Below are 56,305 nucleotides of genomic sequence, written 5' to 3' on the forward strand. Positions count from 1 at the left end.
AGCCAGGTCATCGCCGGCTCCATCCCGAACGTGCGTAGCTACGACCCGACCTTCGGCTTCGAAGTCACCGTCATCATGCAGCACGGCATGAAGGCGATGATGGAAGACCAGATCGACGAGTACTACTACATCACCCTGATGAACGAGAACTACGCCCACCCCGGCATGCCGGACGGCGCAGCCGAGGGCATCATCAAGGGCATGTACCTGCTCAAGGACGCCGGCAAGCCCAAGAAGGGCGAGCTGCGCGTGCAGCTGCTGGGCAGCGGCACCATCCTGCGCGAGGCCATTGCCGCGGCCGAGCTGCTGGACAAGGACTTCGGCGTCACCGCCGACATCTGGTCCTGCCCCAGTCTCAACGAAGTACGCCGCGACGGCTACGCCGTGGAACGCTGGAACCGCCTGCACCCGGAGGCCGAACAGCGCAAGCCCTACGTCACCCAGCTGCTGGAAGGCCGCCAGGGCCCGGCCATCGCCGCAACCGACTACGTGCGCGCCTTCGCCGACCAGATCCGCGCCTTTGTCCCGATGACCTACACCGTGCTCGGCACGGATGGGTTCGGTCGTTCGGATACGCGTGCCAACCTGCGCCGCTTCTTCGAGGTCGACCGCTACTACATCGCACATGCGGCGATTGCTGCGCTGGCGAAGGATGGCAAGATGACCGGCAAGGATGTGGCCCGGGCGATCAAGCAGTACAAGATTGATCCTGAGAAGGCGAATCCGGTAGGGGTTTGATTATTAGCCCCAACATTAAAAAGGGCAGCCAACTGGCTGCCCTTTTTTTGTCCTGTCGCAGTGGTCACGTGCATCGCAGTTCAATGGCGTCAAGATTTTGAAGAAATTTCTGATTAACCTTTGTCTTTTCGGATCGAATGATGTTGGATAGAACCTTTTCGTCACTGCGATAAATTAGGTTTGTCCAGCATTCGGGGTACATCTGCCTCATGACAAACAAAACAAAAGATAATGGCGTCATCTTATTGGAATGTAGGCGAATTTGATTTTGAAGGCCGATGTGCAAGTGGGCTGCCGGGTGAACTCCCGTTTTGTATCCCCTTTCATCGTAATCGAACCTGATGGGCGTAACATGTTTCCGTTCTGAAGCAGTTTCAAGTACGTACCAATAATCGGTTTCGTGTTCCTTTCTATTTGGCGGGGTGTTTTCTAAGCCAATAGATGTCAAGTATTCGCAGAAAGTTATAATTTCGAGAGGGCATTGAATGTAACTAAATGAAGGCCTTTCGCCCTCGCCAAATAGAAATAAAGAATGATCTGACATCCTTATATGGAAAAATTTATTATCGATGAGCGTCTTCCATTGTTCTATGTAGCTCAATGTTCTTAAATTTTGTATTAGCTGATCTTTGAGGATGAACGAATCATCGCCATAGGCTAATACTGGAAAGTTGGATTCTCTGGCTATGTTCCTAATTAGTTGTTTGTACATCTAGCTAAGCCGCTTCTTGGTCTTGCGCTCTACCTGAAGTTCCTTGAGCTTCTTGCGCAAAATTCTTTCGAAATCCTCCGTATCTAAACCGTCGCCTAGGGAGTCAATTTCCGCTTCCACAACGGACGGTTCGACGCTGACCAAATCTCTCTTCATAAATACGAGCTCTTCCTTTGTCGGGTACGCAAATTTATGATTAGGGAAGTTAGCTTTTGCGGCATCCAGTTCTCGGGAAAAGCTTAGCGCCGCGGCCCCCATCCCGGTCACATACAGCCACCCTTTTGCACGAGTCATGCCAGTAAATGCGAGATTTCTAGATCTTGGGGTTGGGCGTAAAAATAATGCATCAATGCCAACAAGGTAGACTGAGTATGCCTCATTTCCCTTGGCTTTATAAATTGTCGATAGTGTAACTTCTCCAGGTCGCTGAAAATCCCTTATTTCAAATCCGCTTCCATGAATGTTATTTACCCTGATTCCAATAGCGGCTAAGGATGATGATATTGCCCTGAGGTAAACATTGGCATTTCTGTCGTCCGCAGTAATGACTAGGATGTCTTCTGGCGATATCCCTTGCTCTTGAATGTCGCCTCTTATTCTTTCTGTAACGAAATTAACCTCTTGAGTGAGGTCGTTGAATGAAGAGCAACTTATTATCTCGTCGATAGAGTTTGTCTCACTGATAGAAGATGGTGAGTTCTCCTGTGGACGTTCGATCACAACTTGCTGGCCAAAAGTAAGCTCTCCTCTGATTTCGTATCCAAAATCCTCCCAGTGCTCTTTAGATTCCAGCATCTGAACTATTTTTTGCCCATAGATTCCAAACCCAATTGCATGTGCGCAAAGTAGGATCTCACGAGGATTTCTATAGCATTTGTGCAGAACGGCCTCCTCGTCAAATTCCACGACGGACTGACCACTTGCATCCATTCCAAACAAAATAGCGGCTGTAGGGATCTCAACGTCAAATATAGTTTGGAAGACATCATAAGCAATCACTAGTTTTTCTTCTGATGTGACTCTTAGCGCTAAACTCATGAATTCTGGTGGAAAGTCTTGTGCCTCATCAACAAATACATAGTCGTATACATTTCCTATAGAAGAGTCGGCTAGAAGACGAGAGCAGGCGGCGGCAAATGGACGGTCAGATATAGCCTTTGCTTGCGCGAAGTTGAGGGCGTCGTGTCCAAACCTTCGGGCGACCTGGTAGTAAAATCCATCATTTGTCGCTCCACCCCAAGCGTGTAGCACTTGAATCCTATCCCAGTTAGGATCGCGATCCTCATGCATACGGTAGAACCGAGTGATAAGTTGTTTGATGTGTTGGTACAAGCTCTTTGTATAAAAAGTGACCACAATGTTTGCTTCAGGCTCTTTAATCGCGGTCAAAGCAGCCTTAAGAGCAAGTACCACAGTTTTTCCCGATCCGGCCAGCCCTTGAATTCTCTGTAGCCCCGCGATCTCGCTCATGTATGCCACGCGCTGGTCGCGGTCAAACCTTCGTATTTCTTCCTCAAGTCGAGCTATGTCAGCTATGCGGGAATGCCTGCCAAATCCTTCAGTTCGTCGCTCTTTGGGTTTTAGAAGAGCTTTTGATCCATCTATAACTGAGATTAATTCATCCAATACTTCAGGCGAAATCTCCTCGTTAGTGAAGTGAGACTGGAATTTAGTGTCGAGTCCTGCGAATCCGATGACGGTATTCTCAGCTTGTTCGCCTTCTTCAATCCATAGGAAAGCATCGATATTAAACTTCAGCTGGGCACGGCCGAGCCTGAGCCTGGGATATCTGACTAGGCGGGAAAATACTTGGCTGAATGTGCCCTCAAGTTTATCCGTTGTTGTTGAATCGATTTGGCTTGGCGCACTTATTAGCAATACACCGAGGCTCGGTGAGACAACGACTACGTCTGCTACCAAAAGCTTGTCGTCCTCCCTGAATAGTGGGAAGCTGTGAAAAATAATGGAATCTGACAATCTTAATTCAACTTGTTTTTCCTTAAGGTGTTGAATTAGTCTTCGAAGATTCGCATTTCCGCGCAAGGCCGAGTCCTTCGGGAATATTTGTAATGCCATTACTTTCTCCATGCTTGGTGGCGTATGTGCAAATTTGGCAGCTCGTTTGCATCATAGCTAACAATGAGGTCAGGTACACTTAGTGGTTGATGGCGTTCGGCTTGCTTGGGCGATGAGCGCAAAAAGGTAGTAAGTAACGGGGTCAGGTTCACTTATCAATCGACGGTGCTCGGCTTGCGTGGCCGATGCGCGGGCCTAACGCCCGCAAAGCGGCGGGTCTTGGCCTCGACCATCGCGCAGAAGGCGTCGTGGCCCAGAGCTCGCTGCTGCTCTAGATGAAGGCGGATGCTGACGAGCAGTTCGTCGGGCATTGCTTCATCGAGCAGAGCGCGGTAGGCGTTGGATCGCTCAGTCGGGTCGTTGCCAAGTGCAAGCCAGCAGGGATGTGGCATCAGCGCGGAGTGCCCGCGCTGGCCTAGATTGGCCGGACAGCTGGACCAACGATACGACGCCGGATCGTCGGTCAGGCGAGCGCGCACTGGGTTGAGCTCAATGTAGCGATAGCAGCGAAGCACGTAGTCAGAACTGTCAACAAGGCAGGCCTTGTAGCGTCCCTCCAATAGTGTACCGGTGCGCCCGTGGCGGCCATTGAACAGTGCGACGTAGTTGCGCCCAAGCCTTTGCATCGGTTGCCCGATCCGTCCCGCTGCAGCTGGCGTGACTAGCAAGTGCACATGGTTGTCCATCAATACATAGGCATGCAGCTTGCAGCCCGTGGCCTGTAGGGCCTCATGCAGCAGGTGCAGGTAGCGTAATCGGTCGCCATCATCCAGAACGCACGGCAAGCGGTTGTTCCCGCGCTGCACGATGTGCTGCGGGATGCCGGTAAGGGCGATGCGTGTGAGTCTGGACATATCACAACGCGTGCAGCCAGCTGATGGTGATGATAGCGGGAGGCCATCCAAATATTTGAGTCAGTCGCCTGAAATTTACTTGAAAAGTGAACCTGACTCCGCTAGCGCCCAGCCGTGTATGGCACGTTAATTACTCTTTGGCTCGCTAAAAATGAGATTCTGATCATGTATTTAAATTAAATGCTATTTTTATGCTTAAGTTAGGAGGCCATATGCCGCTATCGCATGCGATACGCGCGAAGAGAATTAGATGAGAACGGAATTAGCTTACAGCGAAGAATTTAATGACATCATCAACGCGGAACGGGCTTACGAGCTCTATTGGGCGGATATCATCACTGATAAGCGAGCATTTTGCTGCCCAGGCGAGGCTTGTCCAGCACGCTACACTTGCGCGAATTTAGACACGCCTGAGCTGGAACTCAAACAACAGCCGCACTATCGTGTCCAGCGTGGCTACGATACTCACACAGCTGGCTGCCCATTTGAGGGGGATGTCGAAAAAATTCTGGGGTCGGGAGTTGGGAAGGGACAAAAAGCGGACGCGGGTTCGCCGGCACCGGACCGATTTCTCATGAGTCGTCCTGCAGATCACTTTAAAGCCAAAACTGCAATTTCTGGTGGAACCGGCGGACTACGAGGTCATGGTGTTGGGGGCGGAAGTGGTGGACTTCGCAGTAGACGTACAGATTTCTACTCAGTGGCAGCGCTTGTCTCACGATGGACTAAAGCAAGGACCGCCGGAGTAGACGCAGACCAGACGATCCGGGTCGGTGCTAATCAAGCTATCACCTACAAGGAGATGTTCGAGTGTATTTTTTCTAAGCGTCCCCAGCTTAGTGGAAAGGACCGCGTTTATTGGGGGACCGCTTCTATCGCGGAAGAAGAGAAGGGGTTTAGAATTAAATTTCGTGACGCAATTGAGTCCGTTCTGCCTGGGACTAAATTGCCACAAAAAGTTCGTCCTTCGCTAATGATTTGGAGGAGTGATTTACAGGCTTCAGAGATGAAAAAGTTACACGCAAAGCGTTTGATGCGATTCGCGTCAAGCGGTGAACCTTGTGTAGTCTTTGTGTACGGTGTTCCGTTGGTAACAAAGGGGAAGGATGAGAGTGGTCTCTACATAGATTTTAAAGTGAAAAATCTGGATCTTATTGATTTTGAATCGACGGATATATACGAGAGAATTAAGCGCCCGCCTGCCAAGTAGGGTTTTTATAATGTGTGACGGGATTTTCTTGTTGGGAGCGCTCAGATGACTGTTTAGCGTAAAGTGCTGACGGGCTTCTTCGTGATGGGGGATACAGCTGGATCCTTGATAGTGTAATAACGGGGTCAGGTTCACTTATCAATCGACGGTGCTCTGCTTGCGTGGCCGATGCGCGGGGCTGACGCCAGCAAATCGGCGGGTCTTGGCTTCGACCATCGCGCGGAAGGCGTCGTGGCCTTAATAACGGAGTCAGGTTAACTTATCAGTCGGGGGTGTTCGGTTTGCGTGGCCGATGAGCTGGCCTGACGCCTGCAAAGCGGTTGGTCTTGGCTTCGACCATTGCGCGGAAGGCGTCGTGGCCCAGGGCTCGCTGCTGCTGCAGATGAAGACGAATGCTGGTAAGCAGTTCGTCGGAGAGGGTTTCATCGAGCAGAGCACGGTAGGCGTTGGATCGCTCGATCGGGTCGCTGCCAAGCGCAAGCCAACAGGGATGTGGTGTCAGTGCGGAGTGCTTGCGCTGGCCTAGGTTGGCTGGGCAGCTGGACCAAAGATACGCTGCCGGGTTATCGGTCAGGCGAGCACGCACCGGATTGAGCTCAATGTAGCGATAGCAGCGAAGGACGTAGTCCGCACTGTCCACAAGACACGCTTTGTACCGCCCTTCCCATAGCGTACCAGTGCGCCCGTGGCGGCCATTGAACAATGCGACGTAGTTTCGTCCAAGCCGTTGCATCAGTTGCCCGATTCGTCCCGCTGCAGATGGCGTGACTAGCAAGTGCACATGGTTGTCCATCAATACGTAAGCGTGCAACTGGCAGCCTGTGGCGTGCAAGGCCTCATGCATCAGGTGCAGATAGCGCAATCGATCGCCATCATCCAGAAAGCAGGGCAAGCGGTTGTTCCCGCGCTGCACGATGTGCTGCGGGATGCCGGGAAGCTCGATGCGCGGAAGTCTGGCCACCTGGCAAGACTCGCAGCAAGGTATTGGTTCTGACAGCGAGGACACCCTCCCAAAGGGTAAGGCCGCAGCCTGAAATTCACGTAAGAAGTAAACCTGACCGCTGTCAGCGGTGTATAAATAAGCAGAGCCATAGACGCGCGGCTTGCTAGTCTTGCTTAAAAAGTGAAGGGATACACATGCAACGATACGGGCAACTACTGCTATGGGTTCTAGTCTGCTCAGGCATCTCGCTGCTGACAAGTTGCCAGGCACAGACAACCCAAACGCAGGACGTGCCAACGCGCGTTGCGGCGGATGGGCAGGTTCCCATCGTACGACCGCTGCAGTTGGCGGCGATGACCAGTCCGATGGTGGTCGAATTCAACGTGCAGCCTCCTGGCAAGAGCGCGACTGGCACACTGTTCCTGGGTATCCGCGTCGGTGACGATGATGCTCTGAAGTCACTTGAAGCTGCTCAAGCGCTCCGCAGATCGGGTCTGCACGCTGAGCTTGTTCTGAAACGGCTTGAACCAAGCGGTGCAATCAACATGCCATTGGTGCGTGTTGAATCGCAGGCAGGCGTCCCCGCTCGGACCATCGCTGTGAGTGCAGACGGGCGTGTTCCAGGCGTGTGGCTGGACGAGGTGGACGGCTCGTCCCTTCAATCTGCGGGTCTGGAATCTCCAGAGCGTCGTTACACGCAGCTTGCCTTCGCATGGGCGCAAGCAATTCAGCCTGGCAGGTATCAGCTGAGCATCAGGCTGCTTGGCCAGCCGCCGCAGTTGGCATCGATCGAATCCGAGTTGCTGGTCGCTTACCGGCACAAATCAAAGTAGGAACACCTCATGGACGATAAATACGCTGTCACTCTCTACGTTGCCGCTCCAGGGACACCGCTTCTTGACGGTGGAACATCAGCGGCAGGGCACATGTACTACACAGTCACGCACGGGAAGGAACAAACCAGCTTCGGGTTTGCGCCCATCGAGCACGGCGTGATGGCAGGGCCTGGAAAGGTCTACAACAATGATGCCGATCAATACCAAAAGCCTTTCTACCAACACACGATGGAGATCAGCAAGGATCAATACGAAAAATTGATGGAGTTTGGTGCAAAGCCCGGCGAACACGGCTTCAATACCCAGTATCACGGCGCAATGAACAGTTGCATCGATTACACATGGGGCGCTGTCAATTACGCCGGTCTGCATCGTACCGACCTGAAGTTCATACAGGACAAGGACTTCGAGGGTGGCCTGAAACCGCTCAGCAACGTTGAGTACATCCGTAGTATCAAAGCCCCTGTTCCCGACAGCGAATTGAACACTGAGCAATACAACCCGATGCCGGAGCGGACACTCCTGCAGCGCGTGATCAGTGATGCGCAGTTGCCAGACAAGGATCGTGAGATGCTCAACACGATTCGGGAACAGGTTGCAGGCATCGATCAGCAACATGGCAGGGCCTACGATGCCACTAGCGAGAAGATTTCCGTTAGTTTGCTGGCAACCGCCAAGGAGAGCGGACTTAGCCGCGTAGACCACGTGGTCCTCGGAAACACTCCCGGTGATGGAGCAGGCCAGCGCCTATTTGTAGTGCAAGGCGAGTTGAGTAACCCTGCTCACCTCAGAGCATCGATAAAGGCCGAAGAAGCAGCAAAAACACCTGTCGAGCAGTCATTCGCAAAGGTCGAGCAAATCTCTAACACCCAACACGAGCGTGCGTTGGCAGCACAGCAGGAACCCGCAATTGAGCAAAGTCGGGCGCCGATGCAGATGGGTTGATCGCCGTTGGTTTGGCTGGGAAAGGGAGTCGGTTAGTGAGGGAATAGCTGGGGTCAGGGTTACTTATCAGTTGGCGGCACTTGGCTTGCGTGACCGATAAGTGAGCTTGACGCTGGCGAAGCAGCAGGTCCTTACTTCGAGCGTCGCATGAAAGACAGCGTGGCTGGGCCTCTGCTGCTGCCACGAATAATGGCATATTACGGTTTTTATCGTTCTTATGATTGAATTAGAAGGTCAACGTTTCTTCGGTATCTGCATAGACCAGTACGACCTTTTCGCCTGCATACGGTAAGGCGACCTCAGGTGACGATGGCTCAGTCTTGGAAAATTCAACTTTCGCCATGGTGTCACATTTATCACTGATGCTGCATCTGCGAATGGCAATACGCAATACGCCGTGGTCGTTTGTGAAATCCACACCGGGAGAATAAAAGAGGCTTTCTGCAGGCATGTGGTAGCTAATTCGGATTGCATTGCCCTCTGCTTTTTCGATCTTGACGGGCTGAACATCTTTCTTCTTGTAATCAGAGCGTATCTTTCCTCCTGTACATGCAGTCAAAGTTGATATCACAAATAATCCCGCAGCAAGAGTAAGCCTGATTTTCAAATTCATATCAATACCTATCTGTAAATTCGCCAAAATAACTTGGCGCCTACTCCCCAATGTCCTGCGGAGCTCGGTGCACTATAAGCTTGCTTAGGTGGATTCCGTCTGCAGAATGAAATCCGACCATCCATGTAACCGGTACAGGTGGCGCGGCCACCGAGGGCTGCGCTTCTTTCATGATGGAGGGAAGCTTGCAAGCTACTGACGCCTTGTAACCTGCCCCCGAAGAGCTAAGTACCTTGCATTGGAAGCCGAGGTTCTCAAGATTCTTTTGCGCGGCTGTGAGAGGCGAGCCGATCGGATTATCCGCTTCAAGCTGCTGCCTTGCTTCAGTGGAAGACTGTTGAGTATTAAACACGAGCCGTGAGTCTTGCTGCATGGCAGAGCACCCCGATATGAAAAAGAGGCTAGCAGCTACCAGTGGTGCTAGAGGACTACGGTTGGCTTGAGGATCGTTTTGCATGATTTGACAGCTTCACCGCAATCACACGGACGGTCATCCATGTGGATGTCGGTTGCAAGTATGCTCCCATAAGGTAGTGGAGCTATGACGTAACAGAGTCCGGTTTAACTTGATCTCGTTTCATCGCAGTCTGTGCGTCGGTTGCTGCCACATCTTTCGCTTTGCTCTTCAATGCCATCTCGAGCAAATATTCATAGGTCTGAAGCTTACCCCTAGCAGATGTGGCCACCCAGCAGATCATCCAGAAGAACAGCAGGAAAATACCCACCATTGCTGTCAATGGGGACATTGCTAAAGGATTGCCACCTGCGCGCAGAACCAGAAAGAGCGACACCGCGACCGGTAGAAGTCCTAGCTTGTCGATGCTTCCAGCCAATAGCGCAATGCGGCCCGCACGGCGCATATGACTGTAGCGGGCGTGATCTAGCATGACTTGCAGGGTTGCCGCCGGATACCCTTTCAGCCAAGTCACCTCCTGCATGAATTGCTCCAGTTGATGATCAGTGCGCATTGCTTGATCTACTGTCCACCGACGTAGATCAATCACAATTCCATAGATGCTAAGCACAAACAGGACGATCAGCGCTACCAATGCAACCCAGAAGCCAGCCGTTGCTGCCTTCTTTAGCAACTGGGGAGGAACATTGGTAAAGCTTAAGAACGAAGCAATAAGGGTCAGGGCGATTCCCAATGCCATAACGATGGCTGCGCCGCGCACGAGGCGGCTTGGGCTGGCAGTGTCGGCCGGGAACTCTGGTAGTGCGCGCAGGCGTTCTTCTAATACCCTGAAGGTCAAGGGAACGACCGGTGCTACGCCGCTACTTTCCATGACACCTGCCATCGTTGAGTGATACGGCAAGATTAAAGGTGTCTGGCCTACACGGCCAGGTGGAAATGATGGGACGGCACGAAATTTATTTCGTAGTGCGCCCGGTTCGTAGCGGGCCTGTGATCTTAACTTTCTGAGCACAGGGGCTGTGTTTCCGCGCCTTTTGGATCTGCCTTTCAAGAACAGATGGCCACAGTTGACATCGCAATCCGTGCGTTGCAATCTCCAACTTAAGGAGCGTCGAAACTCCTCAGACAGCGGTACCCACCTCCGTCAAACCGGTGGGTTTTTTGTGCCTGCATCCTGCAGGTACAAGCCGACGCGATGCCTGCGTCGGGAGGGCGGCTAATACAACACCCTTCGGGGAAATACGCCCGCCGGCTGTCTGCGGTTTCGAACCTCCCGACATCCCGTCGCCGTCGGCGGCGGTTCTTGGGTTGTTCCAGGAGGGCATTGCCATGTCTACCGCACTTTCCATGCCGGCATCTGTGCCGGTTGATCTGTTGCCAGCCTCCGCTCGCCGCGTGCTCTGGGATGAGGGCGAGGTGCTGCGCGGGATCGTCGCAGGCGCAGCTGTTGAGCAGGCGAGCGAGCATCCCGCGCATCCGCTGAGTCGCCAGCTCGTTGTGTTACCGCACACCTCGCGCCGCCTGTCGGCACGCAGGGCTGCGCCATTGCAGCAGTACGTCGCTGCAACCATCACCCGCCACCACCCGGAGGCGCCATGACACGCCGCCGCCCACCCACGGCATCTGCCAGCGCACGGCCCACCCGCACGCGTGCGCGCCCCACGCCGCCCAAGCGCGTGCAGTGGGTTGTTGTGGAACCCGACTGCACCAAGCTGCCACCGATGCTGCCGCCCGACCCGGACGCCTCCCCGCAAGGCCCCGGCACGCTACGCGCACCCCGCCGCGCCCGCCGCCCGCGCCAATGCACCGTCAGCTACACCCATTACCCCGGCGCCCACGACCATGCCGGCGACCAGCACGTGCCCCACGTCCGCCTCAGCGGCCTATGGCTGGAACAACTGGGCTTTGCTATCGGCACCAAGCTGCGCATCACCGCCAGCGCGGGGCAGTTGTTGATGGAGGTGTTGCCGCCGGTTGAGGTGCCGGCCAAGGCGCGCAGCGTGCGGTGATGATGGTGCGGCTGCCAGACCCCTTGCGATTGACCTCGGTGCCGGATGCCACTAGCGTCGCAGCCACACCAGCGCACAACGGACGCTTCATGATCGCGCGCCCCCTCTACGCCTTGCTGGCCACCCTCGCTCTGGGCGCATGCGCCCACACGGCGGCCACCTCAGCCCCGGCAACCGTCACGGAGACATCTGCCATGAGTTTATCCAGCCCTGCCACGGTGCCGCCTGGTAAGCTCACTGCGGAGGATTTACTTGGCCAACTGCTTGCCTTGATCAAGGGCAGCCAGACCATCTCCGACTTCACTCCCGAGCGTCTGAATTCAGCGATGGGGCAGGTGGTTCAATTCGTGAAAGACGATAAAAACGCCGATACCGTGCTTTTGGCCCGCTCACCAAAGAGTGGGGTTACGGCTTTGGTGTTGATGAAACCAAACTCGATGGGCGATGGTTCGAATTCCCTTTTGACCGCAATGTGGCCGGTGCATCACCTCCGATGACCGAGATCTGCGGTCTCGACTTCGATCACTTACCCAGCAGCTTGAACGAATGGGATTCACGCGCGAGCGCAACATCGTCGAGGATGGCCGCTGGATGAGTGACTTCTTTACACGCCCAGGGATGCGTGTAGAGGTTTTCCCACGGGGAGAGGCTGCGGAACCGCAACAGCTGGTGGCCCACAACTGCATCAAATGGATCTACATCCGATAAGATCGCCTCATGGGCCTGGACGTGCATTTTTGCCTTAAGCGTCAGATCCAGCATCACACTCACAGGAGAGATACGGTGCTTATTACAAGCGGTCGAATGCGCTTTGCCGTTGCGGCATCGATCATCGGTCTGATCATAGGCTGCAGCATGCAATCGCCCCCCGCAAATACCTCCATTGCAAAGGAGCAGTCAGATATGCAAACCACAGTGCCATTGACGCGAAGCTTGCTTTCGCACGACGGAGAAAACATGGTGCTTGAGTTCGACGTACCTGCCCAGCCGGAGGACGCGAACCCACCAATTTTCATCGGCGTTCTATTGACGGGAAATGACATGGGCACGGTAGCGGATGCCGCCGACCGTCTGGTGCGTGCCGATATCATTGCAGTCGTGCATCTGGAACGTATCGAGCAGGCCGGGGCGGTTCCGGTGGAGCTGCAGCGCAGTCAGCGTGTCGGAAGAGAACAAGAGTTGCCTGTTGCCATCGCCGCAGACGGCATTGCAAAGGGGTTGTTCGCGCTAAATGCAGATGTCGCGACAATGGCACGCGCTGGGCTACCCCCGACCGGCACGGTCTCCGAGGAGCTCGCGTTTGCCTACAGTACTTCCCTCCAGGCTGGTCGCTATCGTCTCCGATTGCGTATTGATCAGAACCGGCGGGCATTGCTAGATGAGAACGCTCAGCTGTTGATTGCTTACACTCACAAAGCAAAATAAGGTTGGCGAGACATGGATGATCACGACAAACGCTACACTGTCACCGTCTACGTCGCTGCGGCGGGCACCCCACTCTTGATCACCGGCGGCAACTCCATGGCCGGCCACATGTACTACACAGTAAGCGACGGCAAGGAAGTTAATAGCTATGGGTTTGCTCCCGCTGAACACGGCGAGTCTAGCGGGCCGGGAAAGGTATTCAAGGATGACGTCAGGAACTATAAAGATCCTTATTACTCGCGCACGATGGAAATCGATCAGTCGCAGTACGAGAAGCTAAAAGACTTCGGCAAGTCGCCTGCGAAACATGGGTTCAATATGGAGTACGGTGGCGCTTCCAACAGCTGCATCGACTTCACGTGGGGTGCGCTGAACCATGCGGGACTGCATCGTACGACCAGACAGGGGGTCGACAAGGACTTTGAAGGCGCGCTCAAGCCGGTAGGGAATGTCGACGAGATCAAGAGCATCCATGCCCCCTTGCCTAACAGTGAGTTGAACAGGGAGCGCAGTAATCCTAAGCCCGATCAGCTCTGGTGGCAGAAAGTGATCGGAGAGGCGCATCTACCCGGTAATCAGTTGCCCCCGGGCGAGGTCAGTGCAGTAGCCGCGCATCCACAGGCGCATGATCCACTTCATCGCCAGGCCGAGGATGCCGTTCGTCGCCTTGAGCGAGGCCTCGGCAGGGAATACGACGACAACAGCGCCCGCCTTGCAGCAAGCAGCGCATATCTAGCCAAGGAAAGCGGGCTGGCGCGGATCGATCACGTTGTGCTGAGCGAGAACACCAAGTCCGTGCGACAGGGTGAGAACGTCTTCGTTGTGGAAGGCGCGTTGAACGACCCCGCTCACAAGATGGCGCACATGAAGACCAACGACGCGATTGCACAGCCGGTTGAGCAGTCTCTCGCGCAGCTCCAGGCTTTGGGCGAGACGCAGCGTCAGCAGCACTCCCAGCAGCAGGAGCAGCAGCGCGAGCAATCGATCGCCCCGCAGCACCGGATGGTGTGAAGGATACAGATCCGATGTTCTGCGATGCTCTTCTCGGGCGGCTAGGGTTGTGGGTGCATCCAGAACGGAGGACGGGGACATGATCTTTTTCTCGGCGCATGTGACTGACCCGGCGAGCGGCGCCGCATGCGGTAGGGGATGCGCGGTGAGCCTGTTAGTGTCGATGGCGGTCTGTCTGATTCTTGCGGCGCCTGTTTCCGGCACTCCGGTCTTTCAGCAGGCTGTTGTAGCATCCGGAAGCAGAGCGCAGCCGGAAGCGCCTGATGTAATGAGGCGACTTAGGCGAGACATAGACCGCTTGCTCATCACGGACTTCAAGGATATTGCGGCGCTTGATTCTTTACTGACGACAAGACTCGGCCCCATCCAGTCACGAGATGGGGTGGCTGTACGCGGCGGTAGCAATGGTCTGTTGGCAGGCATCGCCGTGCGTAATATCGAGCTGCGGGGTGCGCAAGAAGATCGATCACGAACAACTCTGGTGATAGAGGTCTGGCCGTCCCGCGTTCTTTTCGATGATGCGGCCTGGGCAGATGCCCTCCCGTATCCGCCTCACCCAGATGCGCCCGGCTCCAGGGCTTACAGGCTGCTGCAGGTCGGTACGACGCGAGTTGTCATTGGTCTAACCGAAGACCAGCTGCACGTGAGTTACATCACCATCAGCAAGACTTGATTCAACCGGTGCAGTCAGGTTGTCTGCAGGATGGATGAGGCGTATGTGGTCAATTCACTGGAGGACAGCTGCGTCACGCCGTCCGATCGCATCTTGATCAAGAAGAAGTATCCGGGCGCTCACGGGCCCGTCGAGTTTCAAAAGGCGGCACATAGAAGCTGAGTAGTGGTCGACATTGCAGAGACGCATGCGCATTCGTGAGGTGAGCACACGCATTGGTCTAGTGCACGCTTCGTAGCAAGCGGCGTATCCGTTATCTGCAACTGCTAAAGCGTGCCGCCTCGCTGTTTGCATAGAGTGCGCGGGAAAAGCGTGGCAACCGGGCGATGCCGCGCTCCGCTGCGCGTGCAGCGATCTAGTGTCGAGCGCGTGGTGGTCATGCCCCAGGCTGACTAACGCGCAAAACGTAGGGGGTTAGCATCGCTTGCCGTCATAGAGGAAGAGGTGGGGCTGCGGTTCGGGGTGCGGTGCCCACCACCCACTCTCCCTCTTTTGGCTGCACTGCTCATGTTCAGATCCACTTGCACGGCCCTTGCGCGCGCGTTGCGCTGGTGCGTCGTGTCGCAAGATGCGTGGGGAAGTTGGTGGGCAGCGGCACTTGGCCGAAGGCGCGGCGATCACGATGAGCTCGCGTGACGGGCCGCCTGCGGCGCGCGGCCAGCTGTCGCTCGGGGACAGGGAGCGCCTGCGTGCCGAGTTCGACCAGGCATTGGCCGCACTGCATGCCGAGCTGTTGGTGTACCTGCGCCGCCGTACGCGCGATGCCGAGACCGCTGCAGACCTGGCGCAGGAGACTTTCTCGCGGATGATGGTGTACCGCGATGCGCCCAACATCGGCGACCGCCGGCTGCTGATGTACCGCATCGCGCACAACCTGGTGATCGAGCAGCGGCGCTCACGTCAGCGGCGGCTGGCGGCGCAGCACGTGTCGCTGGACCAGGTTGCGCCGATCAGCGCCGACGAGGCGGGCGTGGACGAGATTGCCGATGCGCGCCAGACGCTCGATGTGCTGCTCAAGCGCACCTTGCTCGAGCTGCCGCCGAAGTGCCGGCTTGCGTTCAAGCTCAGCCGGTTCGACGGGCTCACCTATCCGCAGATCGCCGCGAAGATGGGGATCTCCACCAAGATGGTGGAAAAGCACATCAGCCGTGCGCTGCTGGCGTGCCGCGCGGCGGTGGGGGAATTGCCGCAGTAACCAGGCTATAAGGCGGCTGGCTGGCGCCGCCGGAAGATGCTGGTAGCATCGTGCGCGAGGGCGCAGCAGACGGCCCGTCGGGAGTCACCAGCCATGCGTGCAGAGTCCGGGCGCATCCACGCGCAGGCGGCCGCCTATCTCGTTCGGCGCGGCAGCGAGACTGCTGCCGAGCGCGCTGAGCGCGAGGCGTGGCTGGCTGCCGATCCGCGCCATCGTGTGGCCTACCAGCAGTTGCTCGAGGTGGACGAACACGCATCGGCAGTGCTGGATGATCCCGAGTTGCAGGCCGCCACTGCACGCGATCTGGAACTGCTGACGCCGGCCTCTGCCCGGCGTCGTCGCTGGCCCTGGCTGTTGCTGGCAGCGATGTTGGTTGCCGCGATCGGCTATGCGGTGCATCACCTGCCGATGCAGTAGCGCGCACTCAACACTCGGCACTCAGCAAACCGCACTGCGTGTTGCAGAAACCGTTGAATGTGCGCTCTGTTGCAGCGCTGCCTGCATATTGCACACGTCGCTGGTAGGGCATTGCGCTTGCGCAACATCACTTGTTGTCGGGGGACGCAATGGCGATGGTGCCGCGCCCAGGACGCGAAGGATGCACATGCAAGCACGACGGGCAGTATCGGGGAGCGGTGTCGGTTTTGATCATGCACGCAGCAGACTGGCAGTGGCGGTGGTCTCGCTGCTGCCGCTGCACAACCTTGCGGCGCAGGAACGCACGGCTGTGCAACGCGTGCAGACCCCAGCGGTGGAAGCGGATGCGCAGCGCGGTGATGCGCCGTGCATGTAGCCAAGGCAGGCGTGGATTGGTGATGGCGATGCGGGCGCAGTGGCCGCGTAGCAGGTAGTGGGGAAAGGGCAATTGCATACACAGCGATGACGTGTCGGGCCCGGATGGGTACCGAGCATTTTGCGTGCGCAATGATTGCTCGAAAATCAAACAGTTAGTGATACTGGTCGCTGCCCGCCGCGTTGCGGTGCCCGCGTTTTAGCAGTGGGTACAGGACCGATCTTGCTCAGCTGGCGATGCGCGCCGGGTCGCCCCGGAGTGCGCCGTCGGCGGGCCAACCCAGGCAAGCCAAAGGACGCAGCATGAAGACACGCACGTTACGCAACGCCATTTCCATCGCCCTGTTAGCCGTGGCGAGCGGGGCGGCAGGTGAGGTGGGGGCACGGGCAGCAACAGCGCAGGGGGCGGCGCAACCTCCGGCAACGGCGCAGAAAACGCCGGCAGCCGTGGCACCGAACGCAGGCGAGCCGCCCAGGCCCGGCTCGCCGGAGGCTGCGATTGCAGCGGCTCCGCCGACGCAAACCGCCGCGACCGAGTTGGAGTCCATCGAAGTCACCGGCACGCGCATCAAGGGCGGTGCAGTTCCGTCGCCGGTGATTTCGATCAGCGCGGCGCGTATCCAGGAAGAGGATTTCAGTGATCTGGGCGAGGTGATCCGCAGCGTGCCGCAAAACTTCTCCGGCGGGCAGAACCCGGGCGTGCTGAGCGGCAATCTGGCCGGGGCCGGCAATGCGAACCAGAACATGACCGGCGGCGCGAGCCTCAACCTGCGCGGGCTGGGCGCCGATGCCACGCTCACTCTGCTCAATGGGCGCCGGCTGGCCTATGGTGGATTCACCCAGGCGGTGGACCTCAGCGCGATCCCGGTGGAGGCAGTGGAGCGGCTGGAGATCGTGGCCGACGGTGCGTCGGCAATCTATGGGTCGGACGCGGTGGGTGGCGTCGGTAATGTGATCCTCAAGCGCGACTACGACGGGGTAAGCGTTGGCACGCGCTTCGGGCGGGCCACGCAAGGCGGGCTCACCTCGCGGCAATACAGCGTTACGGCCGGCACCACCTGGCGTAGTGGTGGAGTGATCGCGACCTATCAGGACGTGTCCGCAGACCCCATCTACAGCCGTCAGCGTAGTTACACCACTCAACTCACCGACCCGTCCACGCTGTATCCGGGCAGCGACCTGCGCAGCGGGCTGCTGAGTGCCTACCAGGCGCTGGGCGACAACGCCGAATTGCGCCTGGATGCGTTACGCACTGAACGCGACCAACTGCACTTTTACGCTGTCAGTGGCCGCAACAGCCGGGTCACTCCGACCACCACCAGCCTGCTGCTGTCACCGAGCCTTGTGGTGTGGTTGCCCAACGACTGGACGCTGACATTGGGCGCCACCGACGGCAACAGCAAGCACGATCAATACCGCCAGGAGACGGCGCTGGCCAGCGGTGCGGTGAGCGTGACCGACCTGTGCTATTGCAACGACAGCCGCAGTTACGAGCTGGGCGCGGAAGGGCCGCTGTTCGCGCTGCCGGCAGGCGATGCGCGCCTGGCCACCGGGGTGGGGTATCGCAGCAACACGTTCCGTAACGTCAACCACGTCAGTGGCGTGGAGACGATCGACGGCAGCGAAAGCGCGCGCTTTGCCTATGCGGAGCTGAACCTGCCGGTGGTGGGCCCGGCGCAGGGCGTGCCCGGTGTGCAGCGACTGACGCTGACAGCGGCGGTGCGCGGGGAGGACTACAGCAGCTTCGGCGGGGTGACGACGCCCAAGTTCGGTGTGCTGTATGCGCCTGGCAGCGATGTGACGCTCAAGGCCTCGTGGGGCAAGTCGTTCAAGGCGCCCACGCTGTTCGAGCGCAACTACGCGCAGGAGGCGTGGCTGTTCCAGCCGGGCGCGTTCGGCGGGGTAGGCTTTCCCGCCGGGACGACGGTGCTGGTGGCCGATGGCGGCAACCAGGATCTGCAGCCGGAGCGCGCCATCACCCGCTCGGTCTCGCTGGCCTGGCACCCCGAGGCGCTGGATGGCCTGGAGGCGGAGCTGACCTGGTTCGGGGTGGACTACAGCAACCGCGTGCTGCAGCCGATCGCCAATGCCAGCCAGGCGTTGCGCAATCCGATCTACGCGCCTTTCGTGGACCGCACGCCGACGCCGCAGGCGCAGGCCGATGTGATCGCGCTCGCCAGCCGGTTCTCCAACTTTGCCGGCGTCGCCTACGACCCGAGCCGGGTGGCGGCAATCATCTACACGCAGTACGCCAACGTGGCGCAGCAGGACATCAAGGGTCTGGACCTGAGCGGTAGCTACCAGGTGGCGTTGGCGCGCGGCACGCTGACCTTGCGCGGCTCGGCGAGCTGGCTGGACAGCACGCAGCAGACGTTGCCCGCGCAACCGACGTTCGATCTGTCCGGCACGCTGTTCAACCCGCCCAAGCTGAGCAGCCGCGTGGGCGCGGTGTGGAAGCAGGGCGGGCTTACCGCCTCGCTGTTCGGCAACTACCGCGGCGGGGTGCGCAACCGCGCCGACGGGGTGGAGTCGGCATCGTTCACCACATTCGATATGGCGTTGCGCTACGCCACCGGCGCACGCCGCGATGCGTGGGCGGGGCTGGAGTTCGGTGCGTCGGTGGACAACGCCTTCGATCGCGCCCCGCCGTTGTATCGGGTGACCTCGCCGCTGTATGTGGCGCCGTACGACTCCACCAACTATTCGGCGATTGGTCGCTTCGTGAGCGTGTCGGTGTCCAAGCACTGGTGATGCATCGGCTGCCTGCTGCAGCCGATGTACTGGCGATGGTCCTTGAGCGTTGCTGAGAGGAGTGTGTGCGTGAGGAATCACAAACCATGGCGCCTGCTGCTTGCAGGCGTGCTGATGGCGGCAGGTGCATGCGTGGGACACGCGCAAACGGTATCGTCCCAGCGATTGCTGGAGGTGGTGGATATCGGCAGCCCCACGCTGTCGCCGGATGGCCGCAGCGTGGCCTTTCGCACCGAGCAGGCAGCGGTGCAGCGCAATACCTACGACAGCGTCTGGTACGTGCAGGGCCTGCAGGACGCTGCGCCCAGACGCATTGCCGATGGCGGCGTGCCCTTGCGCGATTCGGCAGGCGGGTCCTTGCCTGCAAAGGTGCTGTGGTCGCCGGATGGGCGCTGGCTGTACTACCGCGCGTTGATCGATGACGTGATTGCGGTGTGGCGCGCGGCGGCGGACGGTTCCGGCGCGGAAGCGGTGACCCACGATGCGGCCGACGTGCAGGAGTTTTCGCTGGACGCGGATGGGCGGGTGCTGCGTTACCGCGTCGGCGCCACGCGCGCGCAGGTCATGGGGGCCGAACAGGACGAGTATGCGCAAGGCATCCGGATCGACGAGACGGTGCCGCTCGGGCAGGGCCTGTTCCGCTCGGGCAATGTGCAAGGACGCCTGGCGACGCAGCGCTTCGGCACGGTGTGGTTCGATCGCACCGGCTTGTCGGCGGATGTGCCGGAGCACTGGCTGGCGCTGGACCTGGCCACGGCAACCACGCGGCCACTCGCGGATGCGCCGGTGCCCGCGGAGGAATCGCCCGTCAGTACGCACGGTGTCGACGGTGACGTGTGGCAGTCCGTGCCTGCGCCCGGTGGGGCGGTGGCGGTGCTGTCGCGTGTGGGTGATGGCAAGGGCCAGCTATTCCGTCCGCAGGTGGCGCTGTCAGTCCTGCCCGGTGCACACGCCCGCAAGGCCGTGCGCTGCACCGCGGCGGCCTGCGTGGACAAGGCAATCAGTGCAGTGCAGTGGCGCCCGGGGAATGCGGAGGTGCTCTTCACCATCACCGATCCTGCACTGGGCCTGGCGCAATCCATTCAGCGCTGGAATCCGGCCACCGGGCGGGTGCAGTTGGTGGTGCAGGGGCGCGGTTTGATCAATGGCGGGCGTGACCCGGCGGCACGCTGCGGTGCCTCGGCCGTTGCGCTGGTGTGCGTGACAGCCGAAGCCGATCGCCCGCCGCGTCTGGAACGTATCGGCCTGGACGATGGCACGCGGCAGGTGCTGTTCGATCCAAATGCGGAGCTTGCAGCGGACATGGCGCGTGCAACGCCTGCACGGCTGTTGCAGTGGAGCGATACACGTGGGCGGCGCTACAGCGGGCAGTTCTTCGCGGCACACGGTACCGGCGCGGGCAGGCCGCCGTTGTTCGTCACCTACTACAGCTGCCCTGGCTTCGTACGCGGTGGCGTGGGCGATGAGTGGCCGCTCGCCGCGTTGGCGCAGGTAGGCATCGCAGCGCTGTGCATCAATCAGCTGCCCGGCTACACCATGGATGCGGTGGAACGGCATGGCGAAGGGCTGGCGGCGGTGGAAAGCGCGGTGGCGTTGCTGTCGTCACAGGCCGGCATCGATCGCACGCGGGTGGGCATGGGCGGGCTGAGCTTCGGCGGTGCGGTGACCCTGTGGACGGCCACCGAGTCGAACCTGCTGGCCGCCGCTTCGGTGGCCAATCCGGTGGTGTCGCCGTCGTACTACCTGTTCGGCAGCATGAAGGGCGAGCCCTTCCTCAAGGGGCTGCGCGACATGTGGGGCCTGGGTGCACCGGAGCAGACACCCGAGCGATGGAAAGTGTTGTCGCCGGCGTTCAAGCTGGAGCGGATTCGCGCGCCCATCCTGTTCCAGCATTCCGAGCAGGAGTATCTGTACGCGCTGGATTACCTGATTCCCCTGCTGCGTGCGCAGCGCGCCGAGCTGTACGTGTTTGCGAACGAGCCGCACCAGAAGTTCCAGCCGCAGCACAAGTTGGCCGTATATGCGCGCAACGTCGATTGGTTCCGCTTCTGGTTGCAGGACTACCAGGACGCTGCGCCGGAAAAGGCCGCGCAGTATGCGCGCTGGCGTGCAATCAAGGTGGCACTGCCGGCACGTGGCGACTAGCGTGTGTGGCGCAGCTGACGCGTGGCACGTTGGCAGCTGCGCCACGCACCTACGCAGTGCAGGCAACCTCAGCGCTGATGACGGACCCAGTTCTCGACCGCACACAGGTCGAAGATGCGCATGACGCTGTGGTCGCCGTCGGCCCCTGTGTGGTCGAAATGGTGGCGCAGGGCATCGGCGTCCAGCAGCCCCTGGCCTGCAAGCCGACCCTGCAGCAGATAATCGCGGATCTGCTGCCTGCCCCGACGATAGACCGCGCCGGAGTAGTTCATGAAGGTGCCTTTGCTGCGGCGATGCAGGATCTGCGCAGGCAGCACATCCGCAAACGCATCGCGTGCGACGGCGCGATTGCGGCCGCCAGCGATCCACATCCAGCTCGGCACTGTCAGGCAGGCCTCCACCACCGGTTGCGACAGCAGCGGCATGCGCAGGTGCCACGACGCACTGCGCGCCAGTCCATCACGGAACACCTGGGTGCCGGCCAGATCGACGATACGTTCGCGGTCGCCGGGCAGGCTGTCGGGTGGGGCATCGAACCAGGGATGCGATTGCAATGGAATCTCAGCCTGCGTGCTTGGCAGGAACGATCGATCCGGCTTGCGTGGCGGTCCGGCCTTGGCGAGGAGTTTCTTGATCGTCAGCCTGCCTGCCTTCCAGAGCGTGCATTGGTGCAGTTCTGCAAGCGCATGGATTGCGCTGAAGCCGGCGCGCAGGCCGCCTGCACGGAAGGCGTCTGCGGCGGGCGCGGCGGTTCTGGTGTTGCAGAACACGGTGTCGCCCCCGCCGCCGGAAAAGAAACTGGTGATGGCCAGCTGCGTGCCGATCGCTTCTTTCAGCGCATTGGAGGCATGCTGCAGAAACCAGGTGCTGGGCGCGACCGCATGTGCCGGCGGTGCGAAATCGACCGGTGCAGCGTCGAGCCCCAGCGTGCGCACGATCAGCTCGGTGCCCAACAGATCGCTCATCTGCCGGGCATAGTGACGCTCGTCGGCGCCAGGCACCGGCGTGACCAGATTGCAGCACGCCACGCGCGCGGCGGTGTCTTTCAGGCATGCGGCGAGGATGGAAGAGTCCAGGCCGCCAGAGAGTTCCAGTAGCACGGACGCATCGGTCCGCGCCCAACACGTGACGCTGGAGGCCACCGCCTGACGCAGCTGTGCCTGTGCGTCGAATGGGTCGTGCCGACGCCGAGAGACTGCGACGAAATCCCAGGGGTTCCAGACTTGCTCGACACTGCTGTGGTTGGACTGCAGACACAGCTGGCTGCCCGGCAGCAATTCGCGTACGCCGACAAGCCCGGTGCGCTCGGTCTTGAGGTGCGGGTAGTGCAGATGATGGGCGATGGAGTCCCAGTCGATCTCACGCGTGTACACACCCGCATGCGTGGCGATCGAGATGTCTGAAGTGATGAAGCCGTGCTGTAGCGCGTAAACGCATGCCACACCGCCGGAAGGCTCGCGCATGACGGTGATGGCGCTCGGGTCCGCGCGCGGTGCATGCAACAGCAGGTACTCACCCCAGTGCGTCTCGATCAGGTGCTGCGTCCGCTGTGCTGCGGACAACGCATGCAGCGATGCGCCGTCCAGTAAGGGGGCGTTGTCGCGCTGCGAAAAGACATGGCCGATCAGTGCGCCACCACCAGGCAGGTCGAGCACGGGCGTGTCGTCTGATGCATACAGGTCGATGTGCCAAGTGCGTTGCCGTAGCTGTAAACCGATCTGGCGCAACGACGCATCGATGCCGGCGCGTTCGCCATCGCGGTGCGCCTGCGCATGGTTGAACAAGGCGATGTAGCGGTACATCACACCACCCGGATGGGGGTATGCGCGTGGACGTTGCCGACCGTGTCGTTCAAGACCAGATCGCCTGTCTGTACCCAGCAATGGGCCGAAAACGGATCGAGTGCGACCCCGAAGACAAGCTGGGCGTCGAGCTGGCGCCTACGCAGGAATCTTGCCAATGCGACTGAATCGAGCAGGCAGCGCATCTCGACCGGCACCCACACGCGTGCGCGCCGGAAGACGGACGCCGAATCGGTGAGCCGTTGCTCGAGGCCGGCGAGCGAGCGTTGCTGCATCCCCCGACCCTGTGCTCCAGCGGAGAGGCTGCCAAGTACTCTGCCAAGCGGGTTGCATTTCAACGCCAGGCGTGTGGACAGCACAAGTGCCAGCACCTCGAGCTTTTCAAGCAGCTGTGGTCGTCGCGCCGGTACAGGCATTTCCATCGCGCTACGCGCAACAGGCATGACGGGAAGCTGCGGGCCGACAGTCGCTTGCGACCGCTCCACCAGCAAGCCCCGTTCGACAAGGTCGTTGATCTCCAGGTCCGACACCGGGTCATGTGCCAGGTAGGCGAGCAGGGAGTGCTCCGGTGCCTGGGGCAGGCGGAAATAGCGGTCGTTGCCGACATCCAGGAATACCAGGCGCTCGCCGATGCGGCAGAACGTTAGGTCGTTGCGCAATGTGTAGCGGTGCATGGCGCTGTCCTTGAGAGAAGGGGCGCACCGTTGCAGTGCGCCCCGTGGCCCGGGAAGTTGCTCATCGGCATGTACAGCCGAGTGGCGACCGCCGCGCGTTGGCTGCGCCTAGTCCTGGCTGATGCCCAGCGTGGTGCTGCCACCCATTTCTTCGCCTGCCAGTGGCCCGCCCTGTGTGTCCAGGCTTGCGATCCCAAGCACGATGAGATCCTGACCAAACGTCGTGGTGTGCGCGTCGTTGTTGCTGGTATCCATGGTCTCTACTCCTGGTGGGAGAGGCGTGCGCTCAGGCACGCCTCGGGTTCACTCTTCGGAAATGCCAGGCACGTTGAAGCCGCCGATTTCTTCGCCAGCGAGCGGGCCGCCTTTGGTGTCGGTGCTGGCAACGCCAAGCACCGTGATCTCGCTGGATGCATCGCTGTAGGTGGTGTCATTGATGTTCATCGCTGTCTCCTGGTTGTGCCATGGGGATCCATGACGCAGACACGTTAGGAAACGGGCGTATTGATTTTCAAATGATTAAGTCGTGACACCGTCATAATTAAATGCACTGTGTGACCGCCATCGAAGATGGCCGCGCAAATCTGGCCGGTGGCGTCGCATCGCACCTTTCACGCCACATCAGGCGCACGTCACAGGCAGCTCGCAAGCACAGCATGCAGGTCCCGCAATGTGCTGCGCTGACGACACTCAGTCGTCGAAGCTGGAAGCCTGATTGATGCGCTCATTCATCGCCGCCACGATGCGCGGCACGGCCTGGATACGGCGTACGTGATAGGCATGCAACGCTGTCTGCAACGCGGCAAGGTCGCGCTGCTGCCAGTGCAGCGTGAGCTCTGCCAGTTCTTCTTCGAGAGAGTCGAGCAGGCCATGTTTGGCACGTCGCACCGGTGCCAACCGGTCGTTGGTCTGCCTGACGGCATGATGCAGCGACCAATGCGCCGTGGCATGGGCGATGGCGTCGAAGAGCTTCCAGGTCTGCTTGACCACGTCCGCAGGTGCGGTGGTGGTCTCCAACTCGCCAGGGGCGTGCGGTGTCGATGCAACGCCGATATCGCAGGCCATCCGCAGCAGGCGGTCCATCCAGTCGTAAAGATCCCGCAGTGCGACCTCGGTGAGCAGCGGCACCTGCAAGCCATAGCGTGCGTGATCGATGACCAGGCCTTCGCCGACCAGGCGATGCAACGCAAGGCGTACCGGCGTGGGGCTGACCTTGAACTCGGCAGCCAACGTTGTCGGATCGATGCGCTGACCGGGTCGATACCGGCCGGATTGCAGGGCGCGCCTGACCTGCGTATAGGCGATGGTACGTTTGGAGTGGATCCCATGCATGGCGAACTCCTTGTCTGACCGCGACTCCTCCCCTGGCTGGATCGTACATGCAATGGCTGCGGCAGGAGTTGCTGCGGTAGTCCTTTTTAGTCCCAGGCCTGTCGCATCGTGCCGCTACGAGGCAGGCTTGGAGCCAATACCCTGTCCCGACAGTAATAGTTTTGATAACGCACAAACTAGGATCAAAAAAGAGGGCCGCCTGGTATGCCAGGGCGGCCCTCGTGTGGACATTATCTGTTCCTGCTATCGCGTGGCACGCCTGTCGTGCCAGACGCTGTGCCTTGTTTAGCGGAACGACTCGCGCAGCCGCTTGCCTGCGTACTCCTGTGCGGCCTTGGCCTTGGCAACGACTGCGGCGCAGCCGAAGAACTCGTGCGTTACGCCGGTGTAGACCTCACGCTCGACCGGTACGTTGGCGTCCTTGAGCGCGTCTTCCAGCTTGGCGCCATCGCTGCGCAGCGGGTCGATGGTGGCGTTGATGATCGTCACCGGTGCCAGGCCGCGCAGGTTGGCGTTGACCAGGTCCAGACGGGTATCTGCCTTGTCGGCGTCGCTGCGGATCAGGTGCCCCACGAACCATTCGATCATGGGCTTGTTCAGAGGCTTGGCGATGGCGTTTTCGATGTAGGACTCGGTGTGCAGGCTGCCGGTCTGCCCGACCGGGTAGACCGCCAGGATATGCGTCGGTGCCGGCAGCCCCTTGTCGCGCGCGGCCACGGCCGTGGCGATGGCGAGGTTGCCGCCGGCGCTCTCGCCTGCGAGGGCGACACGCTGCGGGTTGCCGCCGATGCTTGCCGCGTTTGCCAGCACCCATTCGTAGGCGGCCAGCGCGTCGTCCCAGGCGGCGGGGAACTTGTGCTCGGGCGCCTGGCGATAGTCGACCGAAACCACGATGGCGCCGGTTTCCTTGGCGAGCCCGCGCGCGCCGCCGTCATAGACCTCGGCATTGGCGATCACCCAGCCACCGCCGTGGAAATAGACGATGACCGGCAGTGCGGTGCCACCTTGCGGGGTATAGACGAAGGCCGGGAGATTGCCGGCGGGCGTTTCCAGCGTGTGGGAGGTGCGCTTGACGCCGGGCACCAGCGCCTCCGGGTCGGCGGACTTGCCCTGGTCGTGCAGGAGCTTGTTGACCGCATCCGCAATGGTCGGCTGCTGCCGGGCTTCGGCTGGCGTCAGCTTCTCGATGGCCTTGGGCTCGAGCGCATCGTGGGCCTGGGCCAGGTCGTGCATGTCGTCGTCGGCACGGATTGCGCCGATGACGTTGGAGAGGGTGTCGATGATCGGGTTGGGCTTGCCGTGCTCTGTCATGTGGGCGTCTCGGTTGATTGACCGTGACGCTAGCGGCGGTGCAGTCAATGGGGCGACAAGGGAGCTCGGCCGTTATGCACATGGCGGCAACATTCGCAGCAGGCGCCGTGCAGGCACCTGGCGACTGAAAGCCCTTACCAATCCGTCGGCGCATAGTCCTTGAGGAACTGCCCCCACACATGCTCGCCGGTGTTGGCGCCGTGGATGATGGGGTCGACGATGCGCGCGGCGCCGTCGACGATGTCCAGCGGCGGGTGGAAGCGTTCCTGCTGAACCTTGAGCGCGGCGATGTCCGCCGGATCCTCGTCGGTGACCCAGCCGGTGTCGACGCTGTTCATGTGGATGCCGTCGTTCTGGTAATCGGCCGCCGAGGTACGCGTCATCATGTTCAACGCGGCCTTGGCCATGTTGGTATGCGGATGCCGGGTGGTCTTGAAGTTGCGGTAGAACTGCCCTTCCATCGCCGAGACGTTGACGATGTGCTTGTCGCGCTCGGGCGTGCGCAGCATCAGCGGCTTCAGCCGCGCGTTGATGATGAAGGGGGCGATGGCGTTGACCAGCTGGGTTTCCAGCAGTTCCACCGAGGGCACTTCGTCCATCAGCAGGCGCCAGGAGTTGCGCCCGCGCAGATCCACCTGCTGCAGGTCCTGATCCAGGCGTCCATCCGGGAACAGGTGCTGCTGGCCGACCAGTTCGTCGTCCAGCAACGCCACCTGCGACAACTCGGCGGCGCGGGTGAGACCGTCGGCGCCGTCCAGGCCGCGGCCATGCACCGCCGGCAGCGCCATTGCCGAGGCATCGCGCAGCAGTTCGGGCGTGCGCAGGCCCTCGTAATGGCCGACCAAGTTGCGTACGGTTTCCGGCAACTCATGCAGCGCGGCGGTCTCGCCGGCCATCATGTGCGCGTAGAACTGCGGCGGGCGGCGCACCGTCTGGCAGGCGTTGTTGATGATGAAGTCCAGCCGGTCGCGGGTGGCCAGCAGCTGGCTGCAGAACGCTTCTACGCTGGGGGTGTGGCGCAGATCCAGGCCGAACACCTGCAGGCGATGGCCCCATTCGCTGAAGTCCGGCTCCTGCGCATAGCGCGCAGCCGAATCGCGCGGAAACCGCGTGGTGACGATCAGTTCCGCGCCGGCGCGCAGCAGCTTCAAACCGGCCTGATAGCCGATCTTGACCCGTCCGCCGGTCAGCAGCGCCACGCGTCCGCGCAGGTCGGCAGTTTCGGTGCGCTTGAAGTAGTTCAGCTCGGCGCAGGCCGGGCACATCTGGTCATAGAAATGATGCAGCTGGGTGAACTTCTGCTTGCAGACGTAGCAGTGGCGCAACTCCGGCGAATGCGTGGGCTCCGGTGCGGCAGTGGCATTCTGGCCGTTGTGCGCATCGTGCAGGCCGGCGGCATGCGGCGGGAAGAAGTTGGGCGTGCTGAACACCGGTTTGCGCCGCAGCGCGCGGATGCCGCGCTGCTCGAGCAGCGCTTCGGCCTTGCGCACCTTCTCCTGATGCCGCTCGCGCTCGCGCTGCTTGAGCAGCTGCCGCCGCGCCTTGGGCTCGGGGTGATACACCCTGGCCACCACCTGGTGCAGTCGCACGCGGTCGGCCTCGGGCAGCGTGTCGAGCACGCTGCGGTCGGCCTCGATGGCCTCCAGCAGGTCCAGCGCCGCGCGCAGGCGGTCGGTCAGGGGCAGGTCGTCGGCGGGCGGGGGTGGGGCGTTGGTGTTCAAGATGGATCCGAAAAAAGAGCGACAGAAGGCGGAGCGCATGCAGCGGGCGGCGCGGTGGACGCGATGGATGGCGGCCAGCGGCCACGCTGGCCTGGACCGCCGCCGCCGCAGGCCGGAGCGCCCGGACCGCAGCTATTTTCGCCGATCCTTGGGTGCGCGCGCCAATGACAGGGCTGGATGGGTTGCGACGGTGCGGGCGTCGCTGCCGGGGATGCATCCAATCGCCGCGCAGGGCGTGCGCCAGGTTCAGCTCTCAGCACGCGGCTGGAAGGTTTGTGTGTACGTGTTTGCATGCAGCGGCGTGTTGCCGCCCGTCATGCGGGAGGCCGGGGTGCGATCGCGTTTCGGATTGGATAATCTTTCCCCATACCGGAGGGGCTTCACGCCCATCCATTCAAGGGGACATTGATGAAGAATTCCATGCTGGCTTTCGGGCTGGCCGGCTTGCTCTGTGCGTGTACGGTGGTCTCGCCCGATCCGGGGCAACAAGCCGTGCTGGTGGATAAACCGCTGTTCTTCGGCAAGGGTGGCATCCGCCTGGACGATGTGCGTGATCCCGGGCGCACGTACACCTGGTTGACCACCTCTGCGTCGTATGTGGATGTCACCCCTCAAACCGTGCAGGTGGCCTTCGACGATTTCTCCTCCAGCGACAATATCCTGTTGGACTTCTCGACCCAGATCCAGTACCGGATCACCGCCCCGGCCTTGCTGCTGTCCGGGTTTGGGCAGGACTGGTTCAAGAACAATGTCGCCAGCCAGTACGCGTCCATCGTGCGCGATCAGGTCAAGCGCTATGACATGACCAAGATGATGAGCGACCCGGATACCGCCAGGAAAATCGACGATTCGGTCACCCAGAACGTCAGCGCGCTGGTCAAGCAACAAGGCTTGCCGATCCAGATCCAGAACATCACGCTCGGACGCGCGCGCCCCAATCCGGACGTGTTGCAGCAGATGAACCTCACCGCTGCGCAGCAACAGCGTGTCAAGACGCTGGTCGAGGCGACGACCGCAGAGCGGCAACGCGAGCAGGAACAGGTCGCCAAGGCCGATGCCGACAATGCATACCGCAACCGCATGGGCCTGACGCCCGAGCAGTACCTGGCCAGCCAGATCGCCGAGCTCAATGCCGATGCCTGCAAGAAGGCGCAGGCCTGCTACATGGTGCCTTCCGGCACGTCGGTGATTGCCAAGTAGCGTGTGTCGCCAAATTTCGGCAAGGCAACATGTGTTGCCTTGCCGTTGCATGTCTTGGGCTTCAACAGCCAGTGATCATTGCGTTCGCTTCGGTCAGCCGAAGATAGCTCTGGGACGTTGCAATGCGTCGCGCGTTCTGGAATGACACGCAGGTCAGTCCAGCTGTCCAATGATGGCTCAAGTGACCGGCAACTTCCTTGTTGCCTTGCCGGGTTAACCGTTTCGCTCGACCATGCCCAGAATGATCGCCTGCAGTTCGTGCTGCGCCTGCGCTTCGCTGAGATCGTCGGCAACGGCGGCGTCGGAGAGTGCGTCGGCAGCGCCGAGCATGGCCCATAGGCTGGCGGACGAAATGCCGGATGATGCGCAAAAAGGCGCCAGCAGCGCTGCGCACTTTGCGATGAAGGCGTGTTGGTATTGTTTCTTGACGGCGGCCAGTTCCGGGGAGCCGGTGAGGGCGGCGACGACGCCGGAGATCTCGCGTCCCTGGGTCAGCACGCAGTTGACGTAGCTGGTGGCGATCACGCGGGCCTTGTCCTGCAGGGTCGCCGCAGCGGCCTCGACGGCGGCGTCGAAGATTGCCGTCTGGCGCGCGTCGTAATCCTGGTAAAGCGCGGCCAACAGCCCGTTGCGGGTACCGAAGTGGTCGTACACCACCGGCTTGGTCACGCCGGCCGCGTCGGCCAGCCTGCCCAGCGTCAGGGCATCGGTGCCTTCCTCGCCGATCAGTTGCCATGCCTTGGCCAGAAGCTGACGCGTGCGTTCTTCCCTGGGCAGGCGGCGGCGTGGCGATATATCGGGCGGTGGACTCATCGAGACTCTGGGGCGCTTGGGCGGTGGTCGGCAAACAGCTTACGGCCAATCGCCCACGCGGTCTCCAGATGCGCTGCCGGAAAGCCAGGATCGGAGGCAAGCAGAAACTGCGATGTTGCGACCGGTGCGCCGCAGTAATCGAAGATGCCGTGGGCGATCTGCGTCTGCATGGCCTGGTCGTAGCCATGGCGAGCGAAGGTACCTGCGTCCGCACCGCCCACAGCCACCAGGTGGATCTGCAGGCGCTGTAGTTTTTTCACCACGTTGCCGTTTTCCGATTCTGCATAGGCCCAGCCGTTGGTGAACACACGGTCGATCCAGCCTTTGAGCAAAGCAGGAAACGACCACCAATAAATCGGGTAGACCAACACCAGGGCGTCGGCCCGATCGAGCCGCGTGTGTTCGGCGGCGACGTCTGCCGGTGCCGGCGCCTTTTTCTGGAACAAGGCGATGTCCGCTGCGGTGAAGCGCGGGTCGAACCCTTCCGCCGCCAGATCGGCAATTTCGACCGAGTGTCCGGCCTTCGTGGTGGCGAGCCCATCGGCGAGGCGGGCGACGACCGCGTGGGTCAATGATTGGGTGTCCGGGTGTGCAACGACGATCAGGGTGTGCATGGATTGGTTCGGTGGGATTTAATTACCATTAGTAACTTACTTTTGGTATATTGTCGACCTCGGCGAAATTTCGCCCTGCGTTGTGGGCCGATCTGCGTCTGTTGCTCATAGGGCGTGCAGGCCCACTGCAACGCTGTGTTTGCCGATGAAACGCCCGACCATCGCGCTGCCTCCAAATCGTCTGCGCTACGGTGATCCTTCAACGTTGCAGAAGGAGAGCTAAATGGGCCTATTGGTCGATGGCAAGTGGCAGGACAGTTGGTACGACACCGACAAGAGCGGTGGGCGTTTCGAGCGCTCGCAATCGCAGTTCCGCAATTGGGTGACGCGCGATGGCAGCCCCGGCCCGCATGGGGACGGTGGCTTTCAGGCCGCTCCCGGGCGCTATCACCTGTATGTGTCGCTGGCCTGCCCGTGGGCGCATCGCACATTGATCTTCCGGCGCCTGAAAGGTCTGGAGTCGATGATCGACGTGTCGGTGGTGCACTGGCTGATGGGCAAGCAGGGCTGGACGTTTGCGCCAGGGCCGGGCGTGGTGGGCGATGCGCTCCACCAGGCGCAGCATCTGTACGAGGTCTATCTAAAGGCGGATCCGCAGTATTCCGGGCGCGTGACCGTGCCGGTGCTATGGGATCGCGAGCGCAACACGGTGGTCAGCAACGAGTCGGCCGACATCATTCGCATGTTCAATAGCGCCTTCGACGCGGTTGGTGCTGCGCCCGGCGATTTCTATCCGGCGCCGCTGCGCGAGCAGATCGATGCGATCAATGCGCGGGTGTACGACACCGTCAACAATGGCGTGTACAAGGCGGGCTTTGCCACCACGCAAGCTGCGTACGAAGAGGCGGTGGTGCCGCTATTCGAGAGCCTGGATTGGCTCGATGCGCGCCTTGGCCAGCAGCGCTACCTGTGCGGCGACCGGCTCACCGAAGCGGACTGGCGGCTGTTCACCACGCTGGTGCGTTTCGACGCGGTGTATGTCGGCCATTTCAAGTGCAACCTGCGGCGCATTGCCGACTATCCGCAGTTGTCCGGCTACCTGCGTGAGCTGTATCAGATGCCGGGTATCGCAGACACGGTGAATTTCCAGCACATCAAGCACCATTACTACCAGAGTCACGACATGATCAACCCCACCGGCATCGTGCCGCTGGGGCCGGTGCTGGATCTGCAGGCGCTGCACGGGCGTGGCGGCTGATGCAGCTGTTCGCCGAATGCTGCCGGATATCCACGTGCTGCCCTAAGCTGTGCGCCTTCGATACGAACAGGAGTGATGCGTGCTGAATCATGTGATGGTGGGATCGAACGATATTGCGCGGTCCAGGCAGTTTTACGATGCGGTGCTCGGCGGCGTCCTCGGTGCCGCTGAACCACTGGTCAACCCTGCCGGCTCGGGCCATGTGCGCCTGTTCTATCGCCACGCCGGCAGTACTTTCGTTGTCAGCGAGCCGATCAACGATGCGCCCGCGACCAACGGCAACGGCGCCACCGTGGGCTTCAGCTGCGGCTCGCCCGAGCAGGTGCATGCCTTCCACGACGCTGCGGTGGCGGCAGGTGGCATGTCCATCGAAGATCCGCCGGGCGTGCGTGAAAGCCGCATGGGGCCGGTCTGGCTGGCCTACGTGCGCGACCCGGACGGCAACAAGCTCTGCGCGATCTACCGGCCTGCGTAGGCTGTGATCCCTGCGCTGCTGCGACTGCCGCAGCGCAATCGCGCACCGTGTTATTGCTTCGCTATGGCGACGGTGGAGCAGCCGTCGCCATAGCGCGCCCTGTGGTTGCGGTTGGCGACAGACTTAGGTGAGGGACGTCGCGCTAATGCTTGGCCGCATCGCGCATGATCAACGTCGCCGCGCCCACCGTGATCGCGTCTTCGACCACGCCGGTACTGGTCTGGCCGTAGCGTTCGATCGCACGCATGCGCAGGTTGAAGGTGAGATAGGCGGCCGCCACTGCGGTGGACGCGCCCATCAGTGCGGCGACGCCGCGCTGATGGCGGGGAGCCAGGGCCGCGCCGACGATCACGCCGGTGGCGATGCGCGCGATCATGCCGGGCAGCACGATGCGGTCGGGCGCGGTTTTCATCTTGTCGCCTGCCAGCTCGCCGCCGGCAAGCGCGAGCATGCCGGCCGATGCCAGCGGATTGGCCAGCAGCGGCGGTGCGCCGTTGTCGGCAGGAAGCTTGCCGGTACGCGCAGCATTGGTGACCGCCGCCAGCGGCGTCATCGAGCGCATGCCGGCGACGGCGCCCATCAGGATGGAATGAATCAAAGCCATGTACACCTCTGCATGTGCTCAACAATCGCAGGCGGAATGCGCTGCGTGCGGCACGCTGTATGGATGTGCACACACTAGGACGGCGCATGTATGGGCGTTGGCAAGAGCTTGTGCATGCCGTGCATTGGCGGCGCCCGCACGGCACTGGGTGTGCTTGCGGTGCGCTGCCGGGGATGTATCGGCTTGCGCCGCGCAATCAGGCGCGCGGCATTGCACTCAGGGTGCCTTGGTGCCCAACAGGAACTTCAGCCCATGGGTGATGCCGCGCGGCGCGACACTCAGGTGATCTTCGTCGTTGAGCACCTCCAGCTCCAGCCGCAGCGACGGATACTGTCTCGCGCGCAGCGTCTGCACCAGGTTCCTGGCGTCGATCACCATGTCGTACTGCTTGTTGTAGCGCACCTGCTCGTACTCGCCGACGTACATGTAGACCCGCGCCGGTGCATCGGTGTGTACCGCAGCGAAGCGCTTTTCCTGCGCGGCCGTGGCGTGCTCGCCGTACCAATACGAGGGGCTGCCAAGCAGATAGCCGGAAAACATCTGCGGTGTGCTCAACAGGATCTGGGTGCCGAGCAGGCCACCGTAGGAATGCCCGAGAAACAGGCGCCTGCCTTCGTCGGTTCGGTAGCGGCCGGCAATGAAGGGCAGCACCTGCTGGCGCAGGTAGGACGCGTAGGCCGCACTGCCACCGTGGGTTGCATTGGGCGGTGCGGTGTCGCCATTTTCCAGCGTCGGGGTGTAATCGCGCCGCCGGCTGGGCATTGGCTCGTCGCCCACCGCGTAGGACAGCCCGACCAGGATGAAGTCCTCGATTGCCGGCCCGTCGCCGTTCAAGCGGCGCGCGATCTGCCGCACCACGGGGAACGCATAGTCGCTATCGGTGACGTAAAGAACCGGATAGCGACGCTCCGGGTGGTCGGCGTAGCCGGCCGGCAAGCCGACAACGACCTGATAGCGGCGGCCTGATGCCGGATCCGGGACATCCCAAACCTGGCTGTCGACAATCTCGTACGGCCGGCCTTCGCCGCGTTGCCCAGCTAGCGCGGTGGCCATGGCCGCTTTGGCAGGTGCCGGTGCTTGCTGCGGCACAGCCGCCTTTTCCTGCGGTGCGGGTGGTGCATTGATGCAGCCAACCAGTGACAAGGCGAGCAGCCCTGCCGGCAATGCCTTGTTCACCATTCTCTCCTGACCACGCGCGGCATTCCCGCGCATCAATTCAAACGGCCGACATACGCCAGCACGGGAGCGGCCGCCATATCGTTCGGGTTGGTGCCAGGCAGGCCTTGCGGCACGTCCATGCCCTTGCTGCGGTAAAAGTCGGTCCAGTACTGCGAGACCTTGCCGGTCTGCAGGTTCTTGAAGTTCATCGGTTGCAGGGCGAACACGTGTTGGGCGCGGAACGCGCGTTCGATGAAGTCCGAGCAGTAGTAGCTGTTGTCGTCCTGCACGTAGGTCTGGTTATAAGGCTTGCCAAGCATGCGCCGTGCCTGCGCGATGGCGCCGGGGATCGCATTGCGCTGTTCTTCCGTCAGCCGGTACACATGGATCTGTCGATGCTTGGCGTTGGCTTCTTCGACGAATGCCTGCAGCGGCTGCTGCCGCGAGCCTTGTTCGTCTGCGTGCAGCAGCACCTGTCCGGTAGCGTCATGGGCGAGCAGTGCCACATGATCGAAGCTGGGGGCATCCTGCCTGGCGGTGGCATCGTCGATGGCACCGCTCAGGCCGGTGCGGGCGGCGGTGACGAACAGCAAGTCGCCGTCCTGCAGCTGTACGGCGATGGAGGTGGTGGGCAGTAGCGCCAGTGCAAGCACGGCGAGCAAGAAGAGGGTGCGCATGGGAGGCCGGCAGGTGGTGCAAGGGCCACCATTATCGCCAGGAACGCAGGCCGGCTGCCGATGCGCGACGCGCTCTGTAGAATGCAACTGCCAGCGGGCGTCGCCGCCGCCATCGCGTCGCGGCAATCCCTGTCCGTCTGGAGTGTTGCATGCGTGCTTCTTCTGCGTTGTCGCCGATCGGTCGGCTGTTTGCGGTGGCCGCCTTTATCGAGGGGCTGACCTGGGCCGGGTTGTTGCTCGGCATGTTGCTCAAGTACGGCACGCACACCACCGAGCTTGTGGTGTGGCTGTTCGGGCGCCTGCATGGCGCGGCCTTCCTGCTCTATGTGGCGGTCAGCGTGCTTGCCGCGCTGCGCCTGCGCTGGCCGTGGTGGGCGTGGGCGCTGAGCCTGCTGGCCGCGTTGCCGCCACTGGTGACGGTGCCGCTGGAAATGTGGTTCCGGCGTATCGGCCTGTTGGGTGTGCCGACGCGAACTGCCGGCTGACCGCGCCGGGGCGAACCCCGATGCGGCGTGATCGCCATTGCAGTGGAGGCGATCGACCAACGCATCCGCTGTTTGTGGACGCCACTGGCGATCGGCGTGGTAGAGCATGCACCTGCCGGACGATGTGCCGTCTGAGACAAATCGACGGGTCGGTGCGCATCGGTTCGGGGATGCTGGGGTTCTCGGGCACTCGGTGCTTTCGCAGATAGCACGGCAGCGTTCTCGAGAGCATCGATCATCGGTGCTGTTCCGTTGTGGCAGCAGGCCGGCAGTCGCTGTGTTCAATGGCAAGCGTTGATGGAGCGTCCAACGCGTCCGGGTTCGGGCATCGGTGGTCGCAATCCGGCATGGACCCAAGGCGAACGGATCCATGGGACCACACGCAGGTGACGTAAACAGAACGTCTGGATCCGAGAACCAGCGGTCCGGATCTGGCGGTGACATTCCTCGATTCATTGGTTGACAGCATCAGGAGACGATCCATGCAAGCGCAGAAGAAGCCGTTTTTTCCCTTTGCTCTGAGTTCGGCCCCGCAGGTGACCAGCATCGCGAGTGCGATCGGTACCTCGCGTGTATTGGCTGCCGTCTCCAACGATCCGTTGCCCATCGATCAGCAACTTGCAAACGCATTCAATGCCAATAATGCGGTCATGGCCTATGTCTTGGGCATCGGCAACACGCAGTTGCCGACGATCTCGCCTTCGCCCACGTGGTACAGCACGTTCCAGACAGCGTTCAGCGATGCACAGATTCACGCCAATGGCTGGTATCCGATTGCGACCAATCTCGTCAGTATCCCCAACTCGATTGCGGGCTATGGCATTTCCTTCAATGTCAGCATGTCCACCATCAATTCCCTGGTGGCGGTGCTGCAGAACGATCCGACCAATGCCGCTGCGATTGCTGCGCTGAAGTCTCAGTTCGGCAGCATGATCTCCCAAATCACGTCTTATACGCAGAGCGCGGTGACTGTCCAGCAGTCCATCACCACATTCAGCAATAACCTGACCTCCGATGCGGCAGTGCTGGCGCAGGCAGTCGTTGACTCGACCAAGGAGCAGGAGGTGGATCAGGCCAAGATCGCTGCGTTCAAGGCCGATATCGCGTCGCTGCAGTCGGAAATCAGCCATTGGCAAACCGTCGAGACGGCATCTGCGATTGCTGCAGGTGTCGCCTTCTTTACTGGTGCGGTGATTGCAATTTTCTCGTTCGGGATCGGCTTGGCATTCGGGATCGTCGCCGCAGCAGCACTGATCACGACGATGGTCATCGCATCGAACAAGATTCAGGCGTTGAAGAGCCAGGTAGAGGCCGACAACAGCAATATGAATGCTGTGACCCAGCAGGCGGCGAGCCTGGCGGTGCTGAATGACCAGGTCAATGGATTGATCGCGCTTTCGCAAGCGGCCAGCACGCAGATTTCCCTGGTGTTGCAGGTCTGGCAAGAGCTTGAGTCCGAGTTGAATACCGTGGTGACGGACTTGACCAACTGCAACGGAAACGTCACCAATTTGAACCTGCCGCAGCTTCAGTCCAATCTGAATTCCGCCAACCAGGATTGGCAGACCTTGGTGGGACTGTGCAATACAATCGCCTCGATCAAGTACAACCAGGCAACGCCCGCCACCGCGACGATTCCCGACCCCGCCACTGCCTGACGATTGGCATTGCATGGTTGGATGAGGTGGCTGCATTGCCGAGCCACGTGCATCGAGTCGCCATGGACTGGTGAGCATGTGGCCGGGCTGGCGGAGGCGTGTGGATGTCCACACTCTTCCGTCAGCCCGCCATCTGAAGCGCGTCAGCGGCCAGCGATGTTCCGCTTACCGGTGCACAGCGCAGTCGTCATCAGCAGGTTCCAGCGCTGTGGAAGCGTACAGCGCCAGTACGTACGGCTGGCGCCACAACGAGCGGCGCGTGTGGCGGTTCGTTGTCTGCACGCTGCTGCATTGGCGTTCTAAGGAGAGGTGCCGTGCACATCGCTCAGTTCTTGGGCATCGGCTTCATCTGGTAGTCGGTCGGCGGCGTGGCACCGAGCAGGTGTTGCACGAAGTAGTCCCAACGGCGGCGGCTGACATACGGGGTGAGCTCGCCATAGCCGTGCTTGGCATTGGGCAGCATCAGCATGTCGAAGGTCTTGTTGGCCTTGATCAGGGCATCGGCCACCAGCAGGGTGAGATACGGCGGCACGTTGTCGTCCAGGGTGCCGTGCACCAGCATCAGCTTGCCCTTGAGTTTGCTGGCGTGGGTGGCGTTGGCCTGGTCGTCGTAGTTGGAGCTGCCGTCCTTGTTGACGATGTGCTCGCCGTGATACTTCTCGGCCCAGTCGTCCTCGTAGCCGCGGTTGTCGTGGTTGCCGCTTTCCGACCAGGCCACCTTGAAGAAGTCCGGGTAGCGCAGCATCGCGGCGGTGGATGCATTGCCGCCGCCGGAGTGGCCCCAGATACCGACGCGGCCCAGGTCGATCCACGGATAGCGCTGGCCCAGTTCCTTGAGGCCGGCCACCTGGTCGGGCAGGGTGTTGTCGCCCATGTTGGCGTACCAGGTGTCGTGGAAGGTCTTGGAGCGCCACGGTGTGCCCATGCCGTCGATGGCGACCACGATGAAGCCCAGCTCCGCCAGCGATTGATTGTCGCCATGGCCGGCAAGGAAACTGCGGCCGCGGACCGAGCCGGTTTGCGGGCCGGGATAGACGTAATCGATGATCGGGTACTTGCGCGCCGGGTCGAAGTTGCTGGGCTTGAACATCAGGCCATACAGCGTGGTCTTGCCATCGCGCGCCTTGACCGTGATCGGCTCCGGCGGCACCCAGCCGGCCGCCTTGAGGCGGCTGATGTCGGCAGTGGCAATGGTGCTGACCTTGCGTCCGTCGCCGGCATCGCGCAGCAGCGTGACCGGTGGCGTGACCGAGGTGGAATAGGTATCGACAAAGCGGGCGCCATCGGGCGCCAGCGCAATGCTGTGATCGGCGACTTCTGGCGTGAGCAGCTCCGGCTCACCACCGTCCAGGCTCACCTTCCACAGCTGCTGGTAGTACGGGTCCACGCCGGGGCTGCGGCCGACGCCGACAAACCAGGCAGTGCGCGTCAGCGGGTCCACGCGCAGCAACTCGGTCACGTTGCCCTCGCCGCTGGTGATCGCGCGCTTGGGCTTGCCGGTGGCCAGGTCGTAGAGATACAGCTGGCCCCAATCGCTGCGCTCGGAAAACCACACCGCCTCGTTGCTGCCGGGCAGGTACGCCCAGTTCGCGGCGACCTGGCCGCTTTCGTAATAGGTCTTGGCGGTTTCGTCGAAGGCGGTGCGCACTTCGCCGGTGGCGACATCGGCAATGCGCAACCAGGCCTGCTTGTGGAAGCGCGAGGTGGACACGAAGGCCAGCGTCTTGCCGTCCGGCGCCCACTTCACATCGTCCCACAGGCCCGGCGAGCAGCTGACGTCATCGCACAGGGTGGAGCGGTGCTGGTCGGGCGGCAGTTTCAGCCGCAGCACGCTGCGCGTGGGTACGTCGATGACCACGCGCTCGATCATGGTCACGTCCTTGTCGCCGGCCAGCGGGTATTTCCACGACTGCAGTTCCGGATGCCCGAGCTTGGTGCTGACCAGGTACATGTCGCCGGTCTTGCGCTGGTCCTGCTGGAAGGTGGCGATCTTGCGCGAGTCCGGCGACCACGCAACGATGGCGTTGTCGCTGTGCTGCCAGCCGGCGTTGTCGGTGGCATAGCCGAAGTTTTCCACGCCGTCGCGGGTGAGCTGGGTCTCCTGGCCGCTGGCGAGATCGCGCACCCACAGGTTCCAGTTGCGAATGAAGGCTTCGCTGCGCTTGTCCGGCGACAGCACGCCCGGTTCGGCCTTGTCCTTTGCATACAGCTTGCTGCAGCGCGCACGCGCATCGCAGACCACGGCGGTGTCGCGCACGTTGAGGCGGTAGCGGCCATCGGCGGTACGCTTGACCGCTGGGGCGAAGGTGTCGGCCTTGAGCGGCTTGTCGCCGGTCTTGAGCAGCGTATTGAGCGAGGCGACCAGCGCAGACTGCTTGAAGATCGGCGCGCTCTTGCCGGTGGCGGTGTCCAGCTGCAGCAGCTGATTGCCCTTGGCATCGTGGTCGACATAGACCACGTGGGTGGCGTCCAGCCAGTCGATGCGGGTGGCTTGGTGATCGACCAACGGTTGCGCCAGATAGCTGGTGAGGCGCTCGGCGCGGGCGTAGTCGGCCTCGGTGACGGCAGGCGTCTGTGCGCTGGCGAGTGCCGGCAGGGTGGCCAGGGCGATGGCGGCGAACAGCTGCCGCAACAGCAACGGGGTGGGCATGAAAGACTCTCCGGGACGAAAGGAGCGCGCAACGCGGTCGGTGCGACCGTCCGATGCTACCGGCCATGAGGGCCGGGTGCCTCTGCCAGAAGTCGTGCTCGCGCCATTGTCGACTGGGGCGGACCGCACGCGTTTCGGCGGCCGACGCGGGGCGGGCCTGTGATGGAGCGGTTGCCAAGCGCATCGGCCGGACCGGCACCGCCACAGCGTGACCGATGAGGTTCGTCGAGCGCGATGCCCATCGAGGGAGATCACACCCGTGGACCGCACGCACACCGGTGATCGGCCAACCACTGACTGCGGGAATGTCCCGGCATGAACTACGCTTCCCGGCGTCCACACAGGCCATTGGGCACGATTTGGATTTATTGAACGCACGCAACGTTGACTGGAGGCCGTCTGATGTCATGGTTCCGCCGCTTGGCACTGTCCCCCTTTATCAAGGCACACCCGCCGTGCAAGACGCAGCCTGCCCCGGCGGACCTGATTGCCGCCTATGCGCCGGTGCTGCCTGCCAGCCTGCTTGAACTCTGGCGCCAAAAAGGACTGGGGCACTATGGCGACATGCAACTCGCGCTGATCGACCCCCGGCAATGGCAACCGGTGCTGGATCGCTGGATCGTCTCGCCACCCGATGCGGTGCGGCGTATTCCGATCGCGCTCACCCCCTTCGGCGCGCTGCTGTACTACCGCAAGCTGACCGCCACCGACGAAGACGTGGCCTATCTGGATCCGGTCTCGAAAGCGACTGGCGATCTGACCTGGAACCTGGACGACTTCTTCAATCAGTCCCTGTGCGAGGCGGAATTCTGCGACTCCCTGATCCCATCGGCCCTGCTCGCCGCCGCGCGCAAAGAGTGCGGCGCACTGGCTGCGGGCGAGGTCTACGAGATCGATCAGATGATGTTTTCGATGCAGATGTTGCGAGTCGACAAGGTCGATGCGTTGGCGCTGCACACCCGGCTTCGCGATGCTGTCGACGGCCCTGCAACCGTTGCCGATGCACCTACGACCAATGGCGAGGCATTGCCCGCAGAGCAGCGCTCTATGTTCGAGGGCATCTTCAACGCGCCACAGTGCAGCAGCGACCTGCAGGGCGTGTACCTGTCGTCTTACATCGATTGGCATCGCATGCTGGCGATCGAGCCCAACGGGCAGTATCGCCTGCTGTTTTGGAAAATCGATCATCGCAGCCTTGCACGCACCGATGTGCGTGCGTATGCGGGCCGCTACGAGGTAACGCATACCGAGATTGGCGACGAACAGGTGACGCTCGATATTCGGTTGCGCAGCGACTCCAGTGGTAGCGATGCCAACGATGCGCAGCTGTTGGTCATGCGCTCGGGTACCGACATGTTCCTGCTGCGCGCCGACGAGCTGGCAGACATGGCAACGGCCATGGATGGCTCGAAAACGCTGGGCCGCAGCGAGTATTACTTTCGCAAGGTGAGGTTGGGCGATGCATTTGTCGAGGAGCCATCCGGTGGACGCGCTGCGCCCCCGCTTGCCGATCTTCCACGCGCGTTACAGCAACGGGTGACTGCCGAAGCGATCATCGCCACCATCACCCATGTGGACGACGTCGACCCCGACGCTGAAGACGACGGCGCCGGCACCGTCATGTGCACACTGGACCGAGGCCAGGACGATGGGCTGCGCATGAACATGCCGCTGCGCTCGCCGCCAGACACCGGGCGCGCCCTGTACGGCTGGGTCTGGGAGATGCACCCTGCCGCGTGTCGGGTCGGCATCAACTATCAACGCGGTAGCGATGGCAAGGTGGAACATGGCCCTGTTGTCGGCGATGTGTTGACCAGTCGCCTGAGCGGGGAATGAGATGGCGGTGCGCAGCGCAGGCAGTGCTCGCAGCGCGGCAAGCCAGTGGCTTACTTGCCCATGCAGCGCTTCCAGCGCTCGTTCACGCGTTGCGCGAACCAGGCGGTGGTGAGGGTGCGGGTGATCTTGGGGCTTTCCAGTGTGATGCCGGGCAGCACCGCGCGCGGCAGCGGCTTGCCGGCACTGCGCTCGGCCAGCGCGAAGACCTGGCGATACAGCGCGGTGGCTTCGAAATCGGCAGAGTTGCCGGCTTCCAGGGCGCGGCGTAGCTGCCGGTCGCTCATCGCCAGCTGGCTGCCCAGGGCGCGTGCGGCGCGTTCGGTGCCGCCGGGCGCATCCAGGCTGGCACCCGGTGTCAACAGGTCGCCGTCCAGGGTCAGCGCGATGCCGCTGGCCTTGCTCAGCGCCGCCTGGAAGGCGGCATTGCGGCTGGCGTACCAGCCGGCATTGAAGTCGGCAAAGCGGTACAGCAGTGCGTCGTAACTGGCCGGATACCCGAGCAGGTGCCTGGTGCCGAACCACAGCCCGCCGCGACGGCTGAACACCTCGTGGCGGATCGAGTCGCCGGGCGGATACGGGTAGCGCTCGGCATGCTGCTCGGCAAAGGTGATGCTGACCTGCATCGGCCCGGCGGTATGCACCGGGTTGAGCCCGTCGAACAGGCGCGCCCCCAGCGGCACGCTGCCGGTGAAGTCTTCGAAGATGCGGCTCAGCTCCTGCTCGGTGCGCGCGCTCGCGATGCGCGTGGCATAGCTGCGGCCGTCGGGCGAGTCGATGCGCAGGGCGGCATCGACCATGAAGCCGGGAATGTGATGCGCGCTGGCACGGCGGTCGATCTCGGCGCGCGAAATCTTGCCGAGATTGGGCACCACCGGATTGGCCTGGTAGGTCGACTCCTGCTCGGTCACCGCCAGCACCGCGCAGATGTGCTCGGCGCTGGTGTCCAGGCCCTGCGAGGACAGCGCCACGTAGACATCGTCGGCCCAGCCGTTGCGATCGCCCAGCGTGGCCGGCAGGCGCCGGGCGATGTCGGCCTTGACCGCGTCCGGGGAGCGCTGTGGCGCACGCGGCGCCTGGGTGGCGCAGGCCGACAGCAAGGCGACGGCGAGCAGCGTGAGCAGGCGGGGCAGGCGGGATGTCACGGCGTCTCCAGGATCCGGGGGGCGGCAGCAGCTGCCGTGCCGCAGTTTACGTGGCTGTCGCGGGGTGGTTGCATGCGGCAATGTGCGGCAGCCGCGACGGCGCGGGTCGCCCGCCGGGCCGCAGCGCTTGCCAAGGGGCATGGCCGCAGGCCGCTGTCATGCGATCTGCCGGCCGATTCAAGCCCGCTGCACGCAGGCCGCTAACGCTCTTGACGCATAGCGTGGCGATCACATGACCTGCCGTGTTCGCCGGTCATCATGACCGCGTGTTTTGCATCGAAGTGGCGTCCATCAGACGCCGATATCGCCCCGATTCCACCGCCAGCCAACCATGGGAGAGCTCGAGTGCCGCAGCAACCAGCAAACCCGATGCGGGCCGGGCGGCGTGTCTTGTGCACGGCAGCCATGCGGTGTGACTCATCGTCGCCGTGAGGTGTCGATGAGCAGTGCGACGCCACGCTGGCGGCGCATGGTCGTGGGGATGGCTGCAATGCTGTTCAGCGCGGCGCTGTGGGCGCAGCCGCAGCCGTGGAAGAGCATCGAGACCGCCGCGATCGACGACCCCAGGGCCGCCTTGCAGGCCGCCCAGGCTGCGTTCGAGCGTGCCCGCAGCGATGGCGACGCCGATGCGCAGTTCTGGGCCTCGCTGGCGCAGGCGCGGGCGCTGATTTCGCTGGAAGAGACCGAGCGCCGCCAGGCAGCCCTGGCCCAGGCGCATGCGCTGCTGGAACGGGTGCGCGGCAACGCGGCGCAGGCGCAGCTGTGGCTGGCGATCGTGCAGGCGCTCAGCGATGTGCGCGAGAGCCCCAACCGCGGCATGCTGGCGCGGCTGGAAGCGCTGCGTCAGCAGGCGCGCGCGCTGGGGCGCAACGATCTGCTGTGCGAGATCGAAGCGGTCGACATGTGGAGCATGCTCGCCTCCGGCAGCAGCGACGAGGCCTGGAACGCGGCGCAGGCCAGCTACCAGTGCGCGGTGCGCGAGCACAGCTTGAGCCTGGAGCTGGATGCCTTGACCCAGCTCGGCTCGCTGGCCAGCCGCGTGGGCGGCCGTTCGGCGGAAGACAACGATGCCGAGGACTATCTGCAGCGCGCCCTGGCGCGCCTGCGCGGCCAGCCGGCACGCTTCCAGCGCAGCCTGATCGAATACGAATACGGCACCTCGCTGGCAGCGCAGCAGCCGGACGCGTCGCTGCTGCATTTCAGGCGCGCGCTGGCGCTCAGCCGCGAGCTGGGCGATCAGGCTGGCGTGGCCGCGGCATTGACCAGCGCCAGCGAGGTGCTGATCGACGCCGGCGATGCCACCGCGGCACTGGCAATGGCGCGCGAGGCGCTGCCGTTGATGCAACACCAGGGCAATGTCGGCCGCGTGGCCGCCTGCCATGCGGTGTTGTTGCGGGCATTGACCGCGCTCAAGTCCGGCAGCCTCGGCATGGAGATCATCGCGGCCAGGGCAGCGGACGACCCCAATCTGCCGTTGGTGCGGCGCGCGCGACTGCTCGATGCCATTGCCCAGGCACTGGCAGCGGAGGGGCGGCATGCCGAGGCCTACCAGGAACTGCAGCGCGCCAACACGCTGCGTGCGCAGAGCCTGGATCGCCAGCGCGACACCGTGATGCTGCGCCTGCAGGCGCGTTATGAAGATGCACGCCGTGGCGCGGAAACCGCCGAGTTGCGCCGCCGCAGCGAGACCGCGCAACTGGCGTTGCAGGCCCGCGAAGCCGGTCAACGCGCCTTGTGGATTGCACTCTGCGCGGCCTGCCTGCTGTTGCTGGGCGCGCTGGTGGTGCTGGCCTTCGGTGCGCGCCACCGAAGGCAACTCTCGCGGCTGGCGATGCGCGACGAACTCACCGGCCTGCCCAATCGCCGCGCCATTCGCGCCGAGGCGCAGCAACAGGTCGAGCAGGCGGTGCGCTCGCAGGTCCCGTGCATGCTGGCATTGATCGATCTGGACCACTTCAAGCTGATCAACGACATGCATGGCCACGCCGCCGGCGATGCCGTGCTCAAGGCGCTTGCCAGCGCCTCCAGGTTGGCGCTGCGCACGCAGGATCGGCTGGGCCGGCTGGGCGGCGAAGAGTTCCTGCTGGTGCTGCCGGGCTGCAGCGCAGAGGAGATTCCGGCGGTGTTCGCACGGCTGCGCAACGCGGTGGCCGCGATCGAGATCGCCGGCCTGCCGGCCAATCAGCCGGTGCGCTTCTGCATGGGCGCGGTGAGCGTCACTGCGGGGAGCGGCCTGGATGTGCTGCTGGGGCAGGCCGATCTTGCGCTGTACGCCGCCAAGACCGCCGGGCGCGATCAATGGGCAGTGGTTTGACTGCTGCATGCGCGGCTGCGCGGCGCCGGCTGCGACATCTGCGCGGGGCTGCGGCACAATCGTGCGGTGGCGCAGCCACGTTGCCTTCCGTCGATTGAGCAAACCGAGACCGCGTGCGAACCGATAGCCGCCTTTCCCGCATGCTGCATGTGCTGTTGCACATGGCCAGAAGCCAGCAGCCGATAACCTCCGAGCAGATCGCCGGCATGCTGTCGACCAATGCGGTGGTGGTGCGTCGGACCATGGCCGGCTTGCGTGCTGCCGGCTACGTGCAGTCGAGCAAGGGCCACAACGGTGGCTGGCATATCGCGTGCGACCTGACCCAGGTGACATTGCTGGACGTGCACCGTGCAGTGGGCGGCCCGCATCTGTTTGCGATCGGCGCCGATCACCCCAACCCGCAATGTGGCGTGGAGCGCGTGGTCAACGCAGCCATCGCCGACGCGCTGGCCGAGGCACAAACCGTGTTGCTGCAGCGCCTGGGCACGGTGACGCTGGCAACGCTGGCGGACGAGTTCGATGCGCTGTGCACGGCAGCCGCGCTGCCTGCCGGTCCGCCGACAGGCAAACGCAGGCGCTGACGCACACCAGCTGTTGCATACGCCGTTGTACATGGCGTGCAGCCGGGATGGCGGACGCGCGGTGTGCCTGTGCTTGCAGTCCCATGCGGCGCGTACGCATGCGCTTTGCGGCAGCTGGTTGGCATCGATCGCAGACAGGGCGCGCTTAGCCAGGCGCGATCGCCAGGACGCTGTCGTTTTTCGGCATGGCGTGTATGTGCGCATCCGCGCAGCACCGCCACGCCGCACTGGCAAACAATGCATTCCTGCAGGTGACGACGCAAACCGCCGCCGATCACGGCGAGCGTGACAGCAGGCAGCGCATCAACCCTCGGCTCGCACACGCAACCCGTCAGCCATCAAGCAGGTAACCACGTCAGCACAGCGCGGTTGAATCGCCGGCCTTTTCATGTAACATCGAAAAGTACATAAAGCGGATTTCAACCGGGAGCGGACATGCAGCACGACGTGATCATCATTGGCGGCAGCTATGCCGGACTGTCGGCCGGGCTGCAGCTGGCGCGTGCACGGCGCGCGGTCCTGGTGATCGATAGCGGCCAGCGCCGCAATCGCTTTGCCACCACCTCGCACGGGTTTCTCAGCCGCGACGGTGCATCACCTGCGCAGATTGCCGAGACCGGACGCGCGCAGCTGCTGGCCTATCCGAGCGTGCAATGGGCCGACGGCCAGGTGATACAGCTACGCGGCGAGGCGGAAGCCTTCGAGGTGACGCTGGCCGATGGCTCCACGCATACCGCGCGTCGCCTTGTCCTGGCGATGGGGGTGGTCGATCGTCTGCCGCCGCTGGCCGGCCTGGCAGAACGCTGGGGCACGCAGGTGTTCGCCTGCCCGTACTGTCACGGCTATGAACTGGGCCAGGGACGCATCGGCGTGCTCGCCACCTCCGCCTTTGCGGTGCATCAGGCGGCCATGCTGCCGGACTGGGGTGCAACACAGCTGTTCTTGAACGACGCGGTGGTGCTGGACGAGGCGCAGCACGCGCAATTGCAGGCACGTGGCGTGCGCGTGGTAGGCGGCACAGTGGCGGCGCTGCAAGGCGATGGCGACGTGCTGGAGCTGGTGTTGCGCGATGGGCAGGTCTGCGCGCTGGATGGCTTGTTCATCACCACCCAGACCGAGCTCAGTGCCTTGGTCGCATCGCTGGGCTGCAGTACCAGCGAGGGGCCGCTGGGCCGTCATATCGCGGTGGATGCCATGCAGGCCACTTCGGTGCCGGGTATCGCTGCCTGCGGCGATGTGGCCAATCCGGCGGCATCGATCGCGTTTGCGGTTGCCAGCGGCGCAATGGCCGGCGTGGCAACGCATCGCTCGTTGATGTTCGGTCTGAGCAACTGAGCGGCGTGTTGCGATCAACCCTGCAGACCATGCCGGCCTGCAGGGGAGATCGCGGCTGCGCTGCTTACTGGCTGACTTCCTGCATCGCAATCTTGTGCTGCTTGGAGTACGCGCGCTGCGCGGTATTCAGCGCTTCCATATCGGTGTTGAGCTGGGCGGACACGGTTTCCAGATCCTTGGCCAACGGCGCCAGCTCGGCATTGCCGTAGCCGTTGGGCAGGGCGGCCACGCGTTCAAGCGCGGCCATCATTGCGTCGGCACTCTTGAGGTAGGCCGACAGCTTGCCGTCCAGGTCCTTGGCGTTGTCGGGCACGCCCGAGGCCACGGCGGTATTGGCCTGCGCGTTGGCGGCCAGTGCCTTGCGCTGGCTGCCCAGTGCGGTCTTGTAGCTGTCCAGCGGCTTGTGCGCGACGGCATCGGCCACCAGGCTCTGCCCGCGATCGCCCGATACCCACGGGTCGATGATGGTGACCGCGCCATTCCAGGCCGAAATGTTGTGTAGCAGGTAGTCGCTGGAGGAGAGCTTGGAGGCGCCGGTGGTGGTACCGCCACCGCAGGAGGCCAGCAGCAGACTGAGAGAGACAAGCAGGAAGGTGGTGAACGTCTTCAAAGCGAAAGATCCTTGGTACGAGGCCGTTGTTGCCAATGCATGGCGAAGACGGCAAAAACCCCAAGGAAGCGCCCGGACAATCCATGTTGCACTGTTGCTGGCCATCTTCCCTGAGACGAATGCAGCGTGGAGCATTCCATTCACTCTGAGCGAGTGCGCTGCGCCATCAGTATAGCGGCCGCGTGCAGCCGGCAGGTGCGTGTCATGCGCTCGTTGCGCGACCACCAGGTGCTGCATGCGTGCGATGGATGGCCTCGGCCGGTTGCGCTGCGCGTACACTGCGCCGCCACCATCGAACCGATGCCTGCGTGAAAAAGAAGCGGCCCAAATCACCGCCACCTGCGCCAGCTCCCGCGGCGTCCCGGATCCAGGAATGGATCATCGGCGGGGGAGCCGTTGTCGTGGCGATCGCCTGTTGCATGCGGCTGTGGCTGGTGCTCGAGGCGATCGTCACGGGGCGCTATATCAGCGTCATCCGCGGCCGGCCGACCAGAATCTTCTACGCGGATGCAGACCCGCAGCGGTTCTGGATCGCCGTCTGCTGGGATGCGTTGCTGACCAGTTTGCCGTTGGCGATCATCGCCTGGTTCACCTACGTTGCCTGGACGACGTACCGACGCGGCAGGCGATGACCTGCGCGGTGGTTGCACAGCATGCGCAACTGCGGTGCCGTGCTGTCGACGACGACGCGGCTGCGCAGGCGTGCGGCAAGCCGCTGTTGAGTACACGGTGTTGATCAGCCGTCGGGTCACAAGGCCGTGGCAACCGTTTGCGCCGATCGATGCCTGCGCATCATGTGGCCATCAGGGCTGTGTCTGCTTTTGCTTCTGCTTGCGTGATGGCGGCTGCGTCTCGCGCTTGGGCCAGGTGTCATAGCTGTAGACGAACTGCTTCTGATCGCCTCCCATGGTCGGGTCACAGTGCCAGGAAGTGGCGACGCTGCCGGGTTCCAGCACGCCATCGACTTCGCGCACGGCCTGCGCTTCGAACGCGCAGATCGCCCCGTACAGCTTGATATCCCAGTCCGGCGCAGAGGTGGTGTGGGCGTGTTGCACCAGCACGATGTCGCTGCCGTGGAAGTGGTGCACCTGTGCGCCGTATTCGCGATTGATGCTGAAGTAGCACGGTGCGCCGATGCCCAGCGGGAGCACTTCGTCATCGCGCAGGATTGCGCACTTGCCGGCGTGTTCGCCCAGGCGAATCGTACGCCCGGCAAGGACCGCGGTGGTCACCGGATGGCGGGTGGTGACTTCGGACATGGGCTGCGGCGGCGACGACGTCTGCGGCGCGGTCTGCGCGTGTGCGCCGGTCATCACCAACAGCGCGGCGAGCAACCAGGTCGGAAAGCGGATGCGCATGCAACGTCCTTGTCGTGGGCGCTGCAGTATCGCAGATCCGTTTGCTGGTCAGGCGTGGCTGGCACACCGGCTGCACTCCAGTCAGACGGAGGCGGCCAGCGCCCGGGTCGGCATCTGTCTGCTGCATTGCGGCTTGGCGTGCAGCGCCGACCTGCAGCTGGCCGCGACCGATCCGCGTGTTTTCAGTTGCCGCAAAAATCCTGCAATCAGCGCCGCGCCGGCAGCGTTGCCAGCACACCATCCAGCGCCAGTTGCGTGCTGAAGCCGGCCTTGCTCAGGCGTTTGCTCACTTCGTTGGGCACATCGCGCCCGCTGGTGAGCCGGTTGGGCGCGCCGGTGTAATGGAACAGGCGCCCGCCACGACGCAACACCCGCGCCAGCTGGTCGTAGAACAGCTGCGAATACAGCTCGCCGGCAATGCCGAAGCGCGGCGGGTCGTGCAGGATGGCATCGACCGAATCGTCTGCCAGCGTGGTGATGTGCTGCGAGATATCGGCGTGGGTCAGCTGCAGGCGTCCGCCGTAGGCGGCATCGTCCGGGTCCGGCGACCAGGGATTGAGCGTGCGCAACCACAGTACGTCGGCATTCTTTTCGAACGAGTGCAGCTGCGCCACCCCGGCCTCCAGGCAGCAGGCGGCGAAGTAGCCCAGCCCACCGCAGGTATCCAGCACGATCTTGCCGCGCGGGTCGACCAGCGCCACCTTGCGGCGCGCATCGTCGAACGGCGACAGCTGCGCCGACGGCAGCATCTTGATGCCATCGATCTCGAAGGTGGGCGCACCCCATTCGGTGGGAATGAGCTTGATCAGCGCACCGCTGAAACGCGAGATCGGGGCGAAATCATCACCGTCCCAGAAGTACAGCGTGCGCTCCTTGAACTTGCCCGGATACGGGTAGCCCCTGCCGCGCCACTGCCAGGTCTGCGCATCCAGCTGCGCGGTGCCGGTACTGCGGCCCAGGTCCAGCGAGCCGGTCCATTGGGTCAGACCACTGCCGCGCGCGGCAAGCAGCGCCTGGGCATCGGAGGAAATGAGTAGGGGGCCGGAGTAGTGGGGCACGAGTCGCTGGTCTGGGTGGGCACGCGTCACGCGCGTTGCGGGTGCAAGGGATGGACTGGCATCGTAACCGACCCCATCGCGCATGCGCATCCAGCGCACCGCCGGCACGATGGCGCAGCCGCGCAGCGGCGCTTATCTGCAGCGACGTGAGACGCCGGGTCGTCTGCAACGGTGTGCTGGTGGCGATGCAGCAGCGTCGTGCCCGGATGCATGCGCCGATTCCTCTGACGCACGCCGCACCGCATACTGCGCACTGCCCCCGTCGACATGTTGTCCGATTGGCGCCAACCGTGGAGGATCGGCAATGCTGAAGGGTGTGTTGTTGGGGTTTGCCTGTTATGCGGCCTATTCGATCAGCGATGCGTTCGTGAAGCTGCTGGAAGGCACGCTGCCGGTCTACGAAGTGCTGTTTCTCGGTGCACTGCTGATGCTTGTGGCCGTGCCATTTTTGAAGAAGCCGGACGATCGGTTGCGCGAACTGGTAATGGCCAAGCAACCCAGCCTGTGGCTGTTGCGTGCGCTCACCGGTGCCATCGGCAACCTGACCTCGGTGATTGCGTTCACCACCTTGCCGATGGCCGAGGCGTTTGCGCTGATCTTCCTGATGCCGATCTTCGTCACCGTGCTGTCGGTGGTGTTCCTCAAGGAAGAAGTGCACTGGCGGCGCTGGTCGGCGGTGATCGTCGGCTTCATCGGCGTGTTGATCGTGCTGCGCCCGGGCTTTCGCCATCTTACCCACGGGCATGTGGCCGCGATCGTATGCGGCCTGGTCGGTGCGATTTCGGTCATCACCCTGCGCATGGCCGGGCATAGCGAAAAACGCCTGACCTTGTACGGTGCCGGGGTGATCGGCCCGTTGGTGATGGGCGGGATCATGATGTTGCCGACCTTCGTCTGGCCCACGCTGTATCAGTGGGGGCTGTTGGCCGGCTACGGCCTGCTTGCCGGCCTGGCAGCGATCTGCCTGATGTATGCCACGCGCATGGCGCCGGTGAGCGTGGTTGCGCCAACGCAATACAGCCAGATGCTGTGGGCGATCGCCTTCGGCTACCTGCTGTTCCACGACCACCTGGACTGGCCGATGGCAGTCGGCATCGCACTGATTCTGGGCGCAGGCCTGTTCACGCTGATCCGCGAGGAGCAGGTGTCGCGGTGGTGGCGGCGGACCAAGATTGTTTGAGGGCGGGGATTGGGGAGTCGGGATTGGGGATTGGTAACGGCGTCAAAGCGTGTTGTCGCTGGTGTCACTTGCTTCTGCCAATCCCGAATCCCGACTCCCCAATCCCGGTTTTTACGGGGGCGCAGTGGATTCCTTGCGCGGTGCGCGCCAGGTTTCAACGATGCGCGCGTACTCGCCGCTGGCCTTGCTCAGGTGCAGCCACTGGTCGACGTACGCTTTCCAGGCCTGGTCGTTGCGCGGTAGCAGGAAGGCTTTTTCGCCGTATTGCAGCGGCTGCTCCGGTGCGATTGCGCACAGGCCGGGCAGGCGTGCCTGCTGGTGGAGCGCTTCGGAGGCGTCGGTGATCATCACGTCCGCGCGCTGCTGCAGCAGCTCCTGGAAGATGGTGGTGTTGTCGGCGAACAGGCGCAGGTGTGCGCGCGGCAATTGTTGGCGCGCGAAGGCCTCGTTGGTGCCGCCGGGCGGTTCGATCACGCGCACCTCGGGGCGATTGAGTTGCGCGAGGCTGCGGTAACGCGCCTGGTCGGCGCAGCGCACCAGCGGAATCTTGCCGTCCACATCCAGCACCGCACTGAAATTGGCCTGGCGTTGCCGTTGCAAGGTGACCGAAATGCCGCCGACCGCGATATCGCAGCGATCGGCGAGCAGGTCGGGCATCAGTTGCGGCCAGCTGGTGCGGACGAACGCCAAGCGCGCGTCCAGGCTGCCGGCCAGCGACTGCGCCAGGGCGATATCACTGCCCTCGAACTGCCCGTCGGCACGCAGCAACGAGTAGGGGCGATAGTCGCCGGTGGTGCAGACCCGCAGCACGCCGGATTGCAGCACCGCATCCAGGCGTGAGGCAGGCTCGGGCGCGGCTGCGTGCGCAAGGCCGCAGCTGAGCAGGAACGCAAGGCAGATGCGATGGCGCATGACGTGTTCTCGAAAAGATGCGGTCATGATAGTCGTGGCCGATGTGGTGTGGCCGACGTCAACGGCATGTCAGCACGATCCTGCCCGGGATCACGGTACGGTAGCGCTGCGATGCGCACTGTCGATGCTTCATTCGAACCGATCGGAGTCACCCCATGCAGCTCAATCCACGCACTGCGCGTCCGATGACCACCACCATTGCCGGGCTGTCGGCACACGGCACGCCCGATCCGGATACGAATGAAGACCAGATCCCGCTGGAAGAACAGACTCCGCAGCAGGGCGGTTTGCGCGAGGAGGTGGGCGATCTGGAAGAAGACGACGATCAGGCGTTGCCCGGCCGCGTCGGCGGCGGGCTCGCGGGTGGTTGATGCGGGTGGGTAAGAGCGGCTAACCGAGCAATTGGATTAGCCACCGGGTATGCGCGGCCGGCACTGAGATTCTTTCAGCACCGTCTGGAGGTTGCCAGGCCGGATGGTCGAGGGCGCAATGCCCTCGTCAAGGGAACTGCACATGCCCGGGTTCGAAGTACACCGGCTTGTTGCCGTCTTCGGGTAGCGCGGGGATCGTATCCAGGATGGCCTTGCCACGGATATCGGTGATGCGAATGGACAAGGGCTGGTTGCCGAGCTGCTCGCCGAGGAAGTGGTTGTAGTCCATCTTCTGCAGGCTCTTCCAGCTGCTGCCTTGTTTTACCTCAAACTTGACCACCGGGTAGGCGTGATTGCGTACCTGGATCGCGGCCCACCAGCGCGAGCTGCCTTCCTTGATGCGGTATTGCACGTTGCCGGTGGTGGGTGCGCGCACGATCTTCCAGCTGATCGGGATGCGCCCCTGCACGGTGTCGCCGATCGCAGCGAACGCGTTTGGCGATAGATCCAGGCCGCCCGATGCGCCCTCCGGATACAGGTCGGTGACGTAGACCACGGTCTTGCCCTTGGACCCGGTCACTTCCAGGTAGGCGCCAGCCAATGCGGCCCTGACCCCGCCGAAGTTCATCTGGATCGGGTTGAGCGCGGTGATGAAGGCATTGCTCGGAATCGGATCCAGCAAGACCGCACCGCCGGAATAGCCGGAGCTGGTGTAGGTCGCGGTGCCGGTGAAGGTACTGTTCCAGCCGGTGGCCTTGCTGGCATCCGCCGCAGCGGCGGTCTTTGCCGATGGCATGGCGGCGCTGGCGCTCGTCAGCCCCCAGGCCTGCTGCAGGACCTGCAGCTTGTCGGCACGCGGGTTGCCATCACTGGCGAGCAGGCCACCGTTGTTGGCATTGCCCACCTCCCAGCTGCCGAGCACGGCGCTGCGCATGCCGGTGTTGCTCAGATACCCGCTCAATGCGTGTTGCCATGCCCGGTCGCGTGGATCGCCATCGCCCAGGCCGCCGCCCAGGCTGACCGGCAGCACCGCGTGATCGGCCGAGAATTGTCCGAAATCGCGCTGCCAGCTCGCCGGCAGGCTGCGCGGAAAGTCGGCCGCTGCAAACGCGTCCGCCGCGTCGCGATCCGGCCCGGCCAGCTTCGGCATCAGCAGCAGATGTGCGAGCGGAATGCGCAGCGGCACGCAGGCGAGCGGCTGCAGATTGCTGCCGGCGGCCTTGCGTGCGGAATCGCTGCAGAGCGCGTCGTTGCCCACGCCTTCCACACCGATCACCCAGGCCGGCGCCTGCTTCAGCACTGCGGCCGCTGCCCGCGTAGCGATGCGGTTCCAGTCGGTGTCTGCCGTATTGCCCGCCCAGTTGGCATTGCGGTAGCCGCTGCTGCCCAGGTCGATCCCGAGCACGCCAGCGGTGCTGCCGTAGCGGCGCGCAAGCAGGCCCAGGCCATCCATCCAGGCGTCGTGCTGCGTACCCAACTGCGGCGCCGCGTCATCGCAAGCGCCATCGGCAAAGGCGAGCAGTACCTGCATGCCGCGTTGGGTGCTGGCGCGCACCACGGCATCGAGCAGTTGCAGGGACGTGAGGCCAGCCAGCGCGGGGTCGCCGGCCACCTCGGCGGCGGCTACCGGTCTGGCCTGCAGGGTTGCCGCGCAGATCGGCACGCGCACGGTATTGATGTCCGACGCCTGCATCTGATCCAGCAGTTGCTGCAGCGTATTGCTGCGCAGTCCGGTGGCCGCAAGCGCTGCGCGATCGAAGCCAGGCCAGGTCACGCCGCGCACCTGCAGCGCCTGGCCGCGCGCATCGGTGAGGTGTCCACGTGTGTCGACCTGCACGGCCAGTGCGGTCACGGGAGTCAGCAAGGCCAGGCCAAGCAGCAGATGAGCATGAGAGCGCATGGGAGTGTCCTGAGGGATGGCCCGCGCAGGAGACCAGCGATCGTCATCTGCGGTCCGTGCGCCGGGTCAAGGAAGCGGGCAGGAGTGTGGGAGCTGCGGCAGGCAAGCGGCCGCACTGGAATGGGGATCGCGGTTTGTGCGGGATGCCGCGCCGCGGTTGTCGGCGGTGTGTGCTGATGCATCGCCGGCCAGCGGCGACGATGCTGCGTTGCGCTGGTGACCGACGTAACGGCAGGCATGGCGCGGACGTGGTCGAAAGGCTGTGCTCGTGCGCTGGTAGTGCATGTGCATGTGCGTGTGTCGCGAGAGCACACAGCGCTGCAACGTGCAGGCGGCAGGCAGAGGGGGGCTGCTCCAGCGAGGCGTTGCGCGCGTTACCGACGGCTGCGCTTCCTCGATCAGGGCAGCCGCGAACGCGTGGATAAGCGGCGCACCACGATGGGGCAAGCCAATCACCCTTCGCCGGCGCACGCTGCGGCCTACCCGGCGCGGCAGCGCAAACCGCTGGTGCGCGCTGCCGCGATCTCGTATTTTTGACGGCTTGTTCACTTGCCGGTGCCGTGCCCCATGTCCGATCCGTCCGCGCCCGATCATCTGCAACGCAGTCTTTCCAATCGCCACCTGCAGCTGATCGCCATCGGTGGCGCGATCGGCACCGGGCTGTTCATGGGCTCGGGCAAGACCATCAGCCTGGCTGGCCCGTCGATCCTGTTCGTCTATCTGATCATCGGCGCGATGCTGTTCTTCGTGATGCGCGCGATGGGCGAGCTGCTGCTGTCCAACCTGGAGTACAAGTCCTTCATCGACTTCTCCACCGATCTGCTCGGGCCGTGGGCCGGGTTCTTCTGCGGGTGGACGTACTGGTTCTGCTGGATCATCACCGCCATCGCCGACGTCATCGCGATTGCCGCCTATGCGCAGTTCTGGTTTCCCGGCTTGGCGCCATGGATTCCGGCCATCCTGTGCGTGCTGTTGCTGCTGAGCCTGAACCTGGTGACGGTCAGGTTGTTCGGCGAGATGGAGTTCTGGTTTGCGCTGATCAAGATCATCGCCATCTGCGCCTTGATCCTCACCGGCGCCGGGCTGGTGGCCTGGGGCTTCCGCTCGCCGTCGGGCAATGTGGCCTCGTTGTCGAACCTGTGGAATGACGGCGGCATGTTCCCGATGGGCATTGGCGGCTTCTTTGCCGGGTTCCAGATCGCGGTGTTCGCCTTCGTCGGCATCGAGCTGGTCGGCACCACCGCCGCAGAAACTGCCGACCCACGCCGCAACCTGCCCAAGGCGATCAACTCGATCCCGGTGCGCATTTTGATTTTCTACGTGCTGGCGCTGATCGCGATCATGGCGGTGACGCCGTGGCGGCAGGTGGTGGCCGACAAGAGCCCGTTCGTGGAGCTGTTCGTGCTGGCCGGCGTGCCGGCGGCGGCGAGCCTGATCAACTTCGTGGTGCTGACCTCGGCCACCTCGTCGGCCAATAGCGGCATCTTCTCCACCAGCCGCATGCTCTACGGCCTGGCCGAGGAGCAGCACGCGCCCAAGGGCTTTGCCAAGCTCTCGCGTGCAGCGGTGCCGGCACGTGGCCTGCTGTTCTCCTGCCTGTGCCTGTTGCTGGGCGCTATGCTGGTGTACCTGATCCCCAACCTGGTCACTGCGTTCACGCTGGTCACCACCTTGTCGGCGGTGCTCTTCATGTTCGTGTGGTCGCTGATCCTGTGCGCCTACATCGCGTACCGGCGCAAGCGGCCCGAGCAGCACGCGGCCTCGGCGTTCAAGATGCCCGGTGGTGTGTTGATGTGCTACGTGTGCCTGGCGTTCTTCGCCTTCGTCATCGTGCTGCTGACCTTGCAGGCCGACACGCGCCAGGCCTTGCTGGCCAGCCCGGTGTGGTTCCTGATCCTGGCGATCGGCTATGCGGTGAAGCGGCAGCAGACGCGCAGCGGCTGAGCGCGCGTACCAGCCAAGACATCCACCGAAGACCTCATCAAGGCCCCGC

At 62.6% G+C, this 56,305-nt stretch carries 52 protein-coding genes and 1 pseudogene (1 of these 53 only partly in view); 27 read left to right on the plus strand and 26 right to left on the minus strand.

Annotated features, from left to right (window positions below; all coding sequences use genetic code 11):
* A protein-coding gene (gene aceE / locus ABQY64_RS03190) for a pyruvate dehydrogenase (acetyl-transferring), homodimeric type (RefSeq protein ID WP_039523227.1) crosses the window boundary here: on the plus strand, positions 1-738 show its 3' portion. The gene continues 1,950 nt to the left of window position 1, outside the view; the window shows 738 of its 2,688 coding nt (coding positions 1,951-2,688); its start codon lies off the left edge, out of view; its stop codon occupies positions 736-738.
* A 64-nt stretch (positions 739-802) separates the two neighbouring features.
* Here the strand turns inward: aceE and ABQY64_RS03195 are convergent, their stop codons facing one another.
* The 3 genes from ABQY64_RS03195 to ABQY64_RS03205 form a co-directional block, all read right to left on the minus strand.
* The gene (locus ABQY64_RS03195; RefSeq protein WP_374151337.1) at positions 803-1,450 is read right to left on the minus strand and encodes a DUF2290 domain-containing protein; all 648 of its coding nucleotides are present in this window, start codon (positions 1,448-1,450) and stop codon (positions 803-805) included.
* Positions 1,451-3,526, minus strand: a complete 2,076-nt coding sequence (locus tag ABQY64_RS03200; RefSeq protein ID WP_349779724.1) for an ATP-binding domain-containing protein — start codon at positions 3,524-3,526, stop codon at positions 1,451-1,453.
* Between the two features lie 155 nt (positions 3,527-3,681).
* The gene (locus ABQY64_RS03205; protein ID WP_349779723.1) at positions 3,682-4,380 is read right to left on the minus strand and encodes a transposase; all 699 of its coding nucleotides are present in this window, start codon (positions 4,378-4,380) and stop codon (positions 3,682-3,684) included.
* A gap of 250 nt (positions 4,381-4,630) precedes the next feature.
* Between ABQY64_RS03205 and ABQY64_RS03210 the strand changes: the two genes are divergently transcribed.
* Complete coding sequence (locus ABQY64_RS03210; protein WP_349779722.1) at positions 4,631-5,590, plus strand: hypothetical protein; 960 nt, start codon at positions 4,631-4,633, stop codon at positions 5,588-5,590.
* Positions 5,591-5,852: 262 nt separating this feature from the next.
* On the opposite strand, the gene ABQY64_RS03215 is transcribed toward ABQY64_RS03210, so the two are convergent.
* Entirely contained in the window at positions 5,853-6,551 is a 699-nt protein-coding gene (locus tag ABQY64_RS03215) for a transposase (RefSeq protein ID WP_349779721.1), read from the minus strand.
* 335 nt (positions 6,552-6,886) lie between these two features.
* On the opposite strand from ABQY64_RS03215, the gene ABQY64_RS03220 reads away from it, so the two are divergent.
* Complete coding sequence (locus ABQY64_RS03220; protein WP_349779720.1) at positions 6,887-7,366, plus strand: hypothetical protein; 480 nt, start codon at positions 6,887-6,889, stop codon at positions 7,364-7,366.
* A 9-nt stretch (positions 7,367-7,375) separates the two neighbouring features.
* The gene (locus tag ABQY64_RS03225) at positions 7,376-8,314 is read left to right on the plus strand and encodes an XVIPCD domain-containing protein (protein WP_349779719.1); all 939 of its coding nucleotides are present in this window, start codon (positions 7,376-7,378) and stop codon (positions 8,312-8,314) included.
* A 226-nt stretch (positions 8,315-8,540) separates the two neighbouring features.
* On the opposite strand, the gene ABQY64_RS03230 is transcribed toward ABQY64_RS03225, so the two are convergent.
* Together ABQY64_RS03230 and ABQY64_RS03235 are read right to left on the minus strand one after the other, a co-directional pair.
* Entirely contained in the window at positions 8,541-8,927 is a 387-nt protein-coding gene (locus ABQY64_RS03230) for a hypothetical protein (protein WP_349779718.1), read from the minus strand.
* A gap of 539 nt (positions 8,928-9,466) precedes the next feature.
* Positions 9,467-10,213, minus strand: coding sequence for a hypothetical protein (locus ABQY64_RS03235; protein WP_349779717.1), 747 nt, complete (start codon positions 10,211-10,213; stop codon positions 9,467-9,469).
* A 458-nt stretch (positions 10,214-10,671) separates the two neighbouring features.
* On the opposite strand from ABQY64_RS03235, the gene ABQY64_RS03240 reads away from it, so the two are divergent.
* The 8 genes and pseudogenes from ABQY64_RS03240 (at position 10,672) to ABQY64_RS03275 (ending at position 16,072) form a co-directional block, all read left to right on the plus strand.
* Positions 10,672-10,941 carry a hypothetical protein gene (locus ABQY64_RS03240; protein WP_104593049.1) on the plus strand — a complete coding sequence of 90 codons (270 nt, stop codon included), beginning with the start codon at positions 10,672-10,674 and terminating at the stop codon, positions 10,939-10,941.
* Entirely contained in the window at positions 10,938-11,351 is a 414-nt protein-coding gene (locus ABQY64_RS03245; RefSeq protein WP_104601117.1) for a SymE family type I addiction module toxin, read from the plus strand. The genes ABQY64_RS03240 and ABQY64_RS03245 overlap by 4 nt, the downstream gene beginning before the upstream one ends.
* 89 nt (positions 11,352-11,440) lie before the next feature.
* A pseudogene (locus ABQY64_RS03250) lies at positions 11,441-12,059 on the plus strand (hypothetical protein).
* A gap of 75 nt (positions 12,060-12,134) precedes the next feature.
* Positions 12,135-12,776, plus strand: a complete 642-nt coding sequence (locus ABQY64_RS03255) for a hypothetical protein (protein ID WP_257998296.1) — start codon at positions 12,135-12,137, stop codon at positions 12,774-12,776.
* Between the two features lie 108 nt (positions 12,777-12,884).
* Positions 12,885-13,787: an XVIPCD domain-containing protein gene (locus ABQY64_RS03260; protein ID WP_181105707.1), complete on the plus strand. Its 903-nt coding sequence runs from the start codon at positions 12,885-12,887 to the stop codon at positions 13,785-13,787.
* A gap of 79 nt (positions 13,788-13,866) precedes the next feature.
* Entirely contained in the window at positions 13,867-14,460 is a 594-nt protein-coding gene (locus ABQY64_RS03265; protein WP_146010630.1) for a hypothetical protein, read from the plus strand.
* 622 nt (positions 14,461-15,082) lie between these two features.
* The gene (locus ABQY64_RS03270; protein WP_349779716.1) at positions 15,083-15,655 is read left to right on the plus strand and encodes a sigma-70 family RNA polymerase sigma factor; all 573 of its coding nucleotides are present in this window, start codon (positions 15,083-15,085) and stop codon (positions 15,653-15,655) included.
* A gap of 93 nt (positions 15,656-15,748) precedes the next feature.
* Positions 15,749-16,072, plus strand: coding sequence for a DUF4880 domain-containing protein (locus ABQY64_RS03275; RefSeq protein WP_167707697.1), 324 nt, complete (start codon positions 15,749-15,751; stop codon positions 16,070-16,072).
* 127 nt (positions 16,073-16,199) lie between these two features.
* On the opposite strand, the gene ABQY64_RS03280 is transcribed toward ABQY64_RS03275, so the two are convergent.
* Positions 16,200-16,526, minus strand: a complete 327-nt coding sequence (locus ABQY64_RS03280) for a hypothetical protein (RefSeq protein WP_167707698.1) — start codon at positions 16,524-16,526, stop codon at positions 16,200-16,202.
* 224 nt (positions 16,527-16,750) lie between these two features.
* Here ABQY64_RS03280 and ABQY64_RS03285 point away from each other — a divergent pair, with 224 nt between their 5' ends.
* Both ABQY64_RS03285 and ABQY64_RS03290 read left to right on the plus strand, forming a co-directional pair.
* Positions 16,751-19,198, plus strand: coding sequence for a TonB-dependent receptor (locus tag ABQY64_RS03285; protein ID WP_349779715.1), 2,448 nt, complete (start codon positions 16,751-16,753; stop codon positions 19,196-19,198).
* Positions 19,199-19,267: 69 nt separating this feature from the next.
* Positions 19,268-21,343: an Atxe2 family lasso peptide isopeptidase gene (locus ABQY64_RS03290; RefSeq protein WP_349779714.1), complete on the plus strand. Its 2,076-nt coding sequence runs from the start codon at positions 19,268-19,270 to the stop codon at positions 21,341-21,343.
* Positions 21,344-21,411: 68 nt separating this feature from the next.
* On the opposite strand, the gene ABQY64_RS03295 is transcribed toward ABQY64_RS03290, so the two are convergent.
* The 7 genes from ABQY64_RS03295 to ABQY64_RS03325 form a co-directional block, all read right to left on the minus strand.
* On the minus strand, positions 21,412-23,145 hold the full coding sequence (locus ABQY64_RS03295; protein WP_349779713.1) for a lasso peptide isopeptide bond-forming cyclase: 1,734 nt from the start codon (positions 23,143-23,145) through the stop codon (positions 21,412-21,414).
* The gene (locus ABQY64_RS03300; protein ID WP_349779712.1) at positions 23,145-23,819 is read right to left on the minus strand and encodes a lasso peptide biosynthesis B2 protein; all 675 of its coding nucleotides are present in this window, start codon (positions 23,817-23,819) and stop codon (positions 23,145-23,147) included. The genes ABQY64_RS03295 and ABQY64_RS03300 overlap by 1 nt, the downstream gene beginning before the upstream one ends.
* Before the next feature lie 108 nt (positions 23,820-23,927).
* A complete protein-coding gene (locus ABQY64_RS03305; protein WP_016903880.1) occupies positions 23,928-24,074 on the minus strand; it encodes a benenodin family lasso peptide in 147 nt (48 codons plus the stop codon).
* 48 nt (positions 24,075-24,122) lie between these two features.
* A complete protein-coding gene (locus tag ABQY64_RS03310) occupies positions 24,123-24,263 on the minus strand; it encodes a lasso peptide xanthomonin 1 (protein WP_104538648.1) in 141 nt (46 codons plus the stop codon).
* Between the two features lie 246 nt (positions 24,264-24,509).
* Complete coding sequence (locus ABQY64_RS03315; protein WP_349779711.1) at positions 24,510-25,151, minus strand: GntR family transcriptional regulator; 642 nt, start codon at positions 25,149-25,151, stop codon at positions 24,510-24,512.
* 285 nt (positions 25,152-25,436) lie between these two features.
* Entirely contained in the window at positions 25,437-26,462 is a 1,026-nt protein-coding gene (locus tag ABQY64_RS03320) for an alpha/beta hydrolase (RefSeq protein WP_349779710.1), read from the minus strand.
* A gap of 134 nt (positions 26,463-26,596) precedes the next feature.
* A complete protein-coding gene (locus tag ABQY64_RS03325; RefSeq protein ID WP_039523264.1) occupies positions 26,597-28,183 on the minus strand; it encodes an SDR family NAD(P)-dependent oxidoreductase in 1,587 nt (528 codons plus the stop codon).
* Positions 28,184-28,603: 420 nt separating this feature from the next.
* Here ABQY64_RS03325 and ABQY64_RS03330 point away from each other — a divergent pair, with 420 nt between their 5' ends.
* Positions 28,604-29,383: an SPFH domain-containing protein gene (locus ABQY64_RS03330; protein WP_047129562.1), complete on the plus strand. Its 780-nt coding sequence runs from the start codon at positions 28,604-28,606 to the stop codon at positions 29,381-29,383.
* A 213-nt stretch (positions 29,384-29,596) separates the two neighbouring features.
* Here the strand turns inward: ABQY64_RS03330 and ABQY64_RS03335 are convergent, their stop codons facing one another.
* Both ABQY64_RS03335 and ABQY64_RS03340 read right to left on the minus strand, forming a co-directional pair.
* Positions 29,597-30,196 (minus strand): TetR/AcrR family transcriptional regulator, encoded by a 600-nt coding sequence (locus ABQY64_RS03335; protein WP_126967288.1) that lies wholly within the window; start codon positions 30,194-30,196, stop codon positions 29,597-29,599.
* A complete protein-coding gene (locus ABQY64_RS03340; protein WP_065046146.1) occupies positions 30,193-30,810 on the minus strand; it encodes an NAD(P)H-dependent oxidoreductase in 618 nt (205 codons plus the stop codon). Before ABQY64_RS03340 ends, ABQY64_RS03335 begins: the two co-directional genes overlap by 4 nt.
* 223 nt (positions 30,811-31,033) lie before the next feature.
* Here ABQY64_RS03340 and ABQY64_RS03345 point away from each other — a divergent pair, with 223 nt between their 5' ends.
* On the plus strand, positions 31,034-32,008 hold the full coding sequence (locus tag ABQY64_RS03345) for a glutathione S-transferase family protein (RefSeq protein ID WP_167704827.1): 975 nt from the start codon (positions 31,034-31,036) through the stop codon (positions 32,006-32,008).
* A gap of 79 nt (positions 32,009-32,087) precedes the next feature.
* Positions 32,088-32,483, plus strand: coding sequence for a VOC family protein (locus ABQY64_RS03350; RefSeq protein WP_349779709.1), 396 nt, complete (start codon positions 32,088-32,090; stop codon positions 32,481-32,483).
* A gap of 142 nt (positions 32,484-32,625) precedes the next feature.
* Here ABQY64_RS03350 and ABQY64_RS03355 read toward each other — a convergent pair whose 3' ends face one another.
* From ABQY64_RS03355 to ABQY64_RS03365, 3 genes are all read right to left on the minus strand, one after another.
* Complete coding sequence (locus tag ABQY64_RS03355; protein ID WP_349779708.1) at positions 32,626-33,087, minus strand: DUF4126 domain-containing protein; 462 nt, start codon at positions 33,085-33,087, stop codon at positions 32,626-32,628.
* 216 nt (positions 33,088-33,303) lie between these two features.
* On the minus strand, positions 33,304-34,263 hold the full coding sequence (locus ABQY64_RS03360) for an alpha/beta hydrolase (protein ID WP_374151338.1): 960 nt from the start codon (positions 34,261-34,263) through the stop codon (positions 33,304-33,306).
* Between the two features lie 35 nt (positions 34,264-34,298).
* Positions 34,299-34,922: a YiiX/YebB-like N1pC/P60 family cysteine hydrolase gene (locus ABQY64_RS03365; RefSeq protein ID WP_349779707.1), complete on the minus strand. Its 624-nt coding sequence runs from the start codon at positions 34,920-34,922 to the stop codon at positions 34,299-34,301.
* Positions 34,923-35,071: 149 nt separating this feature from the next.
* On the opposite strand from ABQY64_RS03365, the gene ABQY64_RS03370 reads away from it, so the two are divergent.
* Positions 35,072-35,407, plus strand: coding sequence for a DUF3817 domain-containing protein (locus ABQY64_RS03370; protein ID WP_349779706.1), 336 nt, complete (start codon positions 35,072-35,074; stop codon positions 35,405-35,407).
* Positions 35,408-35,889: 482 nt separating this feature from the next.
* Positions 35,890-37,065 (plus strand): HBL/NHE enterotoxin family protein, encoded by a 1,176-nt coding sequence (locus ABQY64_RS03375; protein ID WP_102254894.1) that lies wholly within the window; start codon positions 35,890-35,892, stop codon positions 37,063-37,065.
* Between the two features lie 325 nt (positions 37,066-37,390).
* Here ABQY64_RS03375 and ABQY64_RS03380 read toward each other — a convergent pair whose 3' ends face one another.
* Positions 37,391-39,715, minus strand: a complete 2,325-nt coding sequence (locus ABQY64_RS03380) for a DPP IV N-terminal domain-containing protein (protein WP_349779705.1) — start codon at positions 39,713-39,715, stop codon at positions 37,391-37,393.
* Between the two features lie 402 nt (positions 39,716-40,117).
* Here ABQY64_RS03380 and ABQY64_RS03385 point away from each other — a divergent pair, with 402 nt between their 5' ends.
* Positions 40,118-41,551 (plus strand): GAD-like domain-containing protein, encoded by a 1,434-nt coding sequence (locus ABQY64_RS03385; RefSeq protein ID WP_349779704.1) that lies wholly within the window; start codon positions 40,118-40,120, stop codon positions 41,549-41,551.
* Positions 41,552-41,601: 50 nt separating this feature from the next.
* On the opposite strand, the gene ABQY64_RS03390 is transcribed toward ABQY64_RS03385, so the two are convergent.
* A complete protein-coding gene (locus ABQY64_RS03390; RefSeq protein WP_349779703.1) occupies positions 41,602-42,693 on the minus strand; it encodes a DUF1615 domain-containing protein in 1,092 nt (363 codons plus the stop codon).
* A 439-nt stretch (positions 42,694-43,132) separates the two neighbouring features.
* Here ABQY64_RS03390 and ABQY64_RS03395 point away from each other — a divergent pair, with 439 nt between their 5' ends.
* From ABQY64_RS03395 to ABQY64_RS03405, 3 genes are all read left to right on the plus strand, one after another.
* Positions 43,133-45,007 carry a diguanylate cyclase gene (locus tag ABQY64_RS03395; RefSeq protein WP_349779702.1) on the plus strand — a complete coding sequence of 625 codons (1,875 nt, stop codon included), beginning with the start codon at positions 43,133-43,135 and terminating at the stop codon, positions 45,005-45,007.
* Between the two features lie 140 nt (positions 45,008-45,147).
* The gene (locus ABQY64_RS03400) at positions 45,148-45,588 is read left to right on the plus strand and encodes an Rrf2 family transcriptional regulator (protein ID WP_221235764.1); all 441 of its coding nucleotides are present in this window, start codon (positions 45,148-45,150) and stop codon (positions 45,586-45,588) included.
* A gap of 435 nt (positions 45,589-46,023) precedes the next feature.
* The gene (locus tag ABQY64_RS03405; protein ID WP_349779701.1) at positions 46,024-46,923 is read left to right on the plus strand and encodes an NAD(P)/FAD-dependent oxidoreductase; all 900 of its coding nucleotides are present in this window, start codon (positions 46,024-46,026) and stop codon (positions 46,921-46,923) included.
* 64 nt (positions 46,924-46,987) lie between these two features.
* Here ABQY64_RS03405 and ABQY64_RS03410 read toward each other — a convergent pair whose 3' ends face one another.
* Positions 46,988-47,533, minus strand: a complete 546-nt coding sequence (locus tag ABQY64_RS03410) for a hypothetical protein (protein WP_039523297.1) — start codon at positions 47,531-47,533, stop codon at positions 46,988-46,990.
* Positions 47,534-47,841: 308 nt separating this feature from the next.
* On the opposite strand from ABQY64_RS03410, the gene ABQY64_RS03415 reads away from it, so the two are divergent.
* The gene (locus ABQY64_RS03415) at positions 47,842-48,165 is read left to right on the plus strand and encodes a hypothetical protein (protein WP_349779700.1); all 324 of its coding nucleotides are present in this window, start codon (positions 47,842-47,844) and stop codon (positions 48,163-48,165) included.
* 171 nt (positions 48,166-48,336) lie between these two features.
* Here ABQY64_RS03415 and ABQY64_RS03420 read toward each other — a convergent pair whose 3' ends face one another.
* Both ABQY64_RS03420 and ABQY64_RS03425 read right to left on the minus strand, forming a co-directional pair.
* Complete coding sequence (locus tag ABQY64_RS03420; protein WP_349779699.1) at positions 48,337-48,891, minus strand: hypothetical protein; 555 nt, start codon at positions 48,889-48,891, stop codon at positions 48,337-48,339.
* Positions 48,892-49,097: 206 nt separating this feature from the next.
* Positions 49,098-50,039, minus strand: coding sequence for an SAM-dependent methyltransferase (locus ABQY64_RS03425; RefSeq protein ID WP_374151339.1), 942 nt, complete (start codon positions 50,037-50,039; stop codon positions 49,098-49,100).
* Between the two features lie 214 nt (positions 50,040-50,253).
* Here ABQY64_RS03425 and ABQY64_RS03430 point away from each other — a divergent pair, with 214 nt between their 5' ends.
* A complete protein-coding gene (locus ABQY64_RS03430) occupies positions 50,254-51,129 on the plus strand; it encodes a DMT family transporter (protein WP_016902964.1) in 876 nt (291 codons plus the stop codon).
* Positions 51,130-51,240: 111 nt separating this feature from the next.
* On the opposite strand, the gene ABQY64_RS03435 is transcribed toward ABQY64_RS03430, so the two are convergent.
* Entirely contained in the window at positions 51,241-52,041 is an 801-nt protein-coding gene (locus ABQY64_RS03435) for a transporter substrate-binding domain-containing protein (protein WP_349779698.1), read from the minus strand.
* 155 nt (positions 52,042-52,196) lie between these two features.
* Here ABQY64_RS03435 and ABQY64_RS03440 point away from each other — a divergent pair, with 155 nt between their 5' ends.
* Positions 52,197-52,412 (plus strand): hypothetical protein, encoded by a 216-nt coding sequence (locus ABQY64_RS03440; protein ID WP_104601101.1) that lies wholly within the window; start codon positions 52,197-52,199, stop codon positions 52,410-52,412.
* Positions 52,413-52,539: 127 nt separating this feature from the next.
* On the opposite strand, the gene ABQY64_RS03445 is transcribed toward ABQY64_RS03440, so the two are convergent.
* A complete protein-coding gene (locus ABQY64_RS03445) occupies positions 52,540-54,312 on the minus strand; it encodes an expansin EXLX1 family cellulose-binding protein (protein WP_349779697.1) in 1,773 nt (590 codons plus the stop codon).
* Between the two features lie 567 nt (positions 54,313-54,879).
* Here ABQY64_RS03445 and cycA point away from each other — a divergent pair.
* Positions 54,880-56,256 (plus strand): D-serine/D-alanine/glycine transporter, encoded by a 1,377-nt coding sequence (gene cycA, locus ABQY64_RS03450; RefSeq protein WP_039523314.1) that lies wholly within the window; start codon positions 54,880-54,882, stop codon positions 56,254-56,256.
* The last annotated feature ends 49 nt before the right edge of the window (positions 56,257-56,305 follow it).

Source organism: Xanthomonas sp. WHRI 7065 (assembly GCF_040203115.2).
GTDB classification, from domain to species: Bacteria; Pseudomonadota; Gammaproteobacteria; order Xanthomonadales; family Xanthomonadaceae; genus Xanthomonas; species Xanthomonas arboricola.

Excerpts from the sequence above, each read along its gene's own strand:
- ABQY64_RS03320 (WP_349779710.1), bottom strand. The coding sequence starts at position 26,462 with ATGACAGAGCACGGCAAGCCCAACCCGATCATCGACACCCTCTCCAAC.
- ABQY64_RS03295 (WP_349779713.1), bottom strand. The coding sequence starts at position 23,145 with ATGTACCGCTACATCGCCTTGTTCAACCATGCGCAGGCGCACCGCGAT.
- ABQY64_RS03265 (WP_146010630.1), top strand. The coding sequence starts at position 13,867 with ATGATCTTTTTCTCGGCGCATGTGACTGACCCGGCGAGCGGCGCCGCA.
- ABQY64_RS03380 (WP_349779705.1), bottom strand. The coding sequence starts at position 39,715 with ATGCCCACCCCGTTGCTGTTGCGGCAGCTGTTCGCCGCCATCGCCCTG.
- ABQY64_RS03230 (WP_349779718.1), bottom strand. The coding sequence starts at position 8,927 with ATGAATTTGAAAATCAGGCTTACTCTTGCTGCGGGATTATTTGTGATA.
- ABQY64_RS03245 (WP_104601117.1), top strand. The coding sequence starts at position 10,938 with ATGACACGCCGCCGCCCACCCACGGCATCTGCCAGCGCACGGCCCACC.
- ABQY64_RS03315 (WP_349779711.1), bottom strand. The coding sequence starts at position 25,151 with ATGCATGGGATCCACTCCAAACGTACCATCGCCTATACGCAGGTCAGG.
- ABQY64_RS03200 (WP_349779724.1), bottom strand. The coding sequence starts at position 3,526 with ATGGCATTACAAATATTCCCGAAGGACTCGGCCTTGCGCGGAAATGCG.
- ABQY64_RS03420 (WP_349779699.1), bottom strand. The coding sequence starts at position 48,891 with ATGCGCATCCGCTTTCCGACCTGGTTGCTCGCCGCGCTGTTGGTGATG.
- ABQY64_RS03375 (WP_102254894.1), top strand. The coding sequence starts at position 35,890 with ATGCAAGCGCAGAAGAAGCCGTTTTTTCCCTTTGCTCTGAGTTCGGCC.
- ABQY64_RS03285 (WP_349779715.1), top strand. The coding sequence starts at position 16,751 with ATGAAGACACGCACGTTACGCAACGCCATTTCCATCGCCCTGTTAGCC.
- ABQY64_RS03435 (WP_349779698.1), bottom strand. The coding sequence starts at position 52,041 with ATGCGCCATCGCATCTGCCTTGCGTTCCTGCTCAGCTGCGGCCTTGCG.
- ABQY64_RS03195 (WP_374151337.1), bottom strand. The coding sequence starts at position 1,450 with ATGTACAAACAACTAATTAGGAACATAGCCAGAGAATCCAACTTTCCA.
- ABQY64_RS03240 (WP_104593049.1), top strand. The coding sequence starts at position 10,672 with ATGTCTACCGCACTTTCCATGCCGGCATCTGTGCCGGTTGATCTGTTG.
- ABQY64_RS03280 (WP_167707698.1), bottom strand. The coding sequence starts at position 16,526 with ATGCAATTGCCCTTTCCCCACTACCTGCTACGCGGCCACTGCGCCCGC.
- ABQY64_RS03385 (WP_349779704.1), top strand. The coding sequence starts at position 40,118 with ATGTCATGGTTCCGCCGCTTGGCACTGTCCCCCTTTATCAAGGCACAC.
- ABQY64_RS03225 (WP_349779719.1), top strand. The coding sequence starts at position 7,376 with ATGGACGATAAATACGCTGTCACTCTCTACGTTGCCGCTCCAGGGACA.
- ABQY64_RS03370 (WP_349779706.1), top strand. The coding sequence starts at position 35,072 with ATGCGTGCTTCTTCTGCGTTGTCGCCGATCGGTCGGCTGTTTGCGGTG.
- ABQY64_RS03340 (WP_065046146.1), bottom strand. The coding sequence starts at position 30,810 with ATGCACACCCTGATCGTCGTTGCACACCCGGACACCCAATCATTGACC.
- ABQY64_RS03270 (WP_349779716.1), top strand. The coding sequence starts at position 15,083 with ATGAGCTCGCGTGACGGGCCGCCTGCGGCGCGCGGCCAGCTGTCGCTC.
- ABQY64_RS03330 (WP_047129562.1), top strand. The coding sequence starts at position 28,604 with ATGCTGGCTTTCGGGCTGGCCGGCTTGCTCTGTGCGTGTACGGTGGTC.
- ABQY64_RS03395 (WP_349779702.1), top strand. The coding sequence starts at position 43,133 with ATGAGCAGTGCGACGCCACGCTGGCGGCGCATGGTCGTGGGGATGGCT.
- ABQY64_RS03205 (WP_349779723.1), bottom strand. The coding sequence starts at position 4,380 with ATGTCCAGACTCACACGCATCGCCCTTACCGGCATCCCGCAGCACATC.
- ABQY64_RS03405 (WP_349779701.1), top strand. The coding sequence starts at position 46,024 with ATGCAGCACGACGTGATCATCATTGGCGGCAGCTATGCCGGACTGTCG.
- ABQY64_RS03210 (WP_349779722.1), top strand. The coding sequence starts at position 4,631 with ATGAGAACGGAATTAGCTTACAGCGAAGAATTTAATGACATCATCAAC.
- ABQY64_RS03275 (WP_167707697.1), top strand. The coding sequence starts at position 15,749 with ATGCGTGCAGAGTCCGGGCGCATCCACGCGCAGGCGGCCGCCTATCTC.
- ABQY64_RS03335 (WP_126967288.1), bottom strand. The coding sequence starts at position 30,196 with ATGAGTCCACCGCCCGATATATCGCCACGCCGCCGCCTGCCCAGGGAA.
- ABQY64_RS03355 (WP_349779708.1), bottom strand. The coding sequence starts at position 33,087 with ATGGCTTTGATTCATTCCATCCTGATGGGCGCCGTCGCCGGCATGCGC.
- ABQY64_RS03425 (WP_374151339.1), bottom strand. The coding sequence starts at position 50,039 with ATGCGCATGCGCGATGGGGTCGGTTACGATGCCAGTCCATCCCTTGCA.
- ABQY64_RS03235 (WP_349779717.1), bottom strand. The coding sequence starts at position 10,213 with ATGGAAAGTAGCGGCGTAGCACCGGTCGTTCCCTTGACCTTCAGGGTA.
- ABQY64_RS03220 (WP_349779720.1), top strand. The coding sequence starts at position 6,887 with ATGACCAGTCCGATGGTGGTCGAATTCAACGTGCAGCCTCCTGGCAAG.
- ABQY64_RS03365 (WP_349779707.1), bottom strand. The coding sequence starts at position 34,922 with ATGCGCACCCTCTTCTTGCTCGCCGTGCTTGCACTGGCGCTACTGCCC.
- ABQY64_RS03400 (WP_221235764.1), top strand. The coding sequence starts at position 45,148 with ATGCTGCATGTGCTGTTGCACATGGCCAGAAGCCAGCAGCCGATAACC.
- ABQY64_RS03310 (WP_104538648.1), bottom strand. The coding sequence starts at position 24,263 with ATGAACATCAATGACACCACCTACAGCGATGCATCCAGCGAGATCACG.
- ABQY64_RS03430 (WP_016902964.1), top strand. The coding sequence starts at position 50,254 with ATGCTGAAGGGTGTGTTGTTGGGGTTTGCCTGTTATGCGGCCTATTCG.
- ABQY64_RS03260 (WP_181105707.1), top strand. The coding sequence starts at position 12,885 with ATGTACTACACAGTAAGCGACGGCAAGGAAGTTAATAGCTATGGGTTT.
- ABQY64_RS03305 (WP_016903880.1), bottom strand. The coding sequence starts at position 24,074 with ATGGATACCAGCAACAACGACGCGCACACCACGACGTTTGGTCAGGAT.
- ABQY64_RS03300 (WP_349779712.1), bottom strand. The coding sequence starts at position 23,819 with ATGCACCGCTACACATTGCGCAACGACCTAACGTTCTGCCGCATCGGC.
- cycA (WP_039523314.1), top strand. The coding sequence starts at position 54,880 with ATGTCCGATCCGTCCGCGCCCGATCATCTGCAACGCAGTCTTTCCAAT.
- ABQY64_RS03445 (WP_349779697.1), bottom strand. The coding sequence starts at position 54,312 with ATGCGCTCTCATGCTCATCTGCTGCTTGGCCTGGCCTTGCTGACTCCC.
- ABQY64_RS03440 (WP_104601101.1), top strand. The coding sequence starts at position 52,197 with ATGCAGCTCAATCCACGCACTGCGCGTCCGATGACCACCACCATTGCC.
- ABQY64_RS03345 (WP_167704827.1), top strand. The coding sequence starts at position 31,034 with ATGGGCCTATTGGTCGATGGCAAGTGGCAGGACAGTTGGTACGACACC.